This window comes from Bacillus sp. FF-1, from assembly GCF_028548245.1.
GTDB lineage: Bacteria > Bacillota > Bacilli > Bacillales > Bacillaceae_G > Bacillus_A > Bacillus_A paranthracis.
Window position 1 is genome coordinate 519,043 of record NZ_JAQQGG010000001.1, and the last position, 56,835, is coordinate 575,877.

The following is a 56,835-nucleotide window of genomic DNA, read 5'->3' on the forward strand; positions in this document are numbered from 1 at the left end:
AAAAACCATGCCTAGGAAAATACAGAGGCATCCGATAATAGCGGAAATAGAAAGTTGTTCGTTTGCAACGAGAACGCCTGTTAAGGCAGCGAAAACGGGCTCCATTGCGAAAATAATTGCTACTCTCGTTGGAGACGTATGTTTTTGTGCTGATGTTTGAATGAAAAAAGCAATGGATGTCGCGAACAAGGAAGTTAGAAATAGAGCAAATAAAAAGGAAGAATTCGTCCATAGTGCTACTGAAAATAATTTTTCCCAATCTTCAAACAAAAAGGCGCAAATAGAAGAAAACATACCGACAGCTAATACTTGCGATGTGCTTAACAATAAAGGTGATATTTTTTTAGAGAAGAATCCGTTAACAAGAATATGAGCAGCGAAAGCAACTGCACAACCGAGAACGAGTATATCTCCAATGTTTAATTGAAAAGAATCACCAGCTGTTAATAAGTATAAACCTGCTGTTGCTACAGCAATGCCAATTACGATAAAAATGGTAGCTTTTTGTTTTAAAAAGATAAAAGAAAGAATTGGTACCATAACGATACTAAGCCCTGTTAAGAAACCTGCTTTTGAAGAAGTTGTATAAAGTAAGCCGAATGTTTGTAATACATAGCCAACGCATAAAAAGAATCCAACGGTTAATCCAGCGAGACTACTCTGTTTTATATCTTGTTTTGAAGTTTTTTTTGAGAAAATCATTTGAACGAATAATAAAATAATTCCAGCGAATAAAAAACGTATACCATTAAAAGTAAATGGTCCAACGAAAGACATAGCATTTTGAACGACAACAAACGTAGCTCCCCAAATAAAAGACACAAATAATAAAGCAAGAGGAGCAATCCAATCTTTTTTCACACTCATACCCCCGTTAATTTTGTAAGATAGCTTTTCTAGCTAACTCATCAGCAACTTTATTTTGACTACTTGGAATCCACTTAATAAAAAAGAGATCGAAACTTTTTATGTACTGCAATGCTTCCTCTAATAGTGGTGCAAACATTTTATTTTTTGCGTATTCTTTTTCGACAGCCCTCTCCACAAGTTGCGAATCTGTACGAAAAGAGACAATGTTATAATTATGCTCCATGCAATATTTTAATGCCGCAAGTAAAGCGTGGTATTCTGCTTCATGATTGGACATTGTCCCAAGGGGCAATGATAATTGTACAGCGGGTTGAACCCCTTTAATAAACACACCTGCACCAGAAGGACCAGGATTTCCTTTTGATGCACCATCAATATATACTTCAATCAAAATGAGAAACCTCCAAATGATAAGATGATCCCCTACTTATATGTTTCTTTGAAGTAGGGGATAGAGTAACTTAGCCGATTGTAATACTATAACGACATGTAAATGTTTCATTCGCTTGTAAAGATTGAATTCCTTTTTTTTCCTTGAAATCTTTTGCTGGATTTACTTCATCAGCAATTCCGTACCAAGGTTCAATACATAAGAAAGGTGCATTCTCGCCTGGTGTCCATACGCCGACAAATGGGAATCCGTCAAATTCTACTTTTACGAATTTATTATGTTTATGAGAACGGATGGAGATTTCATCTGTATTCATATTTTCAAAAATAAGTGCATCGTTTTTAAATAGGTCGTATGTAAGTGGCAACTCATTCGTACTTTCAGCAATTAGTTGCTTCTTATTTGAAAGGTAAGGTCCTTCTAATACGCTCGTTTCTAAACGCTCTGGACCATTAAAAGATAGATGGTAATCTGTAAATGACTCGCCCTCTAATAACGGGAAATTGAAACCAGGATGTGCTCCGATTGAGAAGAACATCTCTTTTGAAGCAGGGTTATTCACTTCGTATGTTACATGAACGGTTTGTCCGTCTAGTTCATAAGAAACGAGTAATTTGAATTCATATGGGTATTTTTTTAATGTTTCTTCATTACTAGTTACAATGTAGGTGATTTTCGTTTCACTTTGTTCTTCTACAGAGAATGTAAGATCACGAGCAAAGCCGTGTTGTGTTAAAGAATAAGGTTTACCATCTACGTAGTATGTATTATCTACTAATCGGCCGACGATTGGGAATAAAATTGGTGCACGGCGTCCCCAATAAGTAGCATCACCTTGCCATAAGTATTCTGTATTGTCTTCTTTTAAGAGAACGCTTTGTAATTCTGCACCTTTGTCAGAGATGGTAACGATCACTTTTTCATTTTGAATTGTTGCAGTCATGAAATAAAACCTCCTAAATCTTTCATATATTTCATTATACGTTGTCTAAAAGAAAAAGGGTAGTTCATGGTAGGAATCTATTGACGAAAGGGGGGCTAACGCGTAAAATATAATCTTGTTGCTTAAAAAACGAATAACGTGGTTCGAAACCATCCCACGTAAAAAAACTAAGGAGATTTTGTCATGAATATTAGAACTTTAGTCGGTAATGGTATTTTAGCGGCATTATATATTGCTGTTTCTATGCTTATTCAGCCATTTGGCTTTACGAATGTACAGTTTCGTATTTCAGAGATGTTTAATCATCTCGTTGTATTTAATAAGAAAGCAATTTACGGAATTGTATTAGGTGTATTTTTAACGAATCTCTTTTTCTCACCTATGATCGCTTACGATTTAGTATTTGGAGTAGGGCAATCTATTCTTGCATTAGTTGCAACGATTATTTCTATGCGATTTATTAAAGGTGTTTGGGCTCGTATGATTTTTAATACAGTCATTTTTACAATTACAATGTTTATGATTGCAATTGAACTTCATCTTGCATTTGATTTACCATTCATGTTGACTTGGTTAACATGTGCAATCGGTGAATTTGTTGTTATGGCGATTGGTATGCCTGTAATGTACTGGATTAATAAACGAGTACAATTTGAAAGATTTATGTAATAGATGAAAGAGCTATTCCTATAGGGATAGCTCTTTTTGCATGTGATAATATTGAATATAATTCTTTGACTCTTGATAAAATATAATAAAATAAAGTGAGGCTTTCATTAGCTGGATACATATAAGAAGTCTTACATAAGGGGAATCTAGTATGAAATATAAAATTCATTGGTTATATAAAACAAAACGCGGTTTTCAGACGGAATTAACGACAGATTATATGAACATAGAAGAAGCACTTCAATTTGCGGAGGATTTCGAGAAAACAGGAAGAATGAAAGAATTATTATTTTACGATGAAATGGATGCAGAATGGTCATTAAAGGAAATGAAGAAGCTGAGCAAACAAGTGGAGGAAGAACCCCAAGAAATACTCGTTTATTTTGATGGCGGCTATGATGTACAGACGAAAGAAGCTGGTATAGGCATATGTGTATACTATAAAAAAGGAAATACAAAATACCGAATTCGCCGTAATGCATATATAGAAGGCATATATGATAATAATGAAGCGGAATATGCATCATTACTATATAGCATGAATATACTCGAGGAATTAGGGATTAAGTATGAAGCGGTCACGCTTCGCGGAGATTCTCAAGTTGTACTGCAGCAATTGGCTGGAGAATGGCCTTGTTATGATGAACATTTAAATCATTATTTAGACCAAATTGAGCAAAAAGCAAAGCAAATGAAATTAAAACTTGTATGTGAGCCTATATCAAGAAAACAAAATAAAGAAGCACATCAATTAGCTACGCAAGCATTAGAAGGAACAGTGATTGATAGTCATAAAGAAATAACCGAATAGAGAGGTGCAAAGGTGGATAAAAAGCAACTCATTACAGAGGTAAATGACTTATTAGAAACGTATTGTGAAGGATGTTTTTTGCGAGAACATAATCGAAAGACAAATAGTAAGTATTATGCTCATTCCTTTTGTATAAGACAATGTACAGTTGGAGAAACATTGAAAAAATATGGGGAACAGTTGTCATGAAAAAACATCCAGAGAAAACTCTCTGGATGTTTTTTAGTGCTTCGCTTCATTTAATTGATGCTCACACTCGCTTAATTTCTTTTCCTCATTTATTAAAAATGGCTCGTCTAAATCTGTTGCAACAGATTTCATAATTTCAAGCTGAGAGCGAGCTGCTTCTACAGCAGTAGTAGCATGCTCTAATGTATCTGGATCCATTGAAATTGTCGCTGATCCTACCATTTTTTGTGCTGTTTCTACACGGAATTTCACTTCTTCAAAATCATTTACTTCTGATCCCATTAATAATTCCTCCTTTGTATAGTGCGCATTTCACATAGTTTTTGCTCTGGAAAACGGAAATATACAAAGGAATAACAAAGGAGGTTACCAAGTAGGGTAACCTCCTGTCATATGTTGGATTAAAGTTTTACTACGTTAGCAGCTTGAGGTCCACGGTTTCCTTCAGTGATATCGAAAGATACTTCTTGACCTTCTTCTAAAGCTTTGTAGCCTTCGCCTTGAATAGCAGAGAAATGTACGAATACATCGTCAGCGCCTTCAATTTCGATAAATCCAAAACCTTTTTCGTTGTTAAACCATTTTACTTTTCCTTGCATGTTACAATTCCTCCTAAAAACATTTGCTTTTTTCATTTAGTGAAATTCATTTGAAAAGATAATATAAACTAAAAATGCTATAATCTTGAATATTCTGCTAAATGATTAATTTAAATATACACGAATTGGGAGAATTTAGTCAAGTAAGCGATTTTATTTTTTTGTATTTTTAAATAATTTTTTAACCAAATTTTTAAATAGGTATAGGACAGGCCAAGTATGTAATAGTCTTAATTGAATGCTATACATAATGGGGTGAAAGAATGAATGAGTCTTATTTATTAGATAATGAAGGAATGAGAATGAGAACGGATATACCAAATTGGGTTGCAAAAGAATTTGAAAATTTTTCTAACGTCGTATTAGAACCAACTTTCCCATGTTATTTTGGTTTAACTGCTTTGAAAAAGAATGAGCTTCGCTATTCCTTTCTATCTCATAATGATTGGAGTCATTTGCCGCATACAATGTTATCTTTTTTAGAGCTAATGAAAGAGCGTCCAATTGTAAGAAGAGGCTTTTTTCTTTTTGTAGAACCGGAATGTGAGGAGCAATCACTGGAATATTACCGCGATTACTTTTGGAAAGTACTACAATATTTACATGAAAACGATAAGGAAACATGGCCAAAGCAAATTCCTAAAGACCCAGACCATTACTTATGGGAATTTTCATTTGGCGGGGAACCGATATTCGCATTTGGAAACGCACCAGCCTATAAACAACGAAAAACTAGGCATTTAGGAAATTCTCTCGTTATTGGATTTCAGCCACGTACTATATTTGATGGATTAGAAGGGGATCGTCCTAAAGGAGCATATTCTAGGCAAACGGTCCGTGAGCGAGTTGAAAAGTGGGATCAGCTGCCGAAACATCCTAACATTAGTCATTATGGTGATTCGGATCATCGTGAATGGAAACAATACTTTATAGGAGACGATGTAGAACCGTTAAAAGGAAAATGTCCTTTTCTTCATAAGATAGAAAAGTAAGAGTCATCATCTGGATGGCTCTTTTGCATATTTTGGATAAAAAAGGGTATTTTAGTAGTAAATATTTTGAGGGAAGCTAGTCTATTTTTAATTATTACATCATTACTTAATAGTAAGGAAGTAGAAAGGATAGAGTGATGTTTGGAGCGATTATACAACAAATTGTATTAGGTATTTCATTAGCTGCGCCAGTAGGTCCGATTAATATTGAAATGTTAAAACGAGGAATTGAACGAGGTTTTTGGCATGCGTGGGTTGTTGGAATTGGTGGAATGACAGCAGATATTTTGTTTATGCTTCTCATCTATTTCGGTTTATCTTCTCTGTTTATGTATACATATGTACAAGCTTTTATGTATTGCACAGGGTTTTTCTTATTATTTTATTTAGGATTTCAAAGTGTAAAACAAGGAATTTCTCAATCGAATATGGAATATAAAAAAGAAGAGGTAGGCGGCCTTAAACAATCGTTTATGGCAGGTTTTTTAATTGCGATATCCAATCCATTAAATCTTGTTTTTTGGTTTGGTATATACGGAAGTACACTTAGCTCATTGCTTACGAAGGTAACGAAACAAGAAGCCTTTTTGTATAGTCTTTGTATTATCGTTGGTATTATTTTATGGAATGTAAATATTGCTTTTTCTGTCCATTTTGGCAGAACTTTATTAAAGCAAAAAGCACTTGGCTATATAACAGCCGGAGCAGGTATTATTTTAGTAGGATATTCTATCCATTTTGCATACAAAGCTTTACAGTTGTTCACATAAGATTGAAGGGGAGATTTTTATGTATCGAACCACTATTGACGGAAAAGAAATCATTATTACGTTAGCACCAAAAATCAGAAAAGAAATTACTGATAGAAATCCACTATATGAAGCGGTATTTCAGAATGCAGCAAGATTACTACAAACAAAGCAACCAACGTTTGCTGTAAATCATGAAATATTTGGGCTTATCATTGGAGAGGTACAAAGAGGAGAAGTAACAGTGTTTGCGGTGGAACATATTATTCCGAAGCAAAATATATTTGGACCGAACAATTTTTTCTCGACAATAGAGCAACAGGCAAATTTGTAAAGCGTATAGAATAAGATATAGAAAAGAAATAGTCGTAACGATATGTTGCGACTGTTTTTTTTGAAAAGGGGGAAGGAAAATGAAGAGGGTGGGGAAAGAGTTCTTTTTACAACATGATATCGTTATTATGTATAGTATTTTATTTGTTTTTATCATTATTTTAAAAATGCAATTTTTCACATGGATCGGTTTGTTAGCTTGTTTGTTTGGTATTATTTTTTATACGCTAAACGAATATATGACACACCGTTTTTTATTTCACTTAAAACCACCTAAAAACGTATTTTTATTAAAAATGCTAAGAAGATTACATTATGACCATCACGTCTATCCAGATGATTTAAAACTGTTATTTTTACCTGTATGGTTTAGTATACCGAGTTTTACTATATATTTACTTATATCATATGCTATAACAAAAAGTGTTACTATTGCACTTTCGTTCGGAATTGGAATGATTATTATGCTTCTCGTTTATGAATGGAAACATTATATTGCACATAAGCCAATTCGTCCTGTTACTAAGTTTGGAAGATGGCTAAAAAAACAGCACATATTACACCATTATAAAAATGAAAAGTTTTGGTTTGGTGTTTCAAATCCAGTATTCGATTTCATATTTGGAACGCTTAAAGATGGAAAAGACGTTGAATTAAGCGAAACAGCTCGTAATTTAGAAAAGGAAAAAAAGAAAAAAGTAGTGCGTTAAGCACTGCTTTTGTTTTAATGAGGAAAAAATAAGTAAGGTGTCACTTTATTTTGAAAAAGTATATTAAAAACTTAGGGGAAAATGCCGAAAAATGTCTATCGAAAAATCTTTGCAGGAATGTATGGATTGTCTAAAATGAAAATAAGTTTCTGAATATTTATAAAATTTAGTCTTTAGGTATACAAGGGGGAATTGCATTTCTAGTAAGAGAGGGGATAAGAGAATGAAAAGAGATGATACGTCAGCACGTAAGTTACAAAATGAGGTGAATTATACAGAGGTTGTTCAGTCAGAAGAATTTCAATTGTTATTAAATAAGAAAAAGAAGTTTATCGTTCCAATGAGTATTTTCTTTTTAAGTTTTTTTATTGCGTTACCTATTTTAACATCGTATTCAAAGGTACTCAATACACCGGCATTTGGTGATGTTACGTGGGCGTGGGTATTTGCTTTTGCACAATTTATTATGACTTGGGCTTTATGTATGATTTATAGCAAAAAGGCGGAATCCTTTGATGAAATCTCGCAAAAAATTCTACAAAATATGCAAAAAGGGAGGGGCTGAACTTGAATACGACGGCATTTGCACTATTTTTAATTATTGTCCTTGGTACGCTCGTCATAACCTATTTTGCATCGAAAAAAACGAAAAATGCGAGTGAGTTTTATACAGCTGGAGGGGGATTAACTGGTTGGCAAAATGGTCTGGCCATTGCGGGAGATTATATGTCTGCTGCGTCTTTTCTTGGTATAGCTGGAGCGATCGCATTAACTGGGTTTGATGGTTTCTTTTATAGTATCGGCTTTTTAGTTGCTTATTTAGTTGTTCTATACCTTGTCGCAGAACCGCTAAGGAATTTAGGGAAGTACACGTTAGCGGATATGATTGCGGCGCGTTTTGACGCGAAAAAAGTTCGCGGAGTTGCAGCGCTTAATACGATGACGATTTCAATTTTTTATATGATTGCACAATTAGTTGGGGCGGGTGCACTTATTAAGTTATTATTAGGGATCGAATATACAACATCCGTTTTAATTGTTGGTACATTAATGACAGTGTACGTTATTTTTGGCGGAATGACCGCGACGAGCTGGGTGCAAATTGTTAAGGCTGTATTACTTATGGCTGGTACATTTATTATTTCTGTTATCGTTTTCGCAAAATTTAATTTTAGTGTGACGGAAATGTTTGCTCAAATGAAAACAGCAACTCCATTAAAAGATTCGTTTTTAAATCCAGGAGTAAAGTATAAAGATGGTCTTGATACACTATCTTTAAATTTAGGACTAGTCCTTGGTACGGCAGGATTACCACACATTCTTGTTCGCTTTTTTACAGTACGTGATGCAAAAACAGCACGTCAATCTGTCGTATACGCTACGTGGTTAATTGGCGCATTTTATATTATGACAATTTTCTTAGGGTTTGGGGCAGCGGCGTTTGTAGGGAATGAGGCGATTATGAAAGCAAACCCTGCTGGTAATATGGCAGCACCTTTATTAGCGAAAGCATTGGGCGGAGATTTCTTATTTGCTTTCGTATCAGCAATTGCCTTTGCAACGATTTTAGCTGTAGTGGCAGGCCTTGTATTAACAGCAGCATCCGCATTCGCACATGATTTTTATAATGAAATTATCCGCAAGGGAAAATCAACGGAAAAAGAGCAAGTATCCATGGCTCGTTATGCGTCTATTGGAGTAGCGGTATTGTCTATTATACTAGCGTTATTTGCTCAAACATTGAACGTAGCATTTTTAGTTTCGTTAGCATTTGCAGTTGCAGCGAGTGCAAACTTGCCAGTTATATTATTCACAATATATTGGAAGCGCTTCAATACAACAGGTGCCATCTCTGGTATGATTGCTGGTCTTGTATCAGCTATTGTTCTTGTAGCGTTAAGCCCAAATGTATGGAACCCTGTAGCTGGAAAAGCTATATTTGTCGGGGAAGCGATATTCCCATATACGACACCTGGAATTATTTCGATTCCGCTTGGATTTCTTGCAGCGTATTTAGGAACTGTTTTATCTAGTAAGAAAGAAGATGCAGCGAAATTTGATGAAATTCTCGTGAAATCTAATACTGGGCATGGTATTAGTGACGCGTCTTCGCATTAAAAAAGAGGAGCTTTTCGATAGATAAGAAAAGCTCCTTTTTCTTTTGTCATTTTCTTGTAAATAATACTGCTTTGTAAGTAGGATTTGTCTTAATTTTGTGGAATGAAAATAAGCAGGGAGAAATTTAAATCATCATGGTACCAGCGCAGCTTTTGTGAAAAATAAGTTGTTATGGAAGGTGGAAGAAATGATGAAAACGAAACAGACTGATGAATTATTAGCAAAAGATGAGCAATATGTTTGGCACGGAATGCGTCCCTTTAGTCCAAATAGTACAATGGTAGGGGCAAAAGCAGAAGGGTGCTGGGTTGAAGATATACAAGGAAAAAGATATTTAGATGGTATGAGTGGTCTTTGGTGTGTGAATAGTGGATATGGCAGAAAAGAGCTTGCAGGGGCGGCCTATAAGCAATTACAAACATTATCATACTTTCCGATGTCACAATCACATGAACCGGCTATAAAGCTTGCAGAAAAATTAAATGAATGGCTTGGAGGAGAGTATGTTATTTTCTTCTCTAATAGTGGTTCGGAAGCGAACGAAACAGCTTTTAAAATAGCAAGACAATACTATGCGCAAAAAGGTGAGCCACATCGTTATAAATTTATGTCACGTTACCGCGGCTATCATGGGAATACAATGGCAACGATGGCAGCGACAGGGCAAGCGCAGCGTAAATATCAATATGAGCCATTTGCTTCAGGATTTTTACATGTAACGCCGCCAGATTGTTATCGTATGCCTGGAATAGAAAGAGAGAACATTTATGATGTAGAATGTGTAAAAGAAGTAGATCGGGTCATGACATGGGAACTAAGTGAAACGATTGCAGCTTTTATTATGGAACCAATTATTACAGGCGGAGGCATTTTAATGCCGCCACAAGACTATATGAAAGCTGTTCATGAAACGTGTCAAAAACACGGTGCCTTGCTCATTAGCGATGAAGTGATTTGCGGTTTTGGGCGTACAGGAAAGGCATTTGGATTTATGAATTATGATGTGAAACCAGATATTATTACAATGGCAAAAGGGATTACAAGTGCATATTTACCATTATCAGCAACAGCTGTGAAAAAAGAAATATATGAAGAATTTAAAGGAAAGGGAGAATATGAATTCTTCCGTCATATTAATACATTTGGTGGAAATCCTGCAGCTTGTGCACTAGCACTTAAAAACTTAGAAATTATGGAGAATGAAAATTTAATTGAGCGCTCTGCACAAATGGGCTCGCTTTTATTAGAGCAATTAAAAGAAGAAATTGGAGAACATCCACTTGTAGGGGATATTAGAGGAAAAGGACTACTAGTTGGAATTGAACTAGTAAATGATAAAGAGACGAAAGAGCCAATTGATAACGACAAAATTGCAAGTGTTGTAAATGCTTGTAAAGAAAAAGGGTTAATTATAGGACGAAACGGTATGACAACAGCAGGATATAATAACGTTTTAACGCTAGCACCACCGCTTATTATTTCAAGTGAGGAAATTGCCTTTGTTGTTGGAACGTTGAAGACAGCGATGGAACGTATTTAATGAATGAAGCGAGCTGTAATATACAGCTCGCTTTTGTTTATGATGTGAAATATGATAAATTTTCAAAGAGAAGGGAATTTATTATGAAGAAATATGAACCTAGTAAACATTATCACATCGGATATTATGAAGATGGATATGATTTAGAAGTGACAGCGTACAAAAGAATACATGAACCAGTTTGGGATGCGTATATTCCACACTATGAGGTAGACGATTTTTATAAGAAAGTGGAGGAAATGAAGCTAGGTGAATATGTAGATGATTATGGCATTATGGTGTATTCATTTCGTAATGATATTGATGATGATGATGAAGCACGAATTATTTTTGAAAATGGTTAAAAACGAACGGGATTGTTTAAAGATAAAACGAAAAAGAAGCTTACTATCTTATAAGATAGTAAGCTTCTTTTTTATTAAACTTATTTACTTGCTTTCATTGCTTTATCTTTTGCACCAAAAGTGTATTTTAACATTGGTGGTGTAATCATTGTAGTTAAAATAACGACAATAACGATAGCTGTAAAGTAATCTTGTGCTAGTAGACCTGAAGAAAGTCCTGTTCCTGCGATGATAAGTGCAACTTCACCACGAGAAACCATTCCAGAACCGATAATTGCAGAAGACTTAGCATCAAATCCAGTCATTCGTGCACCTAAGCCACAACCGATTAGTTTCGTTAATACAGCGATTACTGTTAATGCTAGGATGAACCAAATTTGATCGCCAATACCGTCAAATGTAATATTCATACCGATACTTACGAAGAATATTGGAACGAACATAGCGTAAGCGATTGGCTCTACTTTCTTTTCTACTTCATGTTTGTAGTTCGTTTGAGAAATAGCGATACCAGCTGCGAAAGCACCGATAATACCAGCAATTCCTAATAGTTCGCCGAAATATGCGAATGAGAAACAGATGATAAGAGCCGCGCTCACGATAGACTCAGATACGCGTAGCGGTGATAACCAGCGCATAATCGCAGGAACACCTTTCCATCCGATTAAAATAATAGAAGCGAAGAATACAACTTTCTTCAAGATAATCATTGTTAAGTTAACATCGTCTGTACCTAAGAAGCTCATTGCAAATGCTAATAAAATAACGACAAGAATGTCATCAAATACAGCTGCGCCTAGCATAGTTGTACTTTCACGTGTTTTCATCTTTCCTAAATCGCGAAGTGTTTGTACGGAAATACTAACACTTGTCGCACATAGAAGTAATCCTAAAAATACAGCATTTCCTTGTTCCATTCCCATAATAAGACCAGAAACGTAACCACCTACGAATGGAAGAATGATACCTCCAAGTGCAACAGCTAAAGAAGAATTACGATTTGCGTTTAATTCCTCTAAGTCTGTTTCAAGTCCTGCCATAAACATTAAAAGAATAACACCAACATTACTTAATTGTGTTAGAAGTTCTGAGTTTTCAATCCAACCTAATACAGCTGGACCGATAACGATACCGACAATTAATTTACCGAGTACAGAAGGTTGGCCTAATCTAACACTAAGATCACCAGCAAGCTTTGTACTTAATAAAATAAGTGCAATTTGAAAGAAAAATTCGAATTCCATCGGATCCTCTCCTTATCATTTTTATTTTTATCATACGATTTCTCGGAATTTGCCTAATGAAAATATGTAAAACCCATTAAACAAAGGATCTGATTACAAGTTCTTTTGAACTTGTAATTTGAACCTGTAATTAATATATAATATATTTTGCAAAAAATCAATGAAAAAATGGGAGCTTTTTTAGAGAGAGACGGTGTTATTAGGGATATACATATAAGATTAGCGTGTGGATTTTATATGTATGAAATAGTATGAAGTCCTTTTTTATTACAAATAATAAAGCCTAAATGCTATTTCACGAATTATAAATGTGAAAGGGAGGACTTATCATTTGAAGTCATTAAAAAATAACTTGTCTATCGTTGCTTTAGGTGGAGTAAATGAAATAGGGAAAAATATGTACGCTATTCAATATGAAAATGATATTGTCGTTATTGATTGTGGATCTAAATTTCCAGATGAAAGTTTATTAGGAATTGATTTAATCATTCCAGACATCACATACTTACAAGAAAATAAAGAAAAAATTCGCGGGTTAGTCGTGACGCACGGACATGAAGACCATATTGGCGGAATACCATATTTTTTAAAACAACTAAACGTACCAATTTATGCGACGAAGTTAACGTTAGGTTTAATTGAAATTAAATTAAAAGAGCATAATCTTCAAAATGATACAGAATTAATCGTCATTCACGCAGAATCAGAAATTGATCTCGGTTCTATTAAGACGACATTTTTTAAAACGAATCATAGTATTCCAGATTGTCTCGGTATTGTGTTTCATACTCGAGAAGGTAATGTAGTACATACTGGGGATTTTAAATTTGATTTAACACCAGTAAATAACCAACATCCTGATATTCATAAAATGGCTAAAATAGGTAGTGAAGGTGTACTAGCTTTACTATCGGAAAGTACAAATGCAGAACGACCAGGTTTTACTCCATCAGAGAGATCGGTAGGAGAACGGATAGAGGAAATATTTATGAAAGCAAATAGAAAAGTAATTATTTCTACATTTGCTTCTAATGTGAATCGTGTTCAGCAAATAGTTGAAGCTTGTATAAAAACAAATCGAAAACTGGCTTTGCTCGGCAGAAGTATGGTAAATGTAGTAGAAGTTGCTCTAGAGAAAGGGTATCTAAATATTCCAGATGGTATGTTAATTGAAGCAAGTGAGGTAAATCGTTTAGATCCATCGCAGGTCGCAATACTTTGTACAGGAAGTCAAGGAGAACCAATGGCAGCTTTAGCCCGTTTAGCTAGTGGAAACTATAGGCAAGTAGATGTTTTACCAGAAGATACAGTTATTATAGCTGCGACTCCTATTCCAGGAAATGAACGTAACGTTTCGCGAATTATCGATAACTTATTTGCATTAGGGGCAAGAGTGATTTACGGATCAGGCAGTTCTACTGGAGTCCATGTATCTGGCCATGCATATCAAGAAGAATTAAAGTTAATGCTCACATTAATGAAGCCAAAATATTTTATCCCAATTCATGGAGAGTTTAGAATGCTACATCACCATAGTTTGTTAGCAGAATCAATTGGTGTTGAAAAAGAGAATATCTTTATCGTTCGTAATGGAGATGTTGTAGATATAAGTAATGAAGTGGCCGTTCAATCGAGAAAAATACAAGCAGGAAATATATATGTAGATGGATTAGGAATTGGTGATGTTGGAAATGCATTATTACGTGATCGGAAACAACTTTCAGAAGATGGAATGCTCGTTATAGTTATTACTTTTAATAAAGTGGATGGAGAAATAATTTCAGGTCCTGATATTATTTCTCGTGGATTCGTCTATGTTCGTGATTCAGAAGAGTTTTTGAAGGAATTAAATAAATTAGCTGTTATTACAATTAATAATTTGAAGAAAGAGAAAGTGAATAGTTGGGGTATTTTGAAAAGAGAAGTAAGAGAAGCTTTAGGGAAGTATATATATACGAATACGAAAAGAAAACCGATGATCCTTCCTATAATAATAGAGGTTTAAGAGTTAATAAAAAGAATTCTCGTAGGAGAATTCTTTTTTGTTTTGAAGACAGAATGAACATATAATGAAATAAATAGAAATGGAAGGAAATAAAAGATGTTATTAAATAAACGCTTTACAATTGGAGAAATGGCAAAAATGCATAATATAGCGGAATCTACTTTACGCTATTATGATGAGAAGGGAATTTTTCATCCGTCCACTGTGGACCCGCAAACAAATTATCGTTATTATACAATCGATCAATTTTCACTATTAGATACGATTAAGTTTTTACGCCAATTAAACATTCCATTAAAGGAAATTAAGAAATATATTGATGAAAGAAATCCAGCATATGCACTCAATTTACTGGAAAAACAACAAGAGATGATGTTGAAAAAACAAAGAGAAATTGAGTATGCTTTGGCGAAAATGGAGCATAGAATTCATTTAATTAAGGAAGCAACAAAAGCAAAAGCTGAACAAGTGGTAATAAAAGAGATCCCGCAGCGAAAAATAACAGCTATTGCTGTTGCCCCGGATACGACGGATGATATGTTTGAGTACTACATTCATTCGTTGCAAAAAAATATGAGGCAAATGGATGATAGCTTATTTTCTGGAGATATCGGTGTAACAGTCGCGAAAAAAGGATTCATGCAAAATGAGTTTCAAGCATATAGCAGTGTTTTTATTCTTTTGGATTACATGCCTTTCCAAGTACAGAGTTCAGATGAGATTAAGGAAGGTTTATATGCTTGTTCTTATCATCATGGACCGTATGAAGAAACAGGTGCAACGTATAAGGAATTACTTGCATACATTGATCAAGAAGGATATGAGGTAAGTGGAGATGCGATTGAGATTGGATTAATCGATTGGTCTGTAACAGAAAATCCAGAGGAGCAAGTAACAGAAATTCAAATTCCTATAATGAAAAAATAAAGCAATAAGTTGTAGCACTCGTATCATTACAAATTGGCATGAAACACGATAAGTAAGTTACCTATTTTTCAAATTCTCTATTGACCTTCAAGTTACTTGAAGGTTTAAACTAAGAAAAGAGAGTTGAAAAAAAGGAGCAAAATAGTATGGAAGCAACAGAAAAATTAAGAGAAAAACCGATAAAAAGTTTATTTATTTCTTATTTAATACCAGCCGTTCTTGGAATGGTATTAATGTCAGTGAATATTGTAATTGACGCTGTCATGATTAGTAGAGGAGTTGGGGCGAACGGTTTAGCAGGAGTAAACGTGGCTATTCCAGCGTTTTCAATTTTCTTCTCTATTTCATTATGGATTGGAATGGGCGGGGCAACGTTATATTCCATTGCATTAGGTGAAAATAAAATTGAAAGAGCAAGGTCTATTTTTACTCAATCCATGACAGTAGCAGTCATTATTGTAGGCGTTTTAGCGGCGATTTGCTTATGGAGAATAGAAGACTTAGCATACTTATTCGGTGCAAACGAAGTGATTTTACCGTATGCGTTAGACTATTTACACGTATTATTAACATTTGGAATGATATACGTTTTAGAAAATATTTTAAGTACATTTATACGAAATGATGGAAATCCTAATTTAGCAATGGCAGGTTTAGTTGTAACAGCTGTATTAAATATAGTGTTTGACTATATCTTTATTTTCATCTTTAAATGGGGCGTAACAGGAGCTGCTTCAGCAACTATTCTTTCAGCAGCGATTGGTTTCCTTGTATTATTAACACACTTCTTTAGAAAAAGTAGTATTTTAAAATGGACGAAATTCCATTTTGAATGGGATACAGTTAAACAAATTATGATAATAGGTTTTCCAAGTTTTACAGCCGAAAGTACAGTAGCGATTGTAACGATTGGTTTTAATATTGCATTCGTTCAATATGCAGGAGAAGTAGGAGTAGCTTCCTATGCGATGGTAAACAGTATCCATGCGATGACATTACTACTATTCTTCGGCGTTGGAGCAGCGTTACAACCAATTGCTAGTTTCCATTACGGTGCAAATTTATCAGAAAGATTACGTGAAGGATTACAGTTTGCTGTGAAAATTGCAGTTGTACTTGGAGGCGTTGCAATAATTGTCGGATTATTCTTTGGGAAATATATTATTGGTCTATTTGATGTCCAATCTCCAGAGTTATTGGAGTTAACATTAACGGGTATGAGCCTGTTCTTTATCCAATACGTATTTTTAGGCTATAACATTGTATATGGAGAGTACTTCCAATCAGTGCGACAAACGACAAAATCAGTACTTATTATAATGAGCCGAGGGTTACTATTTATTATTCCATTATTATGGATTATGCCGAAATTATTTGGGATAAACGGAATTTGGCTCGTTATGCCAGTAGCGGAAGTATTGACAGCGATTATCGTATTTACGATGAATCGTATGAAACATCCTGTTCCATTAAATATGGCGGGAAAGAAAGAAGCGATATAATGAAGAAAATCCCCTTAAGAAATGAAGGGGATTTTCTATTTTTTTAAACTAATAGCAAAAGATCCATCTGTTTCTTGAACAGACGCAAAGGCAACGTTTTTAATGTTTGTAATTCCTTTTTCTTTTAATTCTTTATATAACCACTTTTCGTCCTTATGAATTAACTTTAAGTTATCGTATTGAATTTGTGAATCGACGATAAGGGCAATTGGTAATCCAGCATACTTAACATCTATATTCAAATCTTTCGGAGTTAATGGTACAAGTTCACGCTTTGGTAAAATGCTAATGGCTCCATTCGCTTCTAAAATAGCGTATTCAATTTCATGAACACTCGGGTATCCTGCAACGCGAAGATTAGAAAGTAATTCAGCAATGGGATACCTACTTTTTTGTAAGTTCTCAAAAATAATATCACCATGTTTAATTAAAATAATCGGGTGCCCGAGAATAAAACGATTTAGTTTGTTGAATAGGCTTAATTTTGTAAGGATTAAATGTAAACATGTAATTACAACCATACCGAGAAAAGCTTGCAAAGCACCAGAGACTGGTATGGCTTGAAAAGCTAAATAAGATAAAAAGATAATCGCACCAAAATCATGAGGAGTTAGTTGTGCTAAAGCTGATTTACCGAGCATCTTAAGTGATAGTAAAAATAAAATAAAAAAGAACGATACGTTACATAAAAAGAGAAGCAATAGAGACACTCCTTCGTGCAAAGTTGTACTTACTGTTCCCGAAAGAAATATAAATATTACTTTCTAGAGGATAAATTAGGGTGATTTGGAATTTGTCTGTATACAAACAAATAAATGGATATTATCATGAAAGAAGCAAAGAACATAGGAGTATATAGATATGAGAAAGAAAAAAATAATGAAGTATATGATAGGAATTATAATGGTTTGCGCCGTTTATGTGGGATTTTTACAATATAACATTTATAAGCATGGGCACATGAATGCGACCTATGAAGCTGATTATATCATTGTATTAGGCTCGAAAGTAAACGGAACGAAACCATCGTACTCATTGCAATATCGTATTGATAAAGCAGCTGAGTATTTGAAAGCACATGAGAAAGCAATTGCTATTGTGTCTGGAGGAAAAGGAAAAGGGGAAGATATTTCAGAAGCATTAGCAATGAAAAATGGATTAATGAAACTAAAAATTGCAGAAGATCGCATTATCATGGAAGATAAGTCAACGAGTACAGATGAAAATATTAAATTCTCAAAACCTTTAATTCCGGACAATATGAAAAAAGGAATGATCGTAACAAACGATTTCCACATGTTTAGAGCGAAAAAAATAGCAGCTAAGCAAGGTTTACAATTAGAAGGTCTTCCGGCCGAAACACCGAAGCGAATTGTCATTCCATCGAATATACGTGAATATTTAGCCATTACGCAATATTGGTTTATGAATCGAATATAGTGGAAGTGATTCCGCCTAGCATTCTAGGCGGGATTTTTTGAGGGGAATCTTACAAATATGTCATCTTAATGAAAGGTAAAGCGATAGTTTCTAGAATGGATTCCTGACATAATGAAGATAACAAAAACTATTTAGAGGTGAATCGGATGAAAGGAAATAATATATTATCTTCACTATGTTACTTTAGTATCTTTTTTGCCCCATTTTTATTACCAATTATCGTGTACTTCGTTGCAGAGGATGAAGTGAAATATCACGCGAAAAAAGCATTTTGGTCACATATTTTCCCATATGCAATTTTATTCGGAGGGGTAGCGATATCAGGAATATACGGTTTAGGATTCAATCAATCTGATGGTGCTGGAATTGGGATCATGATCACATATGCAGTATTCATTCTTGTAGGGATTTATTACTTCATTTGGAATATCGTAAAAGGTGTTAAAGTGTTGAAAACAGCGTAATAAGATAAGGAATAATTCGGAGTGAGTTTGTCGTTATTTGTCGGTAAGTCGATATTCTTTGTCGAATCGACGATATATTTGAAAAATCGTCGATATAGTGCAGGGAATCGTTGATATATTGAAAAAATCGACGATATAATTTCATTTACCGTATTAATAGATCTTTTAAAAAGAGCAATTCAAAAAGAATTGCTCTTTTTGTGCTTATAAGTTGTGAATATTGGAAAAGATATGTTAATTTTTCATTAGGAAGAGAAAAAGGAGTGATTTTCATGAATGAGATGATACATAAAATGGAGCAACACGTTTCAGTTCGTAAATATAAAGAAGAACCTATTCCGAAAGATGTAGTAGAAAGAATGGTGCAAGCTGCGCAGCATGCTGCTTCCTCGCATTTTGTACAGGCTTACTCTGTTATATATATAACCGATCAAGACTTAAAGGCGAAACTAGCAGAGTTATCCGGAAATCGTCATGTGAAAGATTGCGCAGCATTCTTTGTTTGTTGTGCAGATTTAAAACGACTTGAAATGGCATGTGAAAAACATGGTACAGAGATAAAGCATGAAGGAGTGGAAGACTTTATCGTAGCAACGGTAGATGCTTCACTCTTTGCGCAAAACTTAGCGTTAGCAGCAGAATCGTTAGGATACGGTATTTGTTATATTGGTGGTATTCGTAATAATCCGGGAGAAGTGAGCGAATTGCTTCATTTACCAGATAAAGTATATCCTGTATTCGGAATGACAGTCGGTGTACCAGATGAAGATCACGGAGTGAAACCACGTTTACCGATAGCAGCTATCCTTCATGAAAATGGATATGATGAAAAGAAATATGATGAATTATTAAACGAATACGACGAAACGATGAGCGCGTATTATAAAGAAAGATCATCAAATCAAAAAAACGTAACATGGACGGAATCGATGAGTTCATTTATGTCTAAAGAAAAAAGAATGCATATGAAAGAGTTTTTAAGTGAAAAAGGATTTAATAAGAAATGAGAAAAAAGGCAAACCTGCAGCGAAGGAGAACTTGCAATACTTTAAAAATGTAACAGAGCTTTGTGATGAAACGTTAGCATAAGTGAATAGTTTGATTGTTAATACCTAAGTTCAGAATGTAGATACTACTTTCTGAACTTAGGTATTTTGTTTGTTATCATATACATAGAAATAAAAATTAATAATTTTTTACAAAATTGATAGAAAATGAGAATGAAATGCCAATAGTAAGTAAAGGCAGCTGCTAAAGGGGAATTGAGGAAGGAAGATGCTTATGATTTTCGATTCTGAAGTGGATTTAATTATAGCTATGAAAAAACGCGATCAAGATGCTTTGAAAGAAGTGATTGATCAATATGGAAAATTAATTTTGTACATTATTCATAAATCGTTAAGTACCCCTATTGAAAAACAATATGTGGATGATTGTTATAACGATGTATTTACTGTTATTTGGTTTCATATCGACCATTTTGATACAGAAAAGGGCAACTTAAAATCTTGGATGATTGGTATTACTAAACTAAAGGCGTTGGAATATAAAAAGAAAGTATATAAAGAGAATAAAATTGATAAAGACGTAGAGATAGATACAGGTGTCCATGATAGGTATGACATAGAACAAGAAGAAGAGATTATGGAAATAGTTCAAGATTTAAATAAGAAAGATCGATATATCTTTTTAAAGAGGTATATTGATGGGTATTCCATTGATGACATTGCAAAAGAATTAAAAGTAACGGCGGATTATATATACAATCGAATTTCTCGTGGGAAGAAAAAAATTCAAAAACTATGGAAAGGGAGTGTGTAATATGGATAAAAGATTATTATCTATGTTAAATGAGCTCCAATATTCAGAGGAAGAGATTACACGTTTGGAGAAAGAAGCGGATGAGACTATAAATGTAGATAAGTATTATGTGAAAAACGGAGAATTATTGAAGAAATTAACGGTGCAAATGTTGGAAGAATCAGTTCGGAAAGAGTTACAAGAGGGAGAAGAAATTGAATGTGAAATATTAGTGGAAGAGGGGAGCCTTGTGAATTCTAAAGTTATCCCAAGTATAATAACTGCAGGTGCTACTTTTTATTATTACATTGTTTTAACAAATACAAGATTACGAATTAAATCGTTAGATTGTTATTTTAAAAAATTAAATGAATACAATGTACTAATAAACTCAATTCAAGCAGTTTCGCGACATAAAAAAATGAAGAATGTATATGGAATTACTATAGATAATAACTATATACAATTAGGAAGTACCGAGCATGAGCAAGAACTGAAAACTGTAATTGAGAAGCTAAAACAACGCGGGGTGAAAGAAGAGAGATATAAAGAGTTTGAAAAAAGTTGGCTGATTTTTTTCAATGTGTTTGTAATAGCGATGGGTGGGCTTCTAGTTTTAAAATATTTAATTTGAAAATAAAAAGCGGCATAATAGCCGCTTTTTATTGTTATCACGTTTAAAAATATTGAAAACTTATCCGCCGTTATGACACATACTAAAGCACCTTTTATAACAAATGCAAACTTTCAATAAGAAGATATATACCTGTACAACTCAAAAGAATATACGTAAATATTTTAAAAACTCGTTGATTAAGCCATTTGAAAATAATTTGACCTATATACAAACCTAGAAATACGATTGGAATAGCGTAAAAACTTGATTCCCAAATTGTCTTGTTTGTGCCAGTAAAGAGTATTTGCGTTAGTAGGCTAATGAAATATATAAATAGATAAAAAGCTAAAGTAGTTGCTCTCAGCTTCTCTTTTTTTGTATCAGTTCCTGTAAAGTACAGTAACAGGGGTGGTCCTGGCATACCGATACTTGTCGTTAAAAGACCGGATAATCCGCCAACTATGAAATCTCTAGATTTTGTTGATTGAATCTTAAAGTTACAGATTAGCATCAAAGTTAATAGTAAGAGTAGGATGCTAATTGCTAATTTAAATGTGTTGATGTTAATAGAAGTGAAAATGATAATACCAAAAGGAACACCAACTATACTGCCGAAAATTAATCTTTTCAGTAGAATACAATCAATGTCCATTCTTATTTTCCAAATGAGTGATATAGAAATAATGAATGATAAAATGATATTTATTTGTATAGCTTCTTGTGGTAGAAATAACATGAGTAAGAAAGGTGTTGCCATAATAGAAAAGCCAAAACCGGTACTTGTTTGTAAAATAGAAGCTACTAATATAATACAAATGAACATGAATATAGTATTCAAAAAAGCCCCCCCACATAATCAAATTTCATTAATATTTTAACATAAAGTAAAACTTTAATCAGTGGAGGCTTACTGGCCTTTCATACGGGGAAAAAAGCGGCAAAGTAGCCGCTTTATATGTTGCAATTAATATTCCAATGATGATCCTGTAGCCTTAAAATATTTTTCACGTGAAGGCGTCATTACTCGGATTGCTAATAAACAGGAAAGGAAAAGGATGAGTAACGAGCTACTTATTACAGTCATTTGAACGGAAAGAAATTGTGCGGATGCTCCAATTGCTAAAATGAAAAAGATTTGGATAAAACTTTTTATGGAATCAAATACGCTATCGATACGTCCTATCATATGAACCGGGATGTTATTTTGATAAAATGTAAAAAAGCCAGTACCAGCAAATGATGAAGAAATGCCAAGTAAAATGAAACCGCCTGCCGCGACGATAAATGAATTTGAAAAGGCGAAAATTACATAGCCTATTGCTGTGAAAATTGTCCCTAATCCGATACAATATTGAATTGGTAAACGTTTGGCAAAGAGAGAGACAAGAAATGAACCGGAAACGTAAGCAGCGCCAGTTATACTAACAAGCATACTGTATTCTATATCGGTTAAAAACAGTACTTGTCTTGTAAAAACAACTTCTTGTGAATCAAGTGCCATAGCGACAAGCATAGTCGCTTGAAATAAAACGAATATGAGAATAATGTACGTTTCAGTTCGAGCGAATGAAAAAACTTGTTTCCAATCACTTCGTAATGTTTGTACGAAAGTATTTGCAACTTCTTCGCTTTGCTTTGTTTGTAACGTAATATTAGGTAAGAAATAAATGAGAATAGTAGAAAGTAGAAAGGAAAGTGAGTTGCAGTAAATTACAAAGGATGCTGAGTGCGTGGTGAGAAGTATTCCAGCAAGAGCTGGACCGATAATAAAAGCCCCGCTTGTACAAAAGCTACTCCAAGCGTTGAATTGAGCGCGTTCTTCAGCAGGTATAAGCATTGTTTTATAAGAAAATGAAGCTGGATCGAAAAATGATGTAGCGATACGAGTTAAAAAGATAAAAATATAAATGGCCCAAATAGAATCAAATAGTGGAACGCAGCCAATGAGAACTGCTCGAATGATATCTGTGATAAGCATAATGGACCGTTTGTTTAATCGATCTACTATGCTACCAGACCAAATTTTTGTAACAACGGTCGCAATTGGACCGACAATCCATAATCCTGCTACAGCAGCAGGAGAGTTTGTGCTATGTAACACCATTACGTTTAAGGCGATGAGATACATAAAATCACCTAAACGAGAAATTCCTGTTCCCGACAATAATAATAATTTATTTTTCATGAGCAGCTGAACCTTTCTTTCATTGTTTTTTTATCCTGCAGGAAATAGCGTATTCCTCTTCAGAGTTAGATTGACGAGCGGTTTTGTTTTCCCAGCGTAATAAAACTTGTGTAACCTCCCAAGTAAGCTGTTGTAATTCCTCTGGAGTTAAAAATAAATGAGAAACAATATGACTACCTGTATTCGTTCCCTCTGTGCCGCTTTCTTCAATATAGAAATGAGCAGATTTTGCCTTGTAATATTTTTCAATAATCCCTCGTTTTTCCTTCGTGTCTACTAATTCAAGTAACCCTCCATCATATAAAATTTGAACGTGATAATGTACGCTACCAGTAGATTTGTTTAGTTTAGTAGCTACTTGTTTTGCAGTGAGTGCTTCGTCTTTTAAAAGGTGAAGAATTTGAATACGAGTTGCGTTGGAAATGAGCTTCTGCTGTTCAGCTGAAATAGTAAGTCTATCGTCAAACATTATGGCATCCCCTTTCTTATAATCTAAATTTATTGTACATTCTAAAAAATTAGAACGTAAGGAAAATAAATCGTCTTTTTCCTTTATATTTCGACATAAATAAAAATAGCATGTACATAAACATGCTATTAAGCAATAGTAGATTCTTCATTAAGTTTCCCGCGATAATACAAGAACAGCCATATAAAACTAACAAAAATACAACATGTAGCTAGAAAACTACCAATTATTTGAGGAGAAAGGATTTCTAATAACCATCCTGTCATGAGCATAGATAACTGTATAAGTGAGCTATAAATAGAGTAATGAAAGGAGAAAACTTTACCAATCATATTTTCGTGCGTGTAAGTTTGAAGTAATGTCGTATCAAGTGGAACGATGATTCCTCCTGCTATGCGCATACAGAGTAATGTAATGATACCGAAAATAAGTTGATCGGATAGAATGAATCCAAGAAAGAAAAAGCCTTGTAGGAAGTAGGCCCAACCAAATGCTTTTTTCATTTTTTCTTTATTGCTGGATATGTAAAGATTAACGAGAAGGCTTCCTATCATAAGCCCAGCCCCTTGAACCGTATATAAAATCCCAATGTTCGTGTGGAAAATTTTTTCGGCATAGATTGTTAGAAGTAGCTGATAAGCACCTCCAATAAGCCCCCATGAAATGCCTACAAGAATTAATATTAAAATGATTTTTGTTTGTAATATGTATGTGTAACCATCTTTTATATCAGTAAAAAATGCTTTTTTCTTCTTACAAGTATCATAAGAGGGAACACTCATATTATAAATAAAATAGGCTGAAATAAAGTATGATAGGCTATTTACTAAAAAAGCGAACTCAATATGTAAAGATTGTGCAATTATCCCGCCTACAGAAGCACCCATAATAGACATAAAACCATTCATTGTACTAGAAAGAGAGTTAGCAGTTACGAAATGATTTTGATGTACGATGTTTTTTAAGGTTGCTTGTTTAGCCGGCTCAAATAAACAAGAAAGTACGGATAAACATATATTAGAAATGAAAATAATCTCAATTTTATATAGTGCGAATAAGTAAGTGAGGACGATTATGCCTCGTAAAATATCGGTAAAAATCATAATATTCTTTTTAGAAAAACGATCTACAACTCCGCCTATGAAAGGACTAAGCAGAAGCTGAGGTAAACCTTTACTTATAAAGGTGAGTGCGATCATAAATGGAGATTCCGTTATGCTATAGACGAACGTTAATAAAGCTACAGTATGAAACCAATCTCCAAGCACACTTAATGTTTGCCCATAAAATAGTTTTTTGAAGTTATTATTTGTTTTAAGAAGCGCGGAATAAGAAACTGACATAAAAAGATTAATCCTTATGTAATGATGATGCTTGAACTTGTTTTTTCCACTCACTTAAATACACTTTCTCCTCTGTAGGGAGTCCAACAGGTAATTGTGCAATCAATTCTAAACTATTTCCGTCAGGATCGTTAAAGTATACGGCGGCATGCGCTAACTCTGGAAAAACAATTGGTTCAATTGGCTCCATTCCAAAATCTTTTCGTGCTGAAATGCCTTTTTGGTTTAGCCAATGTATTGCATGTTCTAAATCATGTAAGCTTACTTGAAAGGCGATGTGTCGTAAAGAGGGATGATAATTTACTTTGTATTCTGTACCTTCCCAAAGACCGAGCCAACTTTCATTTTCCTTAATCCAAAAGAAAGCAATATCGTCTCCTCTTTTATATAATTTTAGTCCTAGCGATTCGTAAAAAGGTATAGACACTTCTAAGTTACGGACAGGTAAATGTGCTTCGTAAAGACCTTTAATCATTGTAATCCTCCTAAGTAAAAATGTTTCTTATTTCATAGTAAACGTTTTTTTATTAGTTGAAATCACAAAAAAGAGGGACATAACTTCATACGAAAGTATGAAAAAAACAGCTCAAATATGAGCTGTTTTCTTATAGTTTTTCGTTCATTTGTTAAGGATAGGATATATTAGTATCCGTATCCGCCGCCACCCCAACAGCTACATCCGATGATGATTAGAAGGATGAATAGTACGATAAGCAAAGCAAATCCACCGCCGAAACCAGCGCAACTTCCACCATAGCTCATATGTTTTCCTCCTTTTGAGTAAGTTAATCTATATAATTCATGGACTACTGTATACAGTATGTTTTTTTTGTGGAAAAGGAGCCAGTCTCTTTTGTAATTAGACAAACGCCTGTGTGGTCATTTTAAGTGTATATTGAGTTACTGATGTATGAATGAATCGTTATATATTTTGCGATTTGTTCATAAAAAAATATAAAAATTGTAAAAAAAACCATTTTTATATTTTTTTATGAGAGGATTTGTACTATAATTTTACAAGTAATATTATGGGAAAAGGGAGTTTTAGTGAAGAGATGGAGATGGGACAACTACAAAATAAAATAGAAACTAAAAAGAAAGAGCTAATTCAACTTGTTGCTAGACATGGATTGGATCATGATAAAGTTTTGTTATTTAGCCGAGATTTAGATATACTTATTAATAAGTTTATGAATGTGAAAGATAAAGTACATAAATAAATAATTTGTAGTTTTTTATATTAAGATATTCAACAAAGAGGAGAGAGATATATTTGGAACATTTACAAGAAGAGCTATATAAACAAATAAAAGAAGAAAAAGGTATTGTTACAATTTTTTTAAAGAGTGGCGTTAGAATAGTAGGAGAAGTTGTTGCAATAGACAAATTTACCGTTTTAATGTTAGTTGATGGAAAACAACAACTTATTTACAAGCAGGCTGTATCAACAATAATGAAATAAGACACTCGTACTGAGTGTCTTATTTCATTATTGCTTGCAGGCTTCAACGTCAATGCCGGCAGCTAATAATTTTTTTTCACCATCTTGCTCAATGATTTTTTGTAATTTAGATAGGAAAGAATCAAAGTTTGTATGCTTTGCTACTTGGAATGTCATTTTATGCTCAATTGGCAGCCACGTATCAATATCAGCTTCGTTATGCTGAATTTTTACCTCAAGCTTATCAAGTGCGTTAGCAACTTTTGCTTCGTACGTTTCTTTCGCTTCAAACTCCATCCATAAATCATATAATTCCTCGCCGAGAGAACCTTTTAATGTTCGTTTAATATTTGAAATTGCTTCTTGTTCATTTATTTGTTTTTGTAATTGTAATTCATGACTATTCATTGTATCAAAAGCAGGAATATCACCAGCTTCTGCTTCGACTAGATCGTGAATAATAACCATTTTAAGTAATTTTTCAATATTTACTTTCTGATCTAAATAAGGTTCAACTAAAATGGCCATTAGAGACATGCGCCACGTATGTTCAGCAACACTTTCTTGACGTCCGTTAGAAAGCCAGCTATGTCGCATTTCATATTTTAGTTTTTCTGCTAGTGCAATGACTTGTAAAATGTTATGTTCCATCGTGATCCTCCTCGTATTTCCATACTATAATTCTAATATGGAAATGAAATGTGTCAATTTTATGAGTATATTGCGATAAATAGATGATAAGCGTATAATAAGCATTATATATGAAAACGCATTATTAAAATAAAAAAATGTTTTATAAAAATGAAAAGGAAAGGGCAGGAATATGGGAGACGAAAATCAAGGATTTGCTAGACCAGAAAGAAAAAAAAGGAAGTTTGACATTTCTAGCCCATTTGGCATTTTAGTAGGTTTTGCTATAGTGATAGCGGCAATTATGCTTGGTGGAGGCGGAATAAAAGCTTTTAAAAACTTTTTAGATGTTTCATCTATTTTAATTGTCATAGGGGGAACAACTGCGACAATTGTTGTAGCATATCGATTTGGAGAAATAAAAAAATATACGAAAAGTATTTTTACTGTTTTACATAGAAAAGAAGAAGATTTAGAACAGTTAACGGATTTGTTTGTTGATTTTTCAAAAAAATCTAAAAAACACGGTTTACTTTCTTTAGAGGTTGATGGAGAGCAGGTGGACAATCCTTTTATTCAAAAAGGAATTCGATTAATGTTAAGTGGTTACGATGAAGATGAATTAAAAGAAGTGTTAATGAAAGATGTTGAAACGGAAGTGTATGAATTAAGAAAAGGGGCAGTATTATTAGATAAAATTGGCGATTTCGCTCCGGCTTGGGGTATGATAGGGACTTTAATTGGTCTTATCATTATGCTTCAAAACTTGCAAGACACATCGCAAATTGGTACAGGGATGGCAGTTGCGATGTTAACGACATTGTATGGATCAGTACTTGCAAATATGATTGCAATCCCTCTTGCTGAAAAAGTGTATCGTGGTATTGAAGATTTATATACAGAGAAGAAGTTTGTTATTGAAGCAATTTCAGAATTGTATCGTGGACAAATTCCGTCTAAATTAAAGTTAAAACTCGATACGTATGTATACGAAACAAAGATAAAAAAAGTAAAACGAGCAGCCTAATATTGCAAGGAGTGGTATGGTGATGATAAAACGACCGCAAAAGGGATCGCCTCGTTGGATGACGACTTTTACAGATTTAACGATGTTATTATTAACTTTCTTTGTATTACTAGTTGCTACTTCAAAGCAGGATGCAGTAAAATTGTCAAAGATGCTTGAAAAGTTTAGTGATACGGAGCAAGTTGATGCAAAAGTAATGGAAAATACTATACCAGATATTTCACATGAAAAAAATGATGAAAAAATGGTCTCAAAAAAGCGAATGGACGACTTGTACAAAAAGTTAAAAGCATATGTAGATAATAACGGTATTAGTCAAGTGAATGTATATCGAGAAGATACAGGGGTAAGCGTTGTTATAGTAGATAATTTAATATTTGATACAGGTGATGCGAACGTTAAGCCTGAAGCAAAAGAAATTATTAGCAAATTAGTCGGATTTTTTCAATCCGTACCAAACTCAATTGTTGTGGAGGGGCATACAGATAGTAGACCGATCCATAATGAAAAGTTCCCTTCTAATTGGGAATTATCTTCAGCACGAGCAGCTAATATGATCCACCATTTAATTGAAGTGTATAATGTGGAGGATAAAAGGTTAGCTGCGGTAGGATATGCAGACACAAAGCCAGTTGTACCGAATGATTCACCGCAAAATTGGGAGAAAAACCGTCGCGTTGTCATTTACATTAAAGAATAGTATTTTAGTATTTTAGTAATAAAATACTAAAATGAAGAAATTCTTTTAAAAAAATATTAAATTTTATCGTTTTATTTTGTATAATGAGTGAGAATGATAAGGTGAAATATTAAGATATATTTATACATAGAAGGAGAGAATCAAAAAGAATGGCACATAAAATTTTAGTTGTAGATGATGCGATGTTCATGCGAACAATGATTAAAAACTTATTAAAAAGTAATTCTGAATTTGAAGTAATCGGAGAAGCGGAAAATGGAGTGGAGGCAATTCAAAAATATAAAGAACTTCAACCTGATATTGTAACATTAGATATTACTATGCCAGAAATGGACGGACTTGAAGCATTAAAAGAAATTATGAAAATTGATTCAAGTGCAAAGGTTGTTATTTGTTCAGCAATGGGACAACAAGGTATGGTATTAGATGCAATTAAGGGCGGGGCAAAAGACTTTATTGTAAAGCCATTCCAAGCAGATCGCGTAATCGAAGCTTTAACAAAAGTAGCAAATAGCTAATATAAAAGGGGTGCCACAAGGAATCAAAACAGTGATAACGGATAGATGTGTGGCCCCTTTTTTCTCATTTTAAAACACTAAATTGTTATACATAAATGAAATGTTTGTTAGACAGGTAGGGGATGAAAATGCAAACAGATCTATTAAATATATTTTTTGAAGAGTCGGAAGAACATTTACAGTCGCTAAATGAAAATGTGCTAATTTTAGAGCAGAATCCTACAGATATGGATGTAGTGGGAGAAATATTCCGCTCAGCTCATACGTTCAAAGGTATGTCTGCGAGTATGGAATTTACGGAAATGGCGGATTTAACGCATAAAATGGAAAACGTTTTAGATGAAATTCGTCATGGGAATATAGTAGTACATGCGGATATTATTGATGTGATTTTTGAATGCATTGATAATTTAGAGAAAATGGTTGCAGATGTGCAGCAAGGCGGAATGGGTAATATTGATGTAGTCGCAACGAAGCAAAAATTAGAAGCGTTATTGAACGGAAATGTAGAAACTTCTATGGAACATATAGAGCAAGAGTCTATAAACAATGATGATGCAGTTTCGCATGAAGTGCATATAACCGTTGAACAGCAAGCTATTTTAAAAGCAGTACGTGCCATTATGTGTATTGAAGCACTGCAAAATATAGGCGATATACAAAAAACGGTTCCTAGTATTGAAGAAATCGAAGCGGATGCTTTCGGTTTTGAGTTTACAGTATTTATGAATACGGATCGTAGTGAAGAAGAAGTGAAACAGGTAGTGCTTCACGTTTCTGAAATTGAGAAAGTAGTAGTGAAACAAGGAGAATCATTACAGGAAGTAGATTCGATGGTTGCTACGCAAGAAACTACGCGAGTAGAAGAAATGATACAGCCGTCTGTAGTTGCGCAGGTGGAAGCACCTATTGAGACAGCGAAGCAACCTGCAAGTGCTACGCCAACTAAAAGCACTGCAAAAACGAAAAATGCTAAAGGTGAGAATCGTTCCATTCGTGTGCAGCTAGAGAAAATTGAACGATTAATGAACATGTTTGAAGAGAGTGTAATTGAGCGTGGTCGCATAGATGAATTGGCACAAGCAATTCAAAACAAAGAATTAATTGAGCATTTAAATCGATTAGGCGATATTTCAAAAGATATTCAAAATGTACTTCTAAACATGCGTATGGTGCCGATTGAAACAGTCTTTAATCGTTTCCCGCGTATGGTGCGTATGTTAGCGAAAGATTTAGGGAAGAAAATCGATTTGCAAATTACGGGTGAAGATACAGAAGTTGATAAAATTGTTATTGATGAAATCGGTGATCCACTCGTTCATTTAATTCGTAATGCAATTGATCATGGTATTGAGACTGTTGAAAAACGTCGTGATGCAGGGAAAAATGAGACGGGTACAATTAAATTAGAAGCGTTCCATAGTGGAAATCATGTCGTAATTCAAATTACGGATGATGGAAATGGAATTCATAAAGGGAAAGTATTAGAAAAAGCAATTAAAAATGGTGTTGTAACAGAATCTGAGGCAAATAAATTAACGGATCGTGAAGTGTTTGATCTCATTTTCCAACCAGGATTTAGTACAGCAGAAGTAGTATCGGATCTTTCAGGGCGCGGGGTTGGATTAGATGTTGTAAAACATACAATCCATAGTTTAGGTGGACATTTAATTATTGATTCAGAAGAAGGAAAGGGAAGTACATTTAGAATTGAACTTCCATTAACGTTGTCCATTATTCAATCTATGCTTGTTCAAACGAATGATAAACGTTATGCTCTACCTCTTGGTAACATTGTTGAAGCGATTCGTATTAAGAGAGAAGACATCCAAACCTTACAAGGAAAAGACGTGTTAAACTATCGTGATCAAATTATTGAAGTGAAGCATTTGAGTACTGTATTTGGTGAAAAATCAGTAGATGAGGCATTTGAATCATATGAAAGTCAAATGGTTCCTGTGTTAATTGTTCGTAATACACATCGTAGCTATGGACTTATTGTAAACACAATTATCGGCCAAAGAGAAATTGTCTTAAAGTCATTAGGCGATTTCTTTGCAGAGAGTTCGAACTATTTCTCTGGCGCGACGATTCTCGGCGATGGACGAGTGGTCCTCATTTTAAACCCAGAAGGTTTATAATAGGAATGAAGGAAAGCTCCCCACTTGTATACAATTGGGGAGCTTTTTGGTTAATTACATACTAATATATAACAGGAAATAAATACATGTTCACGATTTACGTAATAAATTTGTTAAAATGTAATGAGTGTATTCATTTAATAGAAAAACAAAAATGAGGAGGCAGGGAAAATGCCTGAGCAACACACAAAAGGGGATACGAGCACAATTGTGCTAGAAAAAGAAAAGGAGCTTTTAAAGCCTCAAGAATGTGATATTCTTGGCGAAATTGCAAATATATCATTTGGCTCTGCTTCGACAGTATTATCAACGATTTTAAATAGGCAAGTAAGTATAACTGCTCCTCATGTAGAGTTAGTGGATTTATACGATACAAGTGATGTTGAGGTTCCTCATGTTGTATTAAATATTCATTTTACAAAAGGATTAGATATGGAAAATCTACTTGTCCTTCAGCAAGATGTTGCTTTATCTATTGCTGATTTAATGATGATGGGGACAGGTGAAGTGGAAGAGGGAAAAGAACTTGGCGAATTAGAGCTAAGTGCTGTACAAGAAGCGATGAACCAGATGATGGGATTCGCAGCGACGTCTATGTCGGAATTCTTCCAAGATACAGTAGACATGTCACCGCCGACAATTAAAGTTGTAAAGTTATTAGAAGAGATGGAGAAAATCTCTGGAATAACTGGAAATAACACGATTGTGAAAGTGTCGTTTGACCTTAAAATAGATAATCTTGTAAACTCTAAACTCGTACAAATTGTTTCAGTTGAACATGCGAAACAAATGATAAATAAATTACTACAATTATCTGGTGGCGTAGAAGAGCAAGACGAGCCAGCAGAAGTAGCGGAAGCTGAGATTGTAGAAGAACATGTTGAAAAAGAGCAGTTAACGCAAGAGGAGAAAGATGTACTTGGGGAAATTGCCAACATTTCCATCGGTTCAGCCTCAACGGTATTATCAACGCTTTTAAATCAGCCGGTTACGATTAGTACACCCAATGTAGAAGCGATTAATGTGCGTCATTATGACGGTGTACCGGTTCCCTTTGTGATTTTAAATGTCGATTTTGTTGAAGGTTTAAAGAATGAGAACGTATTCGTATTTACGAAAGATGTTGCTTTGACAATGGTAGATTTAATGATGATGGGAACAGGGGAGATTGATCCAGAGAAAGAGCTTAGTGAATTAGAGCTGAGCGGTATTAAAGAAATCATGAACCAAATGATGGGGCATGCGGCAACAGCGATGTCAGAAATGTTTAAAGAGAAGATGGACATGACGCCGCCAGACGTCAAATTTGTCACGTTAAAAGAAGAAATGGAATATTTGGGAGAGTCAATGGAAGTGGATGAACTCGTTCAAATTACGTTCAACCTTGAAATTGGCGACTTGCTTCAATCGAAAATGTATCAAATTTTACCGATTTCAGAAGCGAAAGAAATGGTAAGACGACTGCTATATCCAATGGTGGAAGCAGAAGAAGAGATTGCTGAGGAAGAAATGGAAGAAGAGGTTGTAGAACCTGTTGTACAACCTATTGAATTTAAAGAAGTGAAACAAATTGAGCCAGTGTATATGGATACATCTATTCTACAAAATGTAGAAATGAATGTGAAATTTGTATTTGGAAGTACAGTGAAAACGATTCAAGATATATTAAGTTTACAAGAAAATGAAGCCGTTGTATTAGATGAAGATATTGATGAACCAATTCGAATTTATGTAAATGATGTATTGGTGGCGTATGGTGAACTTGTAAATGTAGATGGATTTTTCGGAGTAAAAGTGACAAAATCACTATAAGGCGTTGAAATAGTAGATGAAAAGCGTAAAGTTTTTTCTAATTTGCTGGCTATGCATACATGTGTGCTTGCTCTTCCCACTGCAAAGTCAGGCGGAAGAGCAAAATGTGCCAGAACAAAATATAAATGAAGTGGATGTACAAGAAGAGAATAAGGAAGTTCAAGAACAGCCAGAACAAGTGGAAATAAAGCAAGATAAAGAGGAACAACAAGAAGTAAAGAATGAGCAAGAAACCGAAAAAAAGATAGAGACGGATCAAGGGATTATTACAATAAATAAGCGAGAATTAAAAGTTGGCGAAGAAATACGGATTATTGTAGAGCCAAAAGAGACAAATATTCAAAGTATAAAAGGTATGTTGCGTTTGCCAAAAAACAGTAATCTGTATGAGCAAGAAAGAATGATACCTTTTGACTATGAAGAAGAGACGAAGCGATGGGTTGCTAACTATAAGATTGGGATTTTTGATTTGCAAGGTGATTGGAACCTTCAGCTTATTCAAAGTTTTAAAGAAAATGAGAAAGAAGAGCTGATAGAAAATGAAGTGAAAGTCCCACTTATTCGTATAAATAATGAAACGCCAACAATAGATAAAGAGATGCCGAAGTTGCATAAGGTTACGATTGACGAGGCGAAGGAGAATGTAATCGAACGAAAACGAGGCGATTCTATACGTGTAAGAGTGAAGGCGGCAGACGTGGAATCGGTTGTGAAAGAAGTTCGTGTTACATTAAAAGGAAAAGAAAATAAAGAGATTACATTTTTATTAGATTACAATAAGCGCGAAATGGATTGGCAAAAAGTATTAGAAATAACGGATGCTTTACCAATTGGAACATACGAACTACTTGTAGAGATAGTGGATGCGGCCGGCAATAAACTGGTTGAGGAAAGTGAGTATGTCATTTCTGTTTTGGAGCAAAAAACAGAAGAGGAAAAAAAGATAGAAGAACGAGAGAAAGAAGATAAACTAGAAAATAAACTAGAAGATAAGAAAGAAACTGAGAAGCAGGAAGACACGAAAGTAGAAATCCCGCTTCAGGAAGAAAAACAGCCAGTTGTTCAAATTCCGAAAAAAGAAGAGAAAGTAAACGACCTTATAAAAGAACCATTGAAAGAGAAAGAAAAAATTACTTATGTTATAAAAGAGCCTCTCACAGACAACAAGGAAGTAAATAATACGAAGGCTCAAAAAGATAAAGATAATAACAATCAAGTCATTTTGAAGAAGAAAGAAAAAAAAGAAGAGCCAGAAGATAAGAAAGAAACTAAAAGTGACCATGGAATACAAGCTTCTAATGTATTTGCTATTATGTCAGGTTTATTCGTACTATTTTTAGTTTTAAAGAGCAATAAAGAATGGGGCTAATTAATTTCATCATAGTGGAGGCGCTTAAATGGAAATTAAACGTACGACAATTGAAAATAAGACGCTACAACCATTAAAACAGCCTGCAGCTATTTCAGAACATGAAATCCAGAAAGAACGAAAGTATAGCAATCTAGTGTTTACTGGACAGTCTAAAATTATTTCGAAAAATAACGAAATAGGGATTTTACTTGCGAGTTTAGGTGATGGAAAGGTTATGAAGGAAATGCTTTCTAAAGAGATGGATACAGTATTACAACTCTTTAAAAAGTTACATACATTATCTGGAGAAGGAAAGCAAACAGATAAAATATTTGAACAAGTAATGAGAAGCTTACAAGGGCTTGTGAAACAGGCGCATATAAAAGAACTGCCTTTATTAGATGGAACGTATGATTTCGCTGAAGTACAACTATCATTTGGTAGAAAGGTAAACATTCCGTTATTAGATGTAAGTGCACTCCTCTCTAGCGTGGAGAGTGACTCGTCAGAAGGAAATATAAATTTAATGGTAACGGTTATTACTGCGTATATCACGAAATTGTCTAACGAAACCATTTTAATTAGCGTCACGGATCGCACAGCTAAAGAGCGGGATGCAAGTGTATGGAGAGCACTTGCAGAAATGAATATGACACAATTATCACAGGCATTGAAACAAACGGTGCAAGAACATAAATGGTCTATGACGTTTCTTTTTCTCTTTATATGGGTTGCTTGTATTATTTTAATTCGAGTTATATAAAAAATGAACGGAATCACGCAATTCTTTGTTATGATTTTAGTAAATAAATACAAAAAAAGCAGGGTGCAATAATCCTGCTTTTTTCTATATTTTTTCATAAAAGAATGTATCAAAACGCTGAAGATTGAATCGTTCAGGTGTTAAAATTTGCTCTGTGCTACCGACAAATAGCACACCGCCTTTTCGTAAAGAACGGCTAAACTTTTCATACAGCTTGACTCTTGCTTCTTCTGTGAAATAGATCATTACATTACGACAAACAATTAAATCGTAATTTGTATCGAACGATTGCATTAATAGGTCATGCTGTTTAAACGTGACGTGTTGTTTAATATGTTGATGTAATGAATATATATCATCTTCTTTTGTGAAATGACGTTCTTTCAAATCGCTAGGTAATTCTTTCAAAGAACGTTCCGTATATTGACCACGTTTTGCACTCTCTAAAATATGAAAATCAAGATCCGTTGCTAGTATTTCATAGCGAAATGGAGAGAGATGTTTCGATAAAATTAAAGAGAGTGTATATGGTTCTTCACCAGCAGCGCAAGCGGCACTCCATACTTTTAATTTTCCGTTATTTTGTTCGAGTAATTTTGGCAGTGCTTTCGATTCTAACGTTTGCCAACGTTCTTTATTTCTAAAAAACTCTGAAACGTTAATTGTAATATAGTCAATAAAACTTAAAAATAAGTTTTGATCAACACGTAAAGTACTTAAAAATGTAGTGTAGTTTTCAAAACCTTTTCTTGAAATAAAAGCATCGATTCTACGGCGCATCCTATCTTGTTTATACGAAGCGATATCCATATTGAATTGTTGTTTAAAACTCGTGATAAAATGATCATAATCTTGTTCAATTATCATATTTACAATGGGCACAATAACGATATTGTGCCGCCCCCTTTACATCATACGAATTTTTTGTTCAAAGCTTTTTTTCATTTGTTTTTCATGTAAACCTGGTAAATCATAAATGACAGCATCAATCCCAGCTTCTTTTGCAATGTCAACGGGAATGACAGATGTATGTTTGTCTCCGTTATAAAAACAGAGAACTAAATCGGTATCTTCAATAATTTGTTTCACAAAAAACATATAATCAGATCGATAAATAGAGTCGGAAGGATGATCAAAAGCAACATACTCGGCTCCGTGTGATTTTAAATAATCTACGATTTCTTGGAATTCATCTGTTACTGCTTGTAACGGTTGGAGCGTGTAAAGGCATAAATTTTGAGCGAGCCTTTCGTTTTCAACGAAAAAACGAAGTACCTCATTTTCAATAGATTTATAACATAATATGTAAATTTTATGTTTGTGAGCATAGTCAGTTAAAAATTTTTTAATTTCTTCTTGATCTAATGCTGTTAATTGATTTGAACCACAAAGAAAAATATTCATAGAATTGTGCCACCTCATGCTAAATTGTAACATATCTTCTATAAAAAATAACTGCAAAATATTAGTGTTCAGAGTATAATTATAAATAACTAGATTTTACGATTAACTTTTGGAAGAAATAAAAAAATAAATAGGTGATATATATGCTGCGTTCAATCTCGCATAATCCAATCTTATCGCATATACCGCCTGCTACTCAAATGCCGAAAGAAGCAAATGTCAGGACTGGACTTGCATTTTCGGATAATTTGCATGCAGATCCGAAAAAAGATAAGTTGTTAGAACAAATGGAAGCGTTTGTTGATAATATTGGAGAAATTAAAGAAAAAATCGAAATGGAATTAACACTTGATAACGTAATGGAATACAAAAATACAGTAAAATCATTTTTGAATTTTTACGTTGATAATGTATTGCAATATAAAGATGTCATGTCTCGTCATCCGCGTTATGGCTATTCACAGAAAATGACGATTGTAAAGCAGGCGGAAATGGGATTGAATGAGTTAGAAGATGTTATGAACTTAATTAATACAAAAACGGGACATTTAGAAATGTTAAATCAAATTGGAGAAATCCACGGTTTAATTGTAAATTTAGTCTTGTAAAAGGGAAGGAAGCTATATGTATATACAATTATATGAAAAGCTCGTTATTATTCAAAAAGCATATGAAAACATTCAAACGCTTGGAGAACAAATATATGAGAATTTAAAAAATAAAAATGTAAATGCAGTTCAAAAGTTACAAGTAGAGCAATTGCAGTACATTGAAGGTTTAAAACAATTATCGAGATCATTTGAAGAAATGGTTGTTCAGTTTTGTAAAGAACAGGGAGTGGAATCATTTCGCGTAAGTGCGTTATTTTCGTATTTTTCTCAAGAAGAAATTGAGAAAATGGAAAAATTACAAAAAAACTTAATTGGATTAGAAGAAAATGTAAAAATGCTTCTTTTGAAAAATCAATATTACTTAAACGTACTATTAAAAACTACAGAAAGTATTGTGGATTCAGTTTCTGAATATAACTTAGAACGAAACAATAATTCGCAAATCTTTATGAATGAACTATTGTAAAGGGGAAGTGAAGCATTATGAGATTATCTGATTACAATACCCCGTTATCGGGTATGTTAGCGGCCCAAATGGGATTACAAACGACGAGACAAAACTTATCAAACATTCATACACCTGGCTATGTGCGCCAAATGGTGAATTACGGATCTGTTGGAGCGAGCAATGGTCATACACCAGAACAGAGAATTGGTTATGGTGTACAAACGTTAGGTGTTGATCGAATTACAGATGAAGTGAAGACGAAACAGTTTAACGATCAATTATCTCAGCTCTCTTACTATAATTATAAGAACTCGGTTTTATCACGAGTAGAGTCTATGGTAGGAACGACAGGCAAAAACTCACTATCTAGTTTAATGGATGGATTCTTTAATGCTTTTCGAGAAGTTGCAAAAAATCCAGATCAATCAAACTATTATGATACGCTAATTTCTGAAACTGGGAAGTTTACAAGTCAGGTAAATAAACTTGCGAAAAATTTAGATTCAGTAGAAGCGCAGACGACAGAAGATATTGAAGCGCATGTCAATGAATTTAATCGTCTTGCGGCTAGTTTAGCAGAAGCGAATCAAAAAATTGGGCAAGCTGGTACACAAGTGCCAAATCAACTTTTAGACGAACGTGACCGTATCGTTACAGAAATGTCTAAGTATGCCAATATAGAAGTATCTTATGAATCTATGAATCCTAATATCGCAAGTGTTAGAATGAATGGCGTTTTAACAGTGAATGGACAAGATACATATCCATTGCAATTAAATAAAACGAAAGAACCTATGTCTGTTGAAATTTACGGTTCGGAAATTCCTTTAACTAGTGGGGCAATAAAATCTGCAATCGATACGAAAGGGCAGATTGCTAGTTATAAGAAAAATCTTGAAGAGTTAATGGGTTCAGTGAAAAATCAAGTAAATACAGTGATGGGAAAAGACTTCTTCGTTGGAGATTATGCGAAAGAGTTGAAATTAAATCCAGAATTTGCGAATGATTTTTCGAAAATGAAAATATCTGCTGAAACTGCAAATAAATTGGCAGGAATTACAGATGAAGATTATAAAGATGGTCTTTCATATAAAAAAGCATTAGACCAATTCATAGTGAAGGTAGCATCTGATAAAAGTGAAGTGAACGGTTATCAAAAAATTCATGGAGACTTATTAGAAGGTATTCAGCAAGAAAAGATGAGTATCGAAGGCGTGAATATGGAAGAAGAAATGGTTAATTTAATGGCCTTCCAAAAATACTTCGTTGCGAATTCTAAAGCTATTACTACAATGAATGAAGTGTTTGATAGTCTGTTTTCAATTATTAGATAATGAGAGGTAAAAACAAAAGCTTTTTCTTTTATGTTTGAAGAGAGGGCCAGCAGAGTGTAGAAGCGGTCAGTGCCTAATAGAGGACCTATCGGTGTGAGACCAGAGATATGGAGCGGGTGCCAGATAAAGTAGAAGAGGAAACGACCTAGATTTGAGAATGGAACGCTTTGTAGCACCTTTTGTATAACGATGAATGAGAGGTAAAAGCAAAACCTTTTTCTTTTATGTTTGAAGAAAGAGCCAGCGGAGTATAGTTCCGGTTTCAGCTTCCAATCAATTTTCAATAGATAAAGGAGGAGATAGAAATGAGAGTATCTACATTTCAAAATGCAAACTGGGCAAAGAACCAGTTAATGGATTTGAATGCCCAACAGCAATATCATCGAAATCAAGTAACTTCAGGGAAGAAAAATCTTCTTATGAGTGAAGATCCACTTGCAGCAAGTAAATCATTTGCAATTCAACATTCGTTGGCGAATATTGAACAAATGCAAAAGGATATAGCGGATTCAAAAAATGTGTTAAGTCAGACGGAAAATACATTGTCAGGTATTGTGAAATCTTTAACGAGAGCGGATCAATTAACAATACAAGCATTAAATGGACCAAATGGTGAAAAAGAATTAAAGGCAATTGGTGCCGAAATCGATCAAATTTTAAAACAAGTTGTATATTTAGCGAATACGAAAGAGCAAGGTCGTTATCTTTTTGGTGGAGATAGTGCAGAGAAACCTCCATTTGCGGATGATGGGACATACCAAGGTGGCGAAAAAGATGTAATGTGGAAGCTAAATGATGGTTATGAAATTAAAGCTTTTCGTAATGGTGAGAACTTACTAACTCCTGTTATTCAAACGTTAGTAAAGATGAAAGATGCGATGCAAAGCGGTGATCAAAAGGCGTTGCAACCGATTTTAACGGAAAATAAGAAAAACTTGGATAGTGTTATTAACCGTACAACAGAAGTGGGAGCAACGATGAACACTGTAGAGACGTTTAAGACAATTTTAAGCGAGCAAAATCTAGCACTTCAAGAAAATCGTAAAGAAATTGAAGATGTTGATTTAGCGGTAGCAATTTCTGACTTGGCGTATATTAACGCGACGTATGAAGCGACGCTTAAAGCAGTTAGTACGATGAGTAAAACGAGTATTTTAGACTACATGTAAAGAATAAGGAGTGAGAAATATGGCAGGAACGATAACAGGTATTGGCGGTAGACAACAGATTTGGAATCTCGGAAATAACATGATCGATACTTCTAACTTCGTTGAATTAGAAATGAATGCGTTAGATATGAGAAAAACACCGTATACAACTGAAAAGAATAGCCTTTCACAAGATAAACTTTTATATACAAGTTTAAAATCGGAATTCAGTTCTTTCACGCAAACATTTAAAAATTTAGCGGCTTTTAAAGGGAATGAGAAAAAGGTAACAACATCACAAGACGGTTATATTAATGTCAAAGCTGATGGTGGAGCTATTGCGGGAACTTTTAATATGAAGATTACACAGCTTGCGCAGCGCCATCAAATAGCTTCTGATGAAATTAAAGATATAGATGCAAAGCTTAATAGAGATGAAACATTAAAACTAGGTGATAAAGAACTAAAAATAACATCTGATATGACATATAAGGATTTAATTAATAAAATCAATGATGGAGATTATGGTGTATCAGCTTACACACTTGGAAATAAAATTTTTATGACCTCAAAAAAAGAAGGAAAAGATGGAGTAATTAATTTTGAGGGGAACACATCTAAATTTTTTCAAGATATAGGGTTAGCTAATGAGAAGGGTGCAGCGATCCATATAATCAATGAAGCGCAAAATGCTGAATATACGATTAATGGTATTACAGGTAGCAGCTCCACCAATACAGTTGAAGCCCTTCCAGGTGTGAAAATTGAATTATTAAAAGTAACTGAGCAAAAAGTAGAGGAAAAGCCAGTAGAAAATCCGGACGGAGAAAGTACAGAGGTTGATCCAAAGACAACAGAGGCACAAGCAAAAGGGATAGAGCTGAAGTTTACAGTAAGTGACTCAAACGTAACAGACGCATCAAATGTTATTAAAAAAATGGTTGCGGATTATAATAAAGCTGTTTCTACAGTAGATATCTTTGCTGGTAAAGGCGGGGCGTTCCAAGGTCAAGCTATTATGCAAAGTGTACGCCAAGCGATGAATAGCGTCGTAACATTTTCTCAAGATGGTAATTACTTATTCTCATTTGGTATTCAATTAAAGCAAGATGGAACGATGGAAGTTAATGATGAAGCATTAACGAAAGCGTTAAAAGAGAAGCCGGATGCAGCGAAGCAATTTTTCTTTAGTTCTAACGGATTAGGGAAAATGATGGAAGAACCACTTGAAAAATTATTTGGTGATAAAGGTGTAGTAGGAGAACGAGTAAAAAGTATTGATTCACGTGTAAGTGATTTAGATAAAAAGATTAAAGATATTGAAGCACAAAACTTGCAAAAACAAGATGAAATTGTGAAGAAGTATCAAAAACTAGAAAGTACATTAGCGGCGCTAGATAGCCAATTAAAAACAATTAAAGCAATGACAAAACAAAAAAGTGATGATTAATGAAAGTTGAGGAAGTGATCGTATGCAAGCATGGCAACGTTATATGCAAAATGATATTATGACGAGTAATCCGATTAAAAATACAATTTTTATTTATGAAAGATGCATTGTAGAGTTTCGTAATTTAGAAGAGCTTTTACATACTTTTAAACTACAAGAGGGAGATGCGCTTCTTGAGAAGTTAGAACGTATTTTTGAAGAATTAAAGCTTCAATTAAACCCTGAGATTACGAAAGATTTATATGATAGTCTTTATGGTTTATATGATTGGATAAGTGTTCAAATTCAAACGATGAAAGTAACACGTGAAGCGAAAGATATTGATGCAATTGTGAAAGTGTTACAAGATTTAATAGACGGTTATCGCGGAGCGCTTGAAAATGAACAATGATATTTATCGAGCATTTGTCGGCTGTTTTAATGAAATCGGTGAATTGCAAGTGTCAGATGAAGAGTTTGCTGAGAAGAGCGCGATGTTAAATCGCTGGATGATGACATTGGATGAAGAAACGCGCGCACAAGTTGCGGCAGAAGTAAGTCCATTTATTATTAAGGCAGCACAGCATATTCGAGATAAGCAAAAGATTTTGGAAGAAATGATTATGACAAATGATGGGCGAATGAAAGCCAATTCATTTTACGGTAAATATTAATTATAAAGTGTGGAAACGGATCCCCCTTATTACAAGGGGTCCATTCCTTCATGTAAATAAAGAGTTCCGCTGATTGAGGTTTCATTTTATGACTGTAAAAAATAGAAGTAATCTAAATAATATAAAAATAATCTACAGCTAGTCGTAAATATGTTCAAATATTATATAGATTACTACGCGTATACAGCTTTTTTGTATTCTTTTTTATATTTTTGTATTTTTCTAAAGACAACAATGTAAAAATGGAATAAAATATGTAAGGGTACATAATAGTTAATATTTTAATAAATACATATAAGAAATTAAATAATGAAGTGAAACTTCCATCAGTGGATTATTATGCCAAAATGATAAGTTAAAAAGGAAGGGTGTGGAGTATGCCAGATTTAGTGACTGATGTAAGCCATTATATGAATTATTTAGTGACGAAACGAAATGCTGTTTCTAGTAATATTGCAAATGCGAATACACCTGGCTATAAAGCACAAGACGTTACATTTGCTGAGCAAATGAATAAAAGTAGTGCATTATATAAGAGTAATACTGCGGATTTAAAAACTAATGCAGATTTATATCAAACGAATGAAATGCACTTACCGACAGTAAATGCGAAAAATACATATGCAAAGATTCAAACGAAGTCAATGAACACGAATAAAGATGGAAATAGTGTGGATGTAACGACAGAAATGCTAGATTTAATGAAAGCAAACCAATTGTATGGGATCTCAATTAATGCAATTAATACACAATATGCAATTAACCAAGCAGCTCGCGGACGTTAATAGTAGAAGGAGAGACAACGATGTTTCAGGCAATTAATGCAAGTGGATCAGGGCTAACAACAGCGAGAAAATGGATGGAAGTTACTTCAAATAATATTGTAAATGCAAATACAACGGCAGCTCCGGGGGCAGATTTGTATGAGCGCCGTAGTGTAGTGCTTGAATCAAATAATAGTTTTGCGAATATGTTAGACAGTGCACCGACTAACGGGGTGAAAATAAAAAGTATTGAGGCAGACAAAACTGAAAACTTAGTGTATGATCCGACGCATCCGCATGCAAATGAAGAAGGATATGTACGTTATCCGAATGTTGATGTGACTGCTGAAATGACGAATGTAATGGTTGCTCAAAAAATGTATGAAGCAAATACAAGTGTATTAAATGCGAATAAAAAAATGCTGGATAAAGATTTAGAAATCGGCCGAGGATAAAGGGGGAATATGGGAAGATGAAAATCCAACCAATGTTACATACACAACCATTTGGCGCGATTCAGTCAATTGGTGTACCGAAAAATACACAAACATCTGTAGTCGAGGGGAAGAAGTTTATCGATTTATTGGAAGATATGAATCAAACGCAAAATAATGCGCAAACAGCGGTATATGATTTACTAACAAAAGGAGTAGGAGAAACACATGACGTTTTAATTCAGCAAAAGAAAGCTGAGTCTCAAATGAAAACGGCTGCTCTTGTACGTGATAATCTTATTGAAAATTATAAGTCACTAATTAATATGCAAATTTAGGAAAATGGACGGGTGTGTTTAAATGGAAAAGTTAAAAAATGTTTTCCAATCGTTAAAAACGTGGCATAAGTTAGTCATTGGTGCTGCGCTTTTAGCAATTGTAACAGGAGCACTTTTATACTTCACCTTGCCAGATAAATATGTTGTTGTATATCAAAATTTAAATGATGCAGACAAGCAAGAGATTACAGCAGAATTATCGAAGCTAGGTGTCGATTACCAATTAGCAACCGATGGTTCGATTCGTGTGCAAAAAAATGATGCTCCATGGGTTCGAAAAGAAATGAATGGAATGGGCTTACCGTTTAACTCAAAAAGCGGTGAGGAAATTTTATTAGAAAGCTCGCTCGGTTCAAGTGAGCAAGATAAAAAAATGAAGCAAATTGTCGGTACGAAAAAGCAATTAGAGCAAGACATTGTAAGAAACTTTGCGACAGTTGAAACGGCAAATGTTCAAATTACATTACCTGAAAAAGAAACAATTTTTGATGAAGAAAAAGCAAAAGGAACAGCCGCAATTACGGTTGGTGTAAAGCGTGGTCAACTATTAACGGCTGATCAAGTTGCGGGTATACAGCAAATGATCAGTGCAGCAGTTCCTGGTGTAAAAGCAGAAGAAGTAAGTGTTATTGATAGCAAAAAAGGTGTTATCTCAAAAGGGGCAGATGAAGCACATTCTACTAGTTCCTCTTCTTATGAGAAAGAAGTAGAGATGCAACACCAAATTGAAGGGAAATTAAAGCAAGATATCGATGCAACATTAATGACGATGTTTAAACCAAATGAATATAAAGTGAATACGAAAGTATCTGTAAACTACGATGAAGTTACACGTCAGTCTGAAAAATATGGTGATAAAGGTGTGCTTCGTAGTAAACAAGAGCAAGAGGAAAGCTCTACTGCGCAAGAAGGTGCAGATACGAAGCAAGGTGCTGGTATTACAGCGAACGGCGAAGTGCCGAACTACGGTACGAACAATAATCAAAATGGCAAAATCGTCTACGATAATAAAAACGGTAACAAAATCGAAAACTATGAAATAGATAAAACAGTTGAAACGATTAAGAAACACCCAGAGTTAACGAAAACAAATGTTGTTGTATGGGTGGATAATGATACGTTAGTAAAACGAAGAATTGATATGACGACTTTCAAAGAAGCGATTGGTACAGCAGCTGGACTTCAAGCTGATCCAAATGGGAACTTTACAAATGGTCAAGTTAATGTTGTAACTGTTCAGTTTGATCAGCCGAAAGAAGAGAAGAAGAAAGAACCAGAAGAAAGTGGTATAAACTGGTGGTTAATCGGTGGTATTACAGGTGGCTTATTAGCGCTCTTTGGTCTAATATGGTTCTTCTTAGCTAGACGTAAGAGAAAGAAAGAAGAAGAGGAATATGAAGAATACTTAGCAGAAGAGGAAGTTGCTGCAAGTAGTGAAAGTATTATGGAAATTCCGGAAGAGAAAATAGTACCAGAGCCAAAACCTGAGCCAGAACAACCGAAAGAACCAACGTTAGATGAACAAGTGCAGGATGCTACGAAAGAACATGTAGAAGGTACTGCAAAAGTAATTAAAAAATGGTTAAACGGACAGTAAGGGAGGAACAACGATGTTAGATGAAATCTCCTCCAAAGAAAAAGCTGCCATCCTCATTCGTACATTAGATGAAGAGGTGGCAGCAAAAGTCATTGAATATATGACGGCTGAGGAAAAAGAAGTGTTGCTTCGTGAAATCGCGAAGTTTCGTGTATATAAACCAGAAACGTTAGAGAATGTGCTAGGGGAGTTCTTATATGAACTAAATGTAAAAGAATTGAACTTAGTCACTCCAGATAAAGAGTACATTCGTCGCATATTTAAAAATATGCCAGAAGACGAGCTTGAAAAATTATTGGAAGACCTTTGGTACAACAAAGATAATCCATTTGAATTCTTAAATTCACTTACAGATTTAGAGCCACTTCTTACAGTGCTTAATGATGAATCACCACAAACAATTGCAATTATCGCTTCTTACATTAAACCGCAACTTGCTTCTCAATTAATTGAGAGATTGCCAGATCATAAGCGAGTAGAAACGGTAATGGGTATTGCGAAACTAGAACAAGTTGACGGTGAACTCATTAATCAAATTGGTGAGCTATTAAAAGCTAAATTAAATAATATGGCGTTTAGTGCAATCAATAAAACAGACGGTTTAAAAACAATTGTGAACATTTTAAATAATGTTTCACGAGGCGTTGAAAAAACAGTCTTTCAAAAGCTGGATGAAGTTGATTATGAGTTATCTGAGAGAATTAAAGAAAATATGTTTGTCTTTGAAGACTTACTTGGTCTTGAAGATCTTGCGCTTCGCCGTGTGTTAGAGGAAATTACAGATAACGGTGTCATTGCAAAAGCGCTTAAAATTGCAAAAGAAGAAATTAAAGAGAAATTATTTACATGTATGTCTTCAAACCGTAAAGAGATGATTCTGGAAGAATTAGATGGCTTAGGACCACTTAAGATGACAGATGCTGAGAAAGCGCAGCAAATGATTACAGGTACGGTGAAAAAGCTAGAGAAAGAAGGAAGAATTATTGTTCAAAGAGGTGAAGATGATGTCCTTATTTAAAAACAGAATTCCGAAGAATTCTGTTTCTTTTTCTGAAGAAACGTATGAATTACAATTTCCAAAACCAATACCAGTTTACGCGGAAGAAGAAATACAAGTAGATCATGAAGAGCTTCGTGCACAGCAAGAATCGTTACATATTGAAATGCGCCAACTAAGGCAAGAGCAGCAAGTGTTAGAACGAGAGCGTCAACAGCTATTGCAAGATAAGGAACAATTTCAAATGCATGTTCAGCAGCAAATGGAACAGATAGAATCTGCACGTTTGCAGTTTCAAAAAGAGCAACAAGAAACAGCATACGAATGGACAGAATTATTATGGGATCAATCTTTCCAACTAGCAGAAAAAATTGTGAACCAAGCAGTAGATTCGCGATTACTTGATGTATTACCTATTTTAACTGGCATTGTTCAAACATTGCCTACTTCGTTTGAAAAACTAGTCATTACAGTACATCCAGAAACATTTGAACGTATTCAAGAAGAGAAGGAAAATACGAAAGAGTATTGGCTACTACAATTAGTAGAATGGAAATATGATTTTACCTTACAGTTTGGTGAATTTGTTCTGGAAGAAGAGAAAGAGTTCTTTGAATTTAAATTTGCACCTATATTTGCGAAACTTCGTCAAAAATGGGAAGAAGAGAAATTATTTGAGGAGCAAAATGTATGAACAACCAGCTCATAATCGAACATAGTAAATGGAATACGTTTATTGAAACGCCGTTCTATACGAAAGTCGGTAAAGTTCATAGTGTACAAGAACAGTTTTTCGTAGCGAAAGGACCGAAAGCAAAAATTGGAGATGTTTGCTTCGTTGGGGAACATAATGTTTTATGTGAAGTAATTGCGATTGAGAAAGAAAACAATATGTTACTTCCATTTGAACAAACAGAAAGAGTATGTTACGGAGATTCAGTTACATTAATTGCAGAAGATGTTGCTGTACCTCGGGGCAATCATTTACTTGGAAAAGTGTTAAGTGCAAATGGTGAAGTGTTAAATGAGAATGCTGAAAACATTCCATTACAAAAAATAAAATTAGATGCTCCGCCGATTCATGCATTTGAACGTGAAGAGATTACTGAAGTATTTGAAACGGGAATAAAATCAATTGATTCTATGTTAACAATAGGTATCGGTCAAAAGATTGGTATTTTTGCTGGGTCAGGTGTTGGTAAATCTACTTTACTTGGAATGATTGCAAAAAACGCAAAAGCGGATATTAACGTTATTAGTTTAGTAGGAGAACGTGGCCGGGAAGTAAAAGATTTTATTCGAAAAGAATTAGGCGAGGAAGGTATGAGGAAAAGCGTCGTTGTTGTTGCGACGTCAGATGAAAGTCACCTTATGCAACTTCGTGCAGCTAAGCTTGCGACATCTATTGCGGAATACTTCCGAGACGAAGGCAATAACGTACTACTTATGATGGACTCTGTTACTCGTTTTGCTGACGCGCGTAGAAGTGTTGATATTGCAGTTAAAGAGTTACCGATTGGTGGTAAAACACTTTTAATGGAAAGTTATATGAAGAAGCTGTTAGAGCGATCTGGGAAAACGCAAAAGGGGTCTATAACAGGTATTTATACTGTACTCGTTGATGGAGACGATTTAAACGGTCCTGTACCGGATTTAGCACGTGGTATTTTAGATGGACATATTGTATTAAAACGTGAACTTGCAACGCTCAGTCATTATCCTGCTATTTCAGTGCTAGACTCAGTAAGTCGGATTATGGAAGAAATCGTGTCGCCAACTCATTGGCAACTGGCAAATGAAATGCGAAAAATTTTATCTATTTATAAAGAAAATGAATTGTATTTCAAATTAGGAACGATTCAAGAAAATACAGAAAATGCTTATATTTTTGAATGTAAAAATAAAGTAGAAGGTATAAATACGTTTTTAAAACAAGGTCGATCTGATAGTTTCCAATTTAACGATATTGTTGAAGCAATGCACCATATAGTATAAGACCTTGCGCTTCGCAGGTCTTATTTTTTTGTTTTTTAATATTTCACAGATTTTTTTGGAAAAAAACTATATAATAGAAAAAGAGAACGTTATAATAGGAAGGGGCTATGAAAACAGGTGGATAAGCAGCAGTACGACACGATAAAATTGCAAATAAATCAAGAAAAAGAACAGATTTTGAAAGAAGTGTATGAATTAACAGCTGAAAAAAGAAAAATAGAACAAAAAAAAGAATATGATTTATATGTTGTGAAATCGCGTAGTAAAGTCGTACAAACTGGGCAACGTATTATGGCTGGTATGCTTTCCTCACATACGTTTTCACCTGAAAGAATAGAAGAATGGAATCGGAAAATTAAAAAAACAGAAGATTTTATTCGAAAAAATGAAAGCCTTTTAGAACAAGTAAAAGAAAAAGAACGTGTCATTGATGAGATGTATCAAGAAGATTGTAGAAAGCTTGCGAAAGTACGAGAAAAGCAGGAAGAAAAAATGCTTCTTGATTTGAAAATGTGTATGAATGGATGAGGTGAATGTAGTGATACAGTCTGTATTACCGGTGCAACAAAGTTTACCTCCGCAAAAAGAAAAAGGGCTAGAAGTACAATCTAAAAGTGAAGATTCTTCATTCGATCGTGCGATGAGAATGGAAAACAAAAAGCAGCCGAAAACGGAGAAAACAAAGCAAAAAGATGCACCAGAGGATAGAAAAGAAAACATTCTTTCTAAAAAATCGGCAACGAAAGAAGAGCCAAATGTAAAGAAAGAAGAAAAAAAAGAGACAGAACAGTTATTGTTAGCTGTATCTGAGCAAATGGTTGCAATTGAGCAATTACGTGTGCAGCCAGAATTGTTATATCAATACATACAAAAAATACAAGAGCTATATAAAGAATATGGAAATATAAAACTTAACCAATTACCCGCAGGTGAATTACAACAATTACAAGAACTCATTTCTAATATGAATATCAAAAATGCTATATGTTTAGAAGATACAATGCAAATGGCATTAGACAAAGTGAAGATGCCAGAGCAAATGATGCAAATATTGAACGTTGTAGAAAAAGAAGCTTGTAATATTGCAAAGCAACAGGAAGAGTTCAAAGACTTAGATGGAGATCTTCCGAAAGCTGAGAGCGAAGATGTCAAGGTAGAGTTGCCAGAAGGTGATGTATTCAACGATTCGAATTCTGCCGGTGCAGAGTTATTAAATAAAGCGATAAGTACCGATCACATAGGGAAATCAAATAGTGGCGCTGAGAAAGTTTCATTGCCTGACTTAGGAAAGAAAATGGAAGCACAAGTAGAAGCCTTGCAAAAGTTTGTAGTGAAACAAGAGCGTGTTTTATTCCAGTTAAATCCAGAAAAACTTGGTACATTGACAGTGTTTATGAAAAAACATGGAGATCAAATTGATGTTCATGTGGAAATGGAAAAACACGATGCGAAGAAACGTGTTGAAATCATTTTTGATGAATTGAGACTGAAGTTAAAAGAAAAAGAAATTAATATTCAAATTAGCTATTCAGATAAAGATGAAAATCGTAAAGAACAGCGAGAACAAGAGCAAAGGCAAAAGCAGCAATTAGTAAGTACGAAACATGAGAAACAAGAATCAAAAGAATTTGCGGGATTATTGGAGGAATAAAGCGTGCCAACAGTTGGATTAAATACAACGAGTACAAATCATATTCCGTTGCAAGCAGGAGCGCAGAATAGGAACGCACCTGTTAACGGTGCACAACCGGCAGTAGGGCAAATGAATGGAGTATCAGCAGGAGAACAAAAAACTCCTGGAGTAATGGGAAAAGATGATTTTCTGAAATTGTTTTTATCGAGTTTCCAGCACCAAGATCCATTTAATGCGATGGATATGAATCAAATGATGAACCAAACAGCGCAGTTATCTCTTATGGAACAAGTACAGAATATGACGAAAGCGGTAGATAAACTGCAATCAACGATGTATTCAACAGCGCTTGATGGTGGGATGAAGTTTTTAGGGAAGTACGTAAGAGGTATTGACGGTGACGGTAAAAAAGTAACTGGTCAAGTAGAGACAGTTCGCCTTGCAGAAAATAACGATGTACAGCTCGTAATTGATAATAAAGTTGTCTCTCTTCGCTTTGTTGAGAGAGTGTCTGATAAACCGATTGGAGAAACGAATCTAGAAGATGTAAAGAAAGACGACCAGAAAGTAACTGAAGAAGTAAAAACAACAAATTCATAAGGGAGTGTTCATACGTTATGATTAAAGCATTATATACAAGTATTTCAGGGATGAATGCAACACAAAATGCATTAAGTGTAACTTCAAATAATATTGCGAATGCACAAACAGTAGGTTATAAAAAACAAAAAGCGATGTTTGATGATTTACTGTACAACAATTCAGTTGGTGCAAAAGGTGACGATAGATACGCAGGGACGAACCCAAAAAGTATCGGTAACGGTGTGAAAATGAGCGGAACGGTGACGGATTATACCGATGGTACAATTACGTTAACTGGTGGTAAAACACAAGCAGCATTGGAAGGTAATGGTTTTTTCGTTGTAGGTGATTCAAAAGGCGGAAATATGGAATTTACACGTAAAGGGACATTTACAATATCTTCAGATTATTATATTACGAATACAGAAGGTCAATATGTATTTGCTTATCCAGCTGATCCATCAACTGGTAATGTTGATTTATCTGGTATTCCGGGACCATTGCAAATTCCAATGGGATCAGCAATCGGTGGTATTCGAACGTCACAAGGAATCGTTGGAGGAAACATTCCAGCTGATGCAAAACAAATTACGCAAGAATTGCCTGCATACGATGATGCCGGTAATACATGGACAATGCGCGTAGAGTTTACACAAGATGGTGAACATAATTACAAATATACAGTAAAGATGCGTAACGAATCGAAGAAAGAAACAGAGTTTACAGAGGTTCAAGGCGCAGGTGGTAATGTAAAATTCAATGAGGTAGGGAAGCCAGATCCGGTAAACCCTGAAGCGAATATACCATTTAATAATGGAACAGTAAAAATAGACTTTAGTAAATTAACAAACCACCCGACAGAGAAAACATTAGCAGTAACAAATGTAGATGGTAGACCAGCGGCCACTGTGAAAGATTGCTTTATTGCTGATGGTGGATATGTGATGGTAAAGTATTCTGATGGAAGTATGAAAGCGGCAGGTCAATTAGCTATTGGTATGTTCCCGAATGAAGGTGGCTTAATGAAAACCGGTAATGGTAACTTTACAGCGACAAATACAACTGGTATTTTAGCACTTGGCGTATCTGGTCAAAATGGTGCAGGGAAAGTACGTGGTAGTGCGCAAGAAGGCGCAAACGTAGATTTATCTGTAGAATTCGTTGATTTAATGTTATACCAACGCGGTTTCCAAGGGAATGCGAAAGTAATTAAAATTTCAGATGAAGTATTAAATGAAGTTGTAAACTTAATTCGATAATATATAATAAAGAAAAATTGTAATGTAGTAGAAAGGGTTTTTTACTCGTATGACAAGACAAGAGCGAATTTTACAATTGCCTTTTTTCGAAAATAAACGTGAACTTGCCGAGCAAGTGTTAAAAATGGAACGAGAAGAGCATGTATATTTACCAGATCAATTTGAAATTAAGCAAGTACCTCCGTACTCATTTGGTGAAAAACAAGCAATCATTGGCCGTATTCACGAGTTTTATTTCGTAAGTGTTGGTAGTGAAGGCGAGTGGAAGTATCAACTGTTTAAGGATGAGATGAAGTGCCGTGAGTTTTTTGTTACGTTATCAGGGATAACGGATCAGCAAATCGCGTTTTGGTTTAATAATATCGAGTTACTGAAAAGATCTTAAAAGATTTTAAAAGCTCTTTTTTTAGGTTTTGAGAGAGGACCTGGCGATGTGTGGTGGCGGTCAGTGCCTAATAGAGTCTCGACCGGTGTGTAAGACCAGAGATATGGAGAGTTGCTAGGGTAGTTGAAAAGATTTTAAAGGCTCTTTTTTAGGTTTTGAGAGAGGACCTGGCGATGTTTTGGAGCGGTCAGTGCCTAATAGAGTCTCGACCGGTGTTTTAAGACCAGAGATATGTAGAGTCGTAAGGTTAGTTGAAGAAGAGTGAAGTGTAGTTGGAAAAGCTCTTAAAATTCTTTTTTAGGTTTTGAGAGAGGGTCTGGCGGTTGTGTGGTAGCGGTCGGGGCTTATGTGGTGTGCTCGATTGTTGTTTAAGACCAGAGATATGTAGAGTTACTAGGGTAGTTTAAATAGATTTAAGCGAAGTGTAGTATGAATAATCCTTGTGGTCTTAACGTGTTTGATGTACTAATAAGTTTATTTGTAGCGATAGATTTTTATAAAAGGAGAGGTGAGGAGGATGGCGCAGAATAAGTATCGCGTTACATTCATTTCGCCGAGTGAGGTTGAGCAGCGGACTGTAATGACGGCGAGTAGTTTGCCAGATTTAATTCGTAAAGTAGAGGGTATTATTGCTGATCCGAATGGTTATTTTGTAAATGATAAAAAAAATAATTGCTATTTTAAAGTGATGAAAGAAAATGTTACGTTTATTCAATATGAGTTACTATTTTCAGATAAAGAGATTCATATTGAAAAATTAAAACATATAGCACCGGCAGTATTAAAACGTTTATTTGCAAAAATAAATGATCCGGAACTATATGCACTTGCGCTACTGGATGTTGATATAGCAACGAAAGAATATGTGCTAGAAGTAATGAATACCGAGTTAAGAATAAGAGTCGAAGCAAAGCTTTCAAAAAAATGGGAAGCGATGCCGACAGAAATTGTAGGAGCACAAGAAGTGTTACTAGAGGCCCTTGCTTCGTTTATAAAAGATTAATCGCCTGTTTAAATAAAGAAATGAATCGTTCGACTATCTATATTTTTTATATAGGTAGTTGACTTTTTCGTTTTAATAAAGCTTAATAATTAGATATACGGAAATAATGAAAGGGGAGCGACACCTTTATGTCACAAGCACAAAGTATTTTATTAGAAAGCGGAACAAATGAATTAGAGATTGTTACATATACTGTTGGTGAAAACCTATTTAGTATTAACGTAATGAAAGTACGTGAAATCATTAATCCATTCCCTGTTACAACTGTGCCAGAATCTCATCATGCAGTTGAAGGTGTTGTTCAAGTACGCGGTGAAATTTTACCAGTTATTAACTTAGCGACAGCTCTTAATTTAAAATCGACAAAGCCACTTGATCAAACGAAATTTATCATTTCAGAATTAAACCAAATGAAAGTTATTTTCCGCGTGGATGAAGTGCATCGTATTCAACGTATTTCATGGGAGCAAATTGATGAGCCAGCTTCATTATCTATGGGATTAGAAGAAACGACATCTGGTATTGTAAAACTAGATGGAAAAATCATCTTACTATTAGATTACGAGAAAATTGTATGTGAAATTAGCGGTACTGGTTATGATAATAAATCACTTTCAAAATTAGAACAAAAAACAGATCGCGGTGAAAAAATTATTTATATTGCGGAAGATTCAGCAATGCTTCGTCAAATATTAGAAGAAACATTATCATCAGCTGGATATACGAAAATGAACTTCTTTAGCAATGGTGCAGAAGCGTTAGCGCAAATTGAAAAGCTAGCGAAAGAGCAAGGAGAAAAAATGTTTGAACATATTCACATGTTAATTACGGATATTGAAATGCCGAAAATGGATGGACACCATTTAACGAAAGTAATTAAAGATAGTGAAATCATGAATCGTTTACCAGTCGTTATTTTCTCTTCCTTAATTACAAATGAATTATTCCATAAAGGCGAAGCGGTAGGGGCAAATGCGCAAGTAAGTAAGCCAGATATTCAAGAGTTAATCGGTTTAGTAGATAAGTTAGTGCTTTAAAAGCTTTTTTAGCTGGAATAGAGGAACTAGCCATGTGTGGAGCGGTCAGTGCTTAATAGAGCCCCATGCGATGTGAGATTTCAATTGAAGGTTTGTAGATTCTATTTATAAATCTAGTCTTTTAGTGGGAGAAGGGAACTAACCATGTGTAGTATTGGTTAGTTCCTTTTTAGTGTTTTATACTCTGTATAGGTGGAAAGATGGAACATTGTTGGAGTATTTGTGGTTGTATGAATAAACAATCTTTATTTAAAGATTTTTGATTTGAAAATATAAAAATATATTCTTGGATTATTTTAGTAATTTTTCGTGATAACGCAAATTTTTTCGGTGAAATTACATTCTAAATACCATATAATATAATTAAAAGTGATTAATATGCAATTATGCATATTAATGAAAAAATCTTTTTCTATTTCTATACTTTCTATACATTTTTGTATGTTTATTATTTGACAGACAATTTTGAAATGTTATAATATGGATATGAAAAAATTTCTATTTTCTAAAAAGACATGGGAGTCAGATGAGAATTGTGAAAGGATGAGGGGGAGTGGCACAGATTATGTATCACCACACAGCAATCAATGTATTAAGTCTCTTACAAAACATGTCAAATAATAAAATGAACGATATGCAACTAGAAGCGGAATTTAAAAAAATAGAAAAACAATTCCAAGTAAAATATGAAGAACTAGTTGATTTACATAATAGAATGGTATTATTTCAAATAGATATAGAAAAACATGGCGGGATGCGAGCATATGAAAAATCAACGATCACATGGCTCAAGTCTGAACTAGAGTTACTGTATGAAGTGTATCAATTTTGCCAACGTCACAGTTTAAACATTATTAATATTTCAAAGTATGTTAGTAAAAACGAACTAAATCTTTTCCCGAAAACAGAAAGTCAGTTACAAAATACGTATTACAAATTAAAAAAACGTGAAATACCGTTTGAAAATATTGAAAAACAAAAACCTGGACGAAAACGCAAATATATACCTGTAAAAGAAACAAATGTTGAAACAAAAAAAGAAAACAATCAAGTATTAAAAGAGGAAGTACAGCATAAAGAGAGTGAAAAAAGCCTCGTAACAGTTATATCGGGTATCGTTGATAACTTTGAGACAATTAGTCAACATAGTGAAAGAAAAGAAGATGAACTGCATCAGTTTATGGAGGGTATTTATAAGCTTTCTAACATGGCTGCAGGGCATTTTAAAGAAGAGTCTAATAGAAGTAGTCTAGAAAGTGAATTGCGTGCGCTACAATTGGAAAACGAAAGGTTAAAACGAGAAAAAGAAGAACTCGTGCAAGATGTGAAAGATATGACGCAACATTTAATTAGTTTTATTAAAAGTTCGGATGTCAATCAAATTCGTAAATTACCAACCTTCGTACAAGAATGCAAAATAGAATTAAATAAGCTAGGTTTATATAATCCACAAGACGGAAAAATGAAAATAAGGATCGACCGTAGAGGACAAGTTATGACAGTAGCACCATAAAAGTATTGGGTACAAAATAAAAGGGAAATACATAGTGTATATGTATTTCCCTTTTGCTTTTGTATGGAATCGTTTTAAAGAGTGGAATGACAATTATGATTGCAGTAATTTATATACCATTTGCGGAATTTGATTCGCTTGTGAAACCATACTAAGTGCAACTTCGGTTAACAATTTAAATTTTAAAAAGTCACTCATTTCCTGCGCCATATCCGCATCCTCAATTCGGGAAGCAGCATCTGTTAATGCTGTACTTTGGTTATTTAAATTTTCGATATTAAATTGCAGTCGGTTAATCATAGCCCCGAGATCAGCACGGTGAAGTGATACATTTTGTAAAGCTTCTTCAATTTTACGAATCGCCGCTCTTGCTTCTTGTTCTGTTGAAATGTTGATGTCATGTTGTGTAGGGGAAGGGGAGATATGTTTCGTTACATTTACTGTATGACCAATATCATCTAACGTAACAGGCCGGTTTTGTCCGTCAAATACGGATAAATCATTAAAATCAGTCGTTTCACCAATATAGCTAATTTGTTCTGTTAAAGATTGAAACTCTGTATTTAGTGAATCACGGTTTTGATTTGAATTTGTACCATTAGCAGATTGAACAG

At 34.4% G+C, this 56,835-nt stretch carries 67 protein-coding genes and 1 riboswitch (2 of these 68 cut by a window edge); of the genes, 50 read left to right on the forward strand and 17 right to left on the reverse strand.

What is annotated here, in order from left to right; genetic code table 11:
* The 3 genes from PQF83_RS02760 to PQF83_RS02770 form a co-directional block, all read right to left on the reverse strand.
* Window positions 1–861 carry the 5' portion of a DMT family transporter gene (locus PQF83_RS02760; RefSeq protein ID WP_000711157.1) on the reverse strand. It extends 45 nt beyond the left edge of the window, so 861 of the gene's 906 nt are visible here — the first part of the coding sequence; the start codon lies at window positions 859–861; the stop codon falls past the left edge of the window.
* Between the two features lie 13 nt (window positions 862–874).
* Window positions 875–1,261, reverse strand: a complete 387-nt coding sequence (locus PQF83_RS02765) for a reverse transcriptase-like protein (protein WP_000573871.1) — start codon at window positions 1,259–1,261, stop codon at window positions 875–877.
* 70 nt (window positions 1,262–1,331) lie between these two features.
* Complete coding sequence (locus PQF83_RS02770) at window positions 1,332–2,204, reverse strand: aldose 1-epimerase family protein (protein WP_000127428.1); 873 nt, start codon at window positions 2,202–2,204, stop codon at window positions 1,332–1,334.
* A gap of 132 nt (window positions 2,205–2,336) precedes the next feature.
* A riboswitch (PreQ1 riboswitch) is annotated at window positions 2,337–2,381 on the forward strand.
* Between the two features lie 6 nt (window positions 2,382–2,387).
* Here PQF83_RS02770 and PQF83_RS02775 point away from each other — a divergent pair.
* The 3 genes from PQF83_RS02775 (at window position 2,388) to PQF83_RS02785 (ending at window position 3,873) form a co-directional block, all read left to right on the forward strand.
* Window positions 2,388–2,873: a QueT transporter family protein gene (locus PQF83_RS02775; protein ID WP_001026467.1), complete on the forward strand. Its 486-nt coding sequence runs from the start codon at window positions 2,388–2,390 to the stop codon at window positions 2,871–2,873.
* 151 nt (window positions 2,874–3,024) lie between these two features.
* Complete coding sequence (locus tag PQF83_RS02780; protein ID WP_000875516.1) at window positions 3,025–3,684, forward strand: ribonuclease H family protein; 660 nt, start codon at window positions 3,025–3,027, stop codon at window positions 3,682–3,684.
* A 12-nt stretch (window positions 3,685–3,696) separates the two neighbouring features.
* Window positions 3,697–3,873, forward strand: a complete 177-nt coding sequence (locus PQF83_RS02785) for a zinc-finger domain-containing protein (protein WP_000358801.1) — start codon at window positions 3,697–3,699, stop codon at window positions 3,871–3,873.
* Between the two features lie 33 nt (window positions 3,874–3,906).
* Here PQF83_RS02785 and PQF83_RS02790 read toward each other — a convergent pair whose 3' ends face one another.
* Both PQF83_RS02790 and cspB read right to left on the reverse strand, forming a co-directional pair.
* Window positions 3,907–4,155 carry a DUF2564 family protein gene (locus tag PQF83_RS02790; protein ID WP_000534391.1) on the reverse strand — a complete coding sequence of 83 codons (249 nt, stop codon included), beginning with the start codon at window positions 4,153–4,155 and terminating at the stop codon, window positions 3,907–3,909.
* A 119-nt stretch (window positions 4,156–4,274) separates the two neighbouring features.
* Window positions 4,275–4,472 (reverse strand): cold shock-like protein CspB, encoded by a 198-nt coding sequence (gene cspB / locus PQF83_RS02795; RefSeq protein ID WP_001161727.1) that lies wholly within the window; start codon window positions 4,470–4,472, stop codon window positions 4,275–4,277.
* A 263-nt stretch (window positions 4,473–4,735) separates the two neighbouring features.
* Here cspB and PQF83_RS02800 point away from each other — a divergent pair, with 263 nt between their 5' ends.
* From PQF83_RS02800 to PQF83_RS02835, 8 genes are all read left to right on the forward strand, one after another.
* Complete coding sequence (locus PQF83_RS02800) at window positions 4,736–5,464, forward strand: YqcI/YcgG family protein (protein WP_001005933.1); 729 nt, start codon at window positions 4,736–4,738, stop codon at window positions 5,462–5,464.
* Between the two features lie 137 nt (window positions 5,465–5,601).
* Window positions 5,602–6,234, forward strand: coding sequence for a LysE family transporter (locus PQF83_RS02805; RefSeq protein WP_000466557.1), 633 nt, complete (start codon window positions 5,602–5,604; stop codon window positions 6,232–6,234).
* A 19-nt stretch (window positions 6,235–6,253) separates the two neighbouring features.
* Window positions 6,254–6,547, forward strand: a complete 294-nt coding sequence (locus PQF83_RS02810) for a hypothetical protein (RefSeq protein WP_000286373.1) — start codon at window positions 6,254–6,256, stop codon at window positions 6,545–6,547.
* A gap of 79 nt (window positions 6,548–6,626) precedes the next feature.
* Complete coding sequence (locus PQF83_RS02815; RefSeq protein ID WP_000832150.1) at window positions 6,627–7,256, forward strand: sterol desaturase family protein; 630 nt, start codon at window positions 6,627–6,629, stop codon at window positions 7,254–7,256.
* A 223-nt stretch (window positions 7,257–7,479) separates the two neighbouring features.
* Window positions 7,480–7,821, forward strand: a complete 342-nt coding sequence (locus PQF83_RS02820) for a DUF485 domain-containing protein (RefSeq protein WP_000817360.1) — start codon at window positions 7,480–7,482, stop codon at window positions 7,819–7,821.
* A gap of 2 nt (window positions 7,822–7,823) precedes the next feature.
* Window positions 7,824–9,374, forward strand: a complete 1,551-nt coding sequence (locus PQF83_RS02825) for a solute symporter family protein (protein WP_001098246.1) — start codon at window positions 7,824–7,826, stop codon at window positions 9,372–9,374.
* A 190-nt stretch (window positions 9,375–9,564) separates the two neighbouring features.
* Complete coding sequence (locus PQF83_RS02830; RefSeq protein ID WP_000850981.1) at window positions 9,565–10,914, forward strand: aspartate aminotransferase family protein; 1,350 nt, start codon at window positions 9,565–9,567, stop codon at window positions 10,912–10,914.
* Window positions 10,915–10,997: 83 nt separating this feature from the next.
* On the forward strand, window positions 10,998–11,258 hold the full coding sequence (locus PQF83_RS02835; protein WP_002163712.1) for a DUF3986 family protein: 261 nt from the start codon (window positions 10,998–11,000) through the stop codon (window positions 11,256–11,258).
* A gap of 80 nt (window positions 11,259–11,338) precedes the next feature.
* Here PQF83_RS02835 and PQF83_RS02840 read toward each other — a convergent pair whose 3' ends face one another.
* Window positions 11,339–12,502 carry a cation:proton antiporter gene (locus tag PQF83_RS02840; RefSeq protein WP_000393886.1) on the reverse strand — a complete coding sequence of 388 codons (1,164 nt, stop codon included), beginning with the start codon at window positions 12,500–12,502 and terminating at the stop codon, window positions 11,339–11,341.
* Between the two features lie 331 nt (window positions 12,503–12,833).
* Between PQF83_RS02840 and PQF83_RS02845 the strand changes: the two genes are divergently transcribed.
* From PQF83_RS02845 to PQF83_RS02855, 3 genes are all read left to right on the forward strand, one after another.
* Entirely contained in the window at window positions 12,834–14,507 is a 1,674-nt protein-coding gene (locus tag PQF83_RS02845; protein WP_000838577.1) for a ribonuclease J, read from the forward strand.
* A gap of 96 nt (window positions 14,508–14,603) precedes the next feature.
* Window positions 14,604–15,434, forward strand: a complete 831-nt coding sequence (locus PQF83_RS02850; RefSeq protein ID WP_000925955.1) for a MerR family transcriptional regulator — start codon at window positions 14,604–14,606, stop codon at window positions 15,432–15,434.
* Between the two features lie 146 nt (window positions 15,435–15,580).
* A complete protein-coding gene (locus PQF83_RS02855) occupies window positions 15,581–16,936 on the forward strand; it encodes an MATE family efflux transporter (protein WP_000388378.1) in 1,356 nt (451 codons plus the stop codon).
* Window positions 16,937–16,971: 35 nt separating this feature from the next.
* Here PQF83_RS02855 and PQF83_RS02860 read toward each other — a convergent pair whose 3' ends face one another.
* The gene (locus PQF83_RS02860; protein WP_000923932.1) at window positions 16,972–17,637 is read right to left on the reverse strand and encodes a DUF421 domain-containing protein; all 666 of its coding nucleotides are present in this window, start codon (window positions 17,635–17,637) and stop codon (window positions 16,972–16,974) included.
* A gap of 187 nt (window positions 17,638–17,824) precedes the next feature.
* Here PQF83_RS02860 and PQF83_RS02865 point away from each other — a divergent pair, with 187 nt between their 5' ends.
* The 5 genes from PQF83_RS02865 to PQF83_RS02885 all read left to right on the forward strand — a co-directional run bounded on the left by PQF83_RS02865 (window position 17,825) and on the right by PQF83_RS02885 (window position 21,274).
* Entirely contained in the window at window positions 17,825–18,376 is a 552-nt protein-coding gene (locus PQF83_RS02865) for a YdcF family protein (protein WP_306447215.1), read from the forward strand.
* A gap of 146 nt (window positions 18,377–18,522) precedes the next feature.
* Window positions 18,523–18,840, forward strand: a complete 318-nt coding sequence (locus tag PQF83_RS02870; RefSeq protein WP_000678046.1) for a DUF4870 domain-containing protein — start codon at window positions 18,523–18,525, stop codon at window positions 18,838–18,840.
* A 272-nt stretch (window positions 18,841–19,112) separates the two neighbouring features.
* A complete protein-coding gene (nfsA, locus tag PQF83_RS02875) occupies window positions 19,113–19,847 on the forward strand; it encodes an oxygen-insensitive NADPH nitroreductase (RefSeq protein ID WP_001004520.1) in 735 nt (244 codons plus the stop codon).
* A gap of 268 nt (window positions 19,848–20,115) precedes the next feature.
* Window positions 20,116–20,661 carry a sigma-70 family RNA polymerase sigma factor gene (locus PQF83_RS02880; protein WP_001997136.1) on the forward strand — a complete coding sequence of 182 codons (546 nt, stop codon included), beginning with the start codon at window positions 20,116–20,118 and terminating at the stop codon, window positions 20,659–20,661.
* A gap of 1 nt (window position 20,662) precedes the next feature.
* On the forward strand, window positions 20,663–21,274 hold the full coding sequence (locus tag PQF83_RS02885) for a flagellar motor switch protein FliG (RefSeq protein ID WP_000361349.1): 612 nt from the start codon (window positions 20,663–20,665) through the stop codon (window positions 21,272–21,274).
* 94 nt (window positions 21,275–21,368) lie between these two features.
* On the opposite strand, the gene PQF83_RS02890 is transcribed toward PQF83_RS02885, so the two are convergent.
* The 6 genes from PQF83_RS02890 to PQF83_RS02915 form a co-directional block, all read right to left on the reverse strand.
* A complete protein-coding gene (locus PQF83_RS02890; RefSeq protein ID WP_001092070.1) occupies window positions 21,369–22,094 on the reverse strand; it encodes a sulfite exporter TauE/SafE family protein in 726 nt (241 codons plus the stop codon).
* A 126-nt stretch (window positions 22,095–22,220) separates the two neighbouring features.
* Window positions 22,221–23,441, reverse strand: a complete 1,221-nt coding sequence (locus PQF83_RS02895; protein ID WP_000791689.1) for an MFS transporter — start codon at window positions 23,439–23,441, stop codon at window positions 22,221–22,223.
* Window positions 23,442–23,460: 19 nt separating this feature from the next.
* A complete protein-coding gene (locus tag PQF83_RS02900; protein WP_000459093.1) occupies window positions 23,461–23,910 on the reverse strand; it encodes an ArsR/SmtB family transcription factor in 450 nt (149 codons plus the stop codon).
* Between the two features lie 128 nt (window positions 23,911–24,038).
* Window positions 24,039–25,253 carry an MFS transporter gene (locus tag PQF83_RS02905; protein ID WP_000117046.1) on the reverse strand — a complete coding sequence of 405 codons (1,215 nt, stop codon included), beginning with the start codon at window positions 25,251–25,253 and terminating at the stop codon, window positions 24,039–24,041.
* A gap of 7 nt (window positions 25,254–25,260) precedes the next feature.
* Complete coding sequence (locus PQF83_RS02910; RefSeq protein ID WP_000589699.1) at window positions 25,261–25,728, reverse strand: VOC family protein; 468 nt, start codon at window positions 25,726–25,728, stop codon at window positions 25,261–25,263.
* 167 nt (window positions 25,729–25,895) lie between these two features.
* Complete coding sequence (locus tag PQF83_RS02915) at window positions 25,896–26,015, reverse strand: YjcZ family sporulation protein (protein ID WP_000120179.1); 120 nt, start codon at window positions 26,013–26,015, stop codon at window positions 25,896–25,898.
* Window positions 26,016–26,254: 239 nt separating this feature from the next.
* On the opposite strand from PQF83_RS02915, the gene PQF83_RS02920 reads away from it, so the two are divergent.
* Window positions 26,255–26,473: an aspartyl-phosphate phosphatase Spo0E family protein gene (locus PQF83_RS02920; protein ID WP_002091864.1), complete on the forward strand. Its 219-nt coding sequence runs from the start codon at window positions 26,255–26,257 to the stop codon at window positions 26,471–26,473.
* Window positions 26,474–26,526: 53 nt separating this feature from the next.
* Complete coding sequence (gene hfq / locus PQF83_RS02925) at window positions 26,527–26,715, forward strand: RNA chaperone Hfq (protein ID WP_000400661.1); 189 nt, start codon at window positions 26,527–26,529, stop codon at window positions 26,713–26,715.
* Window positions 26,716–26,742: 27 nt separating this feature from the next.
* On the opposite strand, the gene PQF83_RS02930 is transcribed toward hfq, so the two are convergent.
* Window positions 26,743–27,345 carry an HD domain-containing protein gene (locus tag PQF83_RS02930; RefSeq protein WP_000400760.1) on the reverse strand — a complete coding sequence of 201 codons (603 nt, stop codon included), beginning with the start codon at window positions 27,343–27,345 and terminating at the stop codon, window positions 26,743–26,745.
* Between the two features lie 172 nt (window positions 27,346–27,517).
* Between PQF83_RS02930 and PQF83_RS02935 the strand changes: the two genes are divergently transcribed.
* The 7 genes from PQF83_RS02935 (at window position 27,518) to PQF83_RS02965 (ending at window position 35,636) form a co-directional block, all read left to right on the forward strand.
* A complete protein-coding gene (locus PQF83_RS02935; protein ID WP_000502135.1) occupies window positions 27,518–28,351 on the forward strand; it encodes a flagellar motor protein MotP in 834 nt (277 codons plus the stop codon).
* Window positions 28,352–28,373: 22 nt separating this feature from the next.
* Entirely contained in the window at window positions 28,374–29,051 is a 678-nt protein-coding gene (locus PQF83_RS02940) for an OmpA family protein (protein WP_000596046.1), read from the forward strand.
* Window positions 29,052–29,200: 149 nt separating this feature from the next.
* A complete protein-coding gene (locus PQF83_RS02945; RefSeq protein WP_000940577.1) occupies window positions 29,201–29,569 on the forward strand; it encodes a response regulator in 369 nt (122 codons plus the stop codon).
* 128 nt (window positions 29,570–29,697) lie between these two features.
* Window positions 29,698–31,710 carry a chemotaxis protein CheA gene (locus PQF83_RS02950; RefSeq protein WP_001192573.1) on the forward strand — a complete coding sequence of 671 codons (2,013 nt, stop codon included), beginning with the start codon at window positions 29,698–29,700 and terminating at the stop codon, window positions 31,708–31,710.
* A gap of 171 nt (window positions 31,711–31,881) precedes the next feature.
* Window positions 31,882–33,522, forward strand: coding sequence for a flagellar motor switch protein (locus tag PQF83_RS02955; RefSeq protein WP_001114991.1), 1,641 nt, complete (start codon window positions 31,882–31,884; stop codon window positions 33,520–33,522).
* Between the two features lie 16 nt (window positions 33,523–33,538).
* Window positions 33,539–34,891 (forward strand): transglycosylase, encoded by a 1,353-nt coding sequence (locus tag PQF83_RS02960; protein WP_196240854.1) that lies wholly within the window; start codon window positions 33,539–33,541, stop codon window positions 34,889–34,891.
* 28 nt (window positions 34,892–34,919) lie between these two features.
* Window positions 34,920–35,636 (forward strand): hypothetical protein, encoded by a 717-nt coding sequence (locus PQF83_RS02965; protein ID WP_000403992.1) that lies wholly within the window; start codon window positions 34,920–34,922, stop codon window positions 35,634–35,636.
* Between the two features lie 84 nt (window positions 35,637–35,720).
* Here PQF83_RS02965 and PQF83_RS02970 read toward each other — a convergent pair whose 3' ends face one another.
* Both PQF83_RS02970 and PQF83_RS02975 read right to left on the reverse strand, forming a co-directional pair.
* Window positions 35,721–36,503, reverse strand: a complete 783-nt coding sequence (locus PQF83_RS02970) for a CheR family methyltransferase (protein WP_000582905.1) — start codon at window positions 36,501–36,503, stop codon at window positions 35,721–35,723.
* A gap of 39 nt (window positions 36,504–36,542) precedes the next feature.
* Window positions 36,543–37,040 (reverse strand): flagellar motor switch protein FliG, encoded by a 498-nt coding sequence (locus PQF83_RS02975; protein ID WP_001020115.1) that lies wholly within the window; start codon window positions 37,038–37,040, stop codon window positions 36,543–36,545.
* Window positions 37,041–37,183: 143 nt separating this feature from the next.
* On the opposite strand from PQF83_RS02975, the gene PQF83_RS02980 reads away from it, so the two are divergent.
* The 22 genes from PQF83_RS02980 to PQF83_RS03085 all read left to right on the forward strand — a co-directional run bounded on the left by PQF83_RS02980 (window position 37,184) and on the right by PQF83_RS03085 (window position 56,221).
* Window positions 37,184–37,648 carry a YaaR family protein gene (locus PQF83_RS02980; protein WP_000946323.1) on the forward strand — a complete coding sequence of 155 codons (465 nt, stop codon included), beginning with the start codon at window positions 37,184–37,186 and terminating at the stop codon, window positions 37,646–37,648.
* Between the two features lie 16 nt (window positions 37,649–37,664).
* A complete protein-coding gene (locus tag PQF83_RS02985; protein ID WP_000275907.1) occupies window positions 37,665–38,117 on the forward strand; it encodes a hypothetical protein in 453 nt (150 codons plus the stop codon).
* A 17-nt stretch (window positions 38,118–38,134) separates the two neighbouring features.
* Window positions 38,135–39,433, forward strand: a complete 1,299-nt coding sequence (gene flgK / locus PQF83_RS02990; protein ID WP_001239725.1) for a flagellar hook-associated protein FlgK — start codon at window positions 38,135–38,137, stop codon at window positions 39,431–39,433.
* Window positions 39,434–39,738: 305 nt separating this feature from the next.
* Window positions 39,739–40,602, forward strand: a complete 864-nt coding sequence (locus tag PQF83_RS02995; protein WP_001266391.1) for a flagellar hook-associated protein 3 — start codon at window positions 39,739–39,741, stop codon at window positions 40,600–40,602.
* Between the two features lie 19 nt (window positions 40,603–40,621).
* A complete protein-coding gene (locus PQF83_RS03000) occupies window positions 40,622–42,031 on the forward strand; it encodes a flagellar hook-associated protein 2 (RefSeq protein WP_000929230.1) in 1,410 nt (469 codons plus the stop codon).
* Window positions 42,032–42,053: 22 nt separating this feature from the next.
* On the forward strand, window positions 42,054–42,422 hold the full coding sequence (locus PQF83_RS03005) for a flagellar export chaperone FliS (RefSeq protein WP_001149522.1): 369 nt from the start codon (window positions 42,054–42,056) through the stop codon (window positions 42,420–42,422).
* Complete coding sequence (locus PQF83_RS03010) at window positions 42,412–42,684, forward strand: hypothetical protein (protein ID WP_001058066.1); 273 nt, start codon at window positions 42,412–42,414, stop codon at window positions 42,682–42,684. The genes PQF83_RS03005 and PQF83_RS03010 overlap by 11 nt, the downstream gene beginning before the upstream one ends.
* A 377-nt stretch (window positions 42,685–43,061) precedes the next feature.
* On the forward strand, window positions 43,062–43,469 hold the full coding sequence (gene flgB, locus PQF83_RS03015) for a flagellar basal body rod protein FlgB (protein WP_001113116.1): 408 nt from the start codon (window positions 43,062–43,064) through the stop codon (window positions 43,467–43,469).
* A gap of 20 nt (window positions 43,470–43,489) precedes the next feature.
* Complete coding sequence (flgC, locus tag PQF83_RS03020) at window positions 43,490–43,903, forward strand: flagellar basal body rod protein FlgC (protein WP_000484677.1); 414 nt, start codon at window positions 43,490–43,492, stop codon at window positions 43,901–43,903.
* Between the two features lie 17 nt (window positions 43,904–43,920).
* Window positions 43,921–44,220: a flagellar hook-basal body complex protein FliE gene (fliE, locus tag PQF83_RS03025; RefSeq protein WP_000701675.1), complete on the forward strand. Its 300-nt coding sequence runs from the start codon at window positions 43,921–43,923 to the stop codon at window positions 44,218–44,220.
* 22 nt (window positions 44,221–44,242) lie between these two features.
* On the forward strand, window positions 44,243–45,817 hold the full coding sequence (locus tag PQF83_RS03030) for a flagellar M-ring protein FliF C-terminal domain-containing protein (protein ID WP_000413183.1): 1,575 nt from the start codon (window positions 44,243–44,245) through the stop codon (window positions 45,815–45,817).
* A 13-nt stretch (window positions 45,818–45,830) separates the two neighbouring features.
* Window positions 45,831–46,835 carry a flagellar motor switch protein FliG gene (fliG, locus tag PQF83_RS03035; RefSeq protein WP_000883350.1) on the forward strand — a complete coding sequence of 335 codons (1,005 nt, stop codon included), beginning with the start codon at window positions 45,831–45,833 and terminating at the stop codon, window positions 46,833–46,835.
* Entirely contained in the window at window positions 46,822–47,508 is a 687-nt protein-coding gene (locus tag PQF83_RS03040; RefSeq protein WP_000051728.1) for a FliH/SctL family protein, read from the forward strand. The genes fliG and PQF83_RS03040 overlap by 14 nt, the downstream gene beginning before the upstream one ends.
* The gene (locus PQF83_RS03045; RefSeq protein ID WP_001064657.1) at window positions 47,505–48,809 is read left to right on the forward strand and encodes a flagellar protein export ATPase FliI; all 1,305 of its coding nucleotides are present in this window, start codon (window positions 47,505–47,507) and stop codon (window positions 48,807–48,809) included. The genes PQF83_RS03040 and PQF83_RS03045 overlap by 4 nt, the downstream gene beginning before the upstream one ends.
* Window positions 48,810–48,926: 117 nt before the next feature.
* A complete protein-coding gene (locus PQF83_RS03050) occupies window positions 48,927–49,337 on the forward strand; it encodes a hypothetical protein (RefSeq protein WP_000360875.1) in 411 nt (136 codons plus the stop codon).
* Window positions 49,330–50,460 (forward strand): flagellar hook-length control protein FliK, encoded by a 1,131-nt coding sequence (locus tag PQF83_RS03055; RefSeq protein WP_000344734.1) that lies wholly within the window; start codon window positions 49,330–49,332, stop codon window positions 50,458–50,460. The genes PQF83_RS03050 and PQF83_RS03055 overlap by 8 nt, the downstream gene beginning before the upstream one ends.
* 3 nt (window positions 50,461–50,463) lie before the next feature.
* Entirely contained in the window at window positions 50,464–51,042 is a 579-nt protein-coding gene (locus tag PQF83_RS03060) for a flagellar hook assembly protein FlgD (protein WP_001143465.1), read from the forward strand.
* A 17-nt stretch (window positions 51,043–51,059) separates the two neighbouring features.
* Window positions 51,060–52,283, forward strand: a complete 1,224-nt coding sequence (locus PQF83_RS03065; protein WP_000588290.1) for a flagellar hook protein FlgE — start codon at window positions 51,060–51,062, stop codon at window positions 52,281–52,283.
* Between the two features lie 49 nt (window positions 52,284–52,332).
* Window positions 52,333–52,668 (forward strand): DUF3964 family protein, encoded by a 336-nt coding sequence (locus tag PQF83_RS03070; protein ID WP_000198182.1) that lies wholly within the window; start codon window positions 52,333–52,335, stop codon window positions 52,666–52,668.
* A 517-nt stretch (window positions 52,669–53,185) separates the two neighbouring features.
* A complete protein-coding gene (locus tag PQF83_RS03075) occupies window positions 53,186–53,671 on the forward strand; it encodes a hypothetical protein (RefSeq protein ID WP_000068331.1) in 486 nt (161 codons plus the stop codon).
* 128 nt (window positions 53,672–53,799) lie between these two features.
* Window positions 53,800–54,708: a chemotaxis protein gene (locus tag PQF83_RS03080; protein ID WP_000075952.1), complete on the forward strand. Its 909-nt coding sequence runs from the start codon at window positions 53,800–53,802 to the stop codon at window positions 54,706–54,708.
* A gap of 565 nt (window positions 54,709–55,273) precedes the next feature.
* A complete protein-coding gene (locus PQF83_RS03085) occupies window positions 55,274–56,221 on the forward strand; it encodes a DNA-binding domain-containing protein (protein WP_000274719.1) in 948 nt (315 codons plus the stop codon).
* Window positions 56,222–56,314: 93 nt separating this feature from the next.
* Here PQF83_RS03085 and PQF83_RS03090 read toward each other — a convergent pair whose 3' ends face one another.
* On the reverse strand, window positions 56,315–56,835 hold the 3' portion of the coding sequence (locus tag PQF83_RS03090) for a flagellin N-terminal helical domain-containing protein (protein WP_001219678.1). The gene runs 280 nt beyond the window's last position; the window shows 521 of its 801 coding nt (coding positions 281–801); the start codon falls outside the window, past its right edge — the gene reads right to left on this strand; its stop codon occupies window positions 56,315–56,317.

What these genes read in the sequence shown, in the direction of transcription:
- PQF83_RS02770 (WP_000127428.1), bottom strand. Translation starts at nt 2,204, where the DNA reads ATGACTGCAACAATTCAAAATGAAAAAGTGATCGTTACCATCTCTGAC.
- PQF83_RS02775 (WP_001026467.1), top strand. Translation starts at nt 2,388, where the DNA reads ATGAATATTAGAACTTTAGTCGGTAATGGTATTTTAGCGGCATTATAT.
- PQF83_RS02780 (WP_000875516.1), top strand. Translation starts at nt 3,025, where the DNA reads ATGAAATATAAAATTCATTGGTTATATAAAACAAAACGCGGTTTTCAG.
- PQF83_RS02790 (WP_000534391.1), bottom strand. Translation starts at nt 4,155, where the DNA reads ATGGGATCAGAAGTAAATGATTTTGAAGAAGTGAAATTCCGTGTAGAA.
- cspB (WP_001161727.1), bottom strand. Translation starts at nt 4,472, where the DNA reads ATGCAAGGAAAAGTAAAATGGTTTAACAACGAAAAAGGTTTTGGATTT.
- PQF83_RS02800 (WP_001005933.1), top strand. Translation starts at nt 4,736, where the DNA reads ATGAATGAGTCTTATTTATTAGATAATGAAGGAATGAGAATGAGAACG.
- PQF83_RS02805 (WP_000466557.1), top strand. Translation starts at nt 5,602, where the DNA reads ATGTTTGGAGCGATTATACAACAAATTGTATTAGGTATTTCATTAGCT.
- PQF83_RS02810 (WP_000286373.1), top strand. Translation starts at nt 6,254, where the DNA reads ATGTATCGAACCACTATTGACGGAAAAGAAATCATTATTACGTTAGCA.
- PQF83_RS02815 (WP_000832150.1), top strand. Translation starts at nt 6,627, where the DNA reads ATGAAGAGGGTGGGGAAAGAGTTCTTTTTACAACATGATATCGTTATT.
- PQF83_RS02820 (WP_000817360.1), top strand. Translation starts at nt 7,480, where the DNA reads ATGAAAAGAGATGATACGTCAGCACGTAAGTTACAAAATGAGGTGAAT.
- PQF83_RS02830 (WP_000850981.1), top strand. Translation starts at nt 9,565, where the DNA reads ATGAAAACGAAACAGACTGATGAATTATTAGCAAAAGATGAGCAATAT.
- PQF83_RS02835 (WP_002163712.1), top strand. Translation starts at nt 10,998, where the DNA reads ATGAAGAAATATGAACCTAGTAAACATTATCACATCGGATATTATGAA.
- PQF83_RS02840 (WP_000393886.1), bottom strand. Translation starts at nt 12,502, where the DNA reads ATGGAATTCGAATTTTTCTTTCAAATTGCACTTATTTTATTAAGTACA.
- PQF83_RS02850 (WP_000925955.1), top strand. Translation starts at nt 14,604, where the DNA reads ATGTTATTAAATAAACGCTTTACAATTGGAGAAATGGCAAAAATGCAT.
- PQF83_RS02855 (WP_000388378.1), top strand. Translation starts at nt 15,581, where the DNA reads ATGGAAGCAACAGAAAAATTAAGAGAAAAACCGATAAAAAGTTTATTT.
- PQF83_RS02865 (WP_306447215.1), top strand. Translation starts at nt 17,825, where the DNA reads ATGATAGGAATTATAATGGTTTGCGCCGTTTATGTGGGATTTTTACAA.
- PQF83_RS02870 (WP_000678046.1), top strand. Translation starts at nt 18,523, where the DNA reads ATGAAAGGAAATAATATATTATCTTCACTATGTTACTTTAGTATCTTT.
- nfsA (WP_001004520.1), top strand. Translation starts at nt 19,113, where the DNA reads ATGAATGAGATGATACATAAAATGGAGCAACACGTTTCAGTTCGTAAA.
- PQF83_RS02880 (WP_001997136.1), top strand. Translation starts at nt 20,116, where the DNA reads ATGCTTATGATTTTCGATTCTGAAGTGGATTTAATTATAGCTATGAAA.
- PQF83_RS02885 (WP_000361349.1), top strand. Translation starts at nt 20,663, where the DNA reads ATGGATAAAAGATTATTATCTATGTTAAATGAGCTCCAATATTCAGAG.
- PQF83_RS02895 (WP_000791689.1), bottom strand. Translation starts at nt 23,441, where the DNA reads ATGAAAAATAAATTATTATTATTGTCGGGAACAGGAATTTCTCGTTTA.
- PQF83_RS02900 (WP_000459093.1), bottom strand. Translation starts at nt 23,910, where the DNA reads ATGTTTGACGATAGACTTACTATTTCAGCTGAACAGCAGAAGCTCATT.
- PQF83_RS02905 (WP_000117046.1), bottom strand. Translation starts at nt 25,253, where the DNA reads ATGTCAGTTTCTTATTCCGCGCTTCTTAAAACAAATAATAACTTCAAA.
- PQF83_RS02910 (WP_000589699.1), bottom strand. Translation starts at nt 25,728, where the DNA reads ATGATTAAAGGTCTTTACGAAGCACATTTACCTGTCCGTAACTTAGAA.
- PQF83_RS02915 (WP_000120179.1), bottom strand. Translation starts at nt 26,015, where the DNA reads ATGAGCTATGGTGGAAGTTGCGCTGGTTTCGGCGGTGGATTTGCTTTG.
- PQF83_RS02930 (WP_000400760.1), bottom strand. Translation starts at nt 27,345, where the DNA reads ATGGAACATAACATTTTACAAGTCATTGCACTAGCAGAAAAACTAAAA.
- PQF83_RS02935 (WP_000502135.1), top strand. Translation starts at nt 27,518, where the DNA reads ATGGGAGACGAAAATCAAGGATTTGCTAGACCAGAAAGAAAAAAAAGG.
- PQF83_RS02940 (WP_000596046.1), top strand. Translation starts at nt 28,374, where the DNA reads ATGATAAAACGACCGCAAAAGGGATCGCCTCGTTGGATGACGACTTTT.
- PQF83_RS02945 (WP_000940577.1), top strand. Translation starts at nt 29,201, where the DNA reads ATGGCACATAAAATTTTAGTTGTAGATGATGCGATGTTCATGCGAACA.
- PQF83_RS02950 (WP_001192573.1), top strand. Translation starts at nt 29,698, where the DNA reads ATGCAAACAGATCTATTAAATATATTTTTTGAAGAGTCGGAAGAACAT.
- PQF83_RS02955 (WP_001114991.1), top strand. Translation starts at nt 31,882, where the DNA reads ATGCCTGAGCAACACACAAAAGGGGATACGAGCACAATTGTGCTAGAA.
- PQF83_RS02960 (WP_196240854.1), top strand. Translation starts at nt 33,539, where the DNA reads ATGAAAAGCGTAAAGTTTTTTCTAATTTGCTGGCTATGCATACATGTG.
- PQF83_RS02965 (WP_000403992.1), top strand. Translation starts at nt 34,920, where the DNA reads ATGGAAATTAAACGTACGACAATTGAAAATAAGACGCTACAACCATTA.
- PQF83_RS02970 (WP_000582905.1), bottom strand. Translation starts at nt 36,503, where the DNA reads ATGATAATTGAACAAGATTATGATCATTTTATCACGAGTTTTAAACAA.
- PQF83_RS02975 (WP_001020115.1), bottom strand. Translation starts at nt 37,040, where the DNA reads ATGAATATTTTTCTTTGTGGTTCAAATCAATTAACAGCATTAGATCAA.
- PQF83_RS02980 (WP_000946323.1), top strand. Translation starts at nt 37,184, where the DNA reads ATGCTGCGTTCAATCTCGCATAATCCAATCTTATCGCATATACCGCCT.
- PQF83_RS02985 (WP_000275907.1), top strand. Translation starts at nt 37,665, where the DNA reads ATGTATATACAATTATATGAAAAGCTCGTTATTATTCAAAAAGCATAT.
- flgK (WP_001239725.1), top strand. Translation starts at nt 38,135, where the DNA reads ATGAGATTATCTGATTACAATACCCCGTTATCGGGTATGTTAGCGGCC.
- PQF83_RS02995 (WP_001266391.1), top strand. Translation starts at nt 39,739, where the DNA reads ATGAGAGTATCTACATTTCAAAATGCAAACTGGGCAAAGAACCAGTTA.
- PQF83_RS03000 (WP_000929230.1), top strand. Translation starts at nt 40,622, where the DNA reads ATGGCAGGAACGATAACAGGTATTGGCGGTAGACAACAGATTTGGAAT.
- PQF83_RS03005 (WP_001149522.1), top strand. Translation starts at nt 42,054, where the DNA reads ATGCAAGCATGGCAACGTTATATGCAAAATGATATTATGACGAGTAAT.
- PQF83_RS03010 (WP_001058066.1), top strand. Translation starts at nt 42,412, where the DNA reads ATGAACAATGATATTTATCGAGCATTTGTCGGCTGTTTTAATGAAATC.
- flgB (WP_001113116.1), top strand. Translation starts at nt 43,062, where the DNA reads ATGCCAGATTTAGTGACTGATGTAAGCCATTATATGAATTATTTAGTG.
- flgC (WP_000484677.1), top strand. Translation starts at nt 43,490, where the DNA reads ATGTTTCAGGCAATTAATGCAAGTGGATCAGGGCTAACAACAGCGAGA.
- fliE (WP_000701675.1), top strand. Translation starts at nt 43,921, where the DNA reads ATGAAAATCCAACCAATGTTACATACACAACCATTTGGCGCGATTCAG.
- PQF83_RS03030 (WP_000413183.1), top strand. Translation starts at nt 44,243, where the DNA reads ATGGAAAAGTTAAAAAATGTTTTCCAATCGTTAAAAACGTGGCATAAG.
- fliG (WP_000883350.1), top strand. Translation starts at nt 45,831, where the DNA reads ATGTTAGATGAAATCTCCTCCAAAGAAAAAGCTGCCATCCTCATTCGT.
- PQF83_RS03040 (WP_000051728.1), top strand. Translation starts at nt 46,822, where the DNA reads ATGTCCTTATTTAAAAACAGAATTCCGAAGAATTCTGTTTCTTTTTCT.
- PQF83_RS03045 (WP_001064657.1), top strand. Translation starts at nt 47,505, where the DNA reads ATGAACAACCAGCTCATAATCGAACATAGTAAATGGAATACGTTTATT.
- PQF83_RS03055 (WP_000344734.1), top strand. Translation starts at nt 49,330, where the DNA reads ATGGATGAGGTGAATGTAGTGATACAGTCTGTATTACCGGTGCAACAA.
- PQF83_RS03065 (WP_000588290.1), top strand. Translation starts at nt 51,060, where the DNA reads ATGATTAAAGCATTATATACAAGTATTTCAGGGATGAATGCAACACAA.
- PQF83_RS03070 (WP_000198182.1), top strand. Translation starts at nt 52,333, where the DNA reads ATGACAAGACAAGAGCGAATTTTACAATTGCCTTTTTTCGAAAATAAA.
- PQF83_RS03075 (WP_000068331.1), top strand. Translation starts at nt 53,186, where the DNA reads ATGGCGCAGAATAAGTATCGCGTTACATTCATTTCGCCGAGTGAGGTT.
- PQF83_RS03080 (WP_000075952.1), top strand. Translation starts at nt 53,800, where the DNA reads ATGTCACAAGCACAAAGTATTTTATTAGAAAGCGGAACAAATGAATTA.
- PQF83_RS03085 (WP_000274719.1), top strand. Translation starts at nt 55,274, where the DNA reads ATGTATCACCACACAGCAATCAATGTATTAAGTCTCTTACAAAACATG.